Origin of the sequence: Streptomyces sp. NPDC056628, assembly GCF_042792555.1 — a bacterium.
Taxonomy (GTDB): Bacteria; Actinomycetota; Actinomycetes; order Streptomycetales; family Streptomycetaceae; genus Streptomyces.
Window position 1 is genome coordinate 52,807 of record NZ_JBHTWG010000017.1, and the last position, 56,892, is coordinate 109,698.

52 protein-coding genes, 1 tRNA gene and 2 pseudogenes (2 of these 55 cut by a window edge) are annotated in these 56,892 nt (G+C 72.0%); 38 read left to right on the forward strand and 17 right to left on the reverse strand.

The window, feature by feature from the left end; genetic code table 11:
- The 6 genes and pseudogenes from ACFRAC_RS21295 to ACFRAC_RS21320 form a co-directional block, all read left to right on the forward strand.
- Positions 1-503: pseudogene (locus ACFRAC_RS21295) on the forward strand (ATPase, T2SS/T4P/T4SS family); its annotated part reaches 106 nt to the left of the window's first position; the annotation flags it as partial.
- A complete protein-coding gene (locus tag ACFRAC_RS21300) occupies positions 496-1,377 on the forward strand; it encodes a type II secretion system F family protein (RefSeq protein ID WP_382925978.1) in 882 nt (293 codons plus the stop codon). The pseudogene ACFRAC_RS21295 and the gene ACFRAC_RS21300, both read left to right, overlap by 8 nt.
- A gap of 39 nt (positions 1,378-1,416) precedes the next feature.
- Positions 1,417-2,220 carry a type II secretion system F family protein gene (locus ACFRAC_RS21305; RefSeq protein WP_382925802.1) on the forward strand — a complete coding sequence of 268 codons (804 nt, stop codon included), beginning with the start codon at positions 1,417-1,419 and terminating at the stop codon, positions 2,218-2,220.
- Between the two features lie 101 nt (positions 2,221-2,321).
- The gene (locus ACFRAC_RS21310) at positions 2,322-2,531 is read left to right on the forward strand and encodes a DUF4244 domain-containing protein (protein WP_382925804.1); all 210 of its coding nucleotides are present in this window, start codon (positions 2,322-2,324) and stop codon (positions 2,529-2,531) included.
- A gap of 112 nt (positions 2,532-2,643) precedes the next feature.
- Entirely contained in the window at positions 2,644-2,973 is a 330-nt protein-coding gene (locus tag ACFRAC_RS21315) for a TadE family type IV pilus minor pilin (RefSeq protein ID WP_382925807.1), read from the forward strand.
- Between the two features lie 95 nt (positions 2,974-3,068).
- Complete coding sequence (locus tag ACFRAC_RS21320; RefSeq protein WP_382925979.1) at positions 3,069-3,446, forward strand: Rv3654c family TadE-like protein; 378 nt, start codon at positions 3,069-3,071, stop codon at positions 3,444-3,446.
- A 43-nt stretch (positions 3,447-3,489) separates the two neighbouring features.
- Here ACFRAC_RS21320 and ACFRAC_RS21325 read toward each other — a convergent pair whose 3' ends face one another.
- Positions 3,490-6,237 carry a DEAD/DEAH box helicase gene (locus tag ACFRAC_RS21325; protein WP_382925809.1) on the reverse strand — a complete coding sequence of 916 codons (2,748 nt, stop codon included), beginning with the start codon at positions 6,235-6,237 and terminating at the stop codon, positions 3,490-3,492.
- Between the two features lie 81 nt (positions 6,238-6,318).
- On the opposite strand from ACFRAC_RS21325, the gene bldG reads away from it, so the two are divergent.
- The 11 genes from bldG to ACFRAC_RS21380 all read left to right on the forward strand — a co-directional run bounded on the left by bldG (position 6,319) and on the right by ACFRAC_RS21380 (position 22,456).
- Positions 6,319-6,660 carry an anti-sigma factor antagonist BldG gene (gene bldG / locus ACFRAC_RS21330; protein WP_010986038.1) on the forward strand — a complete coding sequence of 114 codons (342 nt, stop codon included), beginning with the start codon at positions 6,319-6,321 and terminating at the stop codon, positions 6,658-6,660.
- A 125-nt stretch (positions 6,661-6,785) separates the two neighbouring features.
- Positions 6,786-7,217 carry an ATP-binding protein gene (locus ACFRAC_RS21335; protein WP_382925811.1) on the forward strand — a complete coding sequence of 144 codons (432 nt, stop codon included), beginning with the start codon at positions 6,786-6,788 and terminating at the stop codon, positions 7,215-7,217.
- A 328-nt stretch (positions 7,218-7,545) separates the two neighbouring features.
- Entirely contained in the window at positions 7,546-9,951 is a 2,406-nt protein-coding gene (locus tag ACFRAC_RS21340; RefSeq protein WP_382925814.1) for a sodium-translocating pyrophosphatase, read from the forward strand.
- A 215-nt stretch (positions 9,952-10,166) separates the two neighbouring features.
- On the forward strand, positions 10,167-10,748 hold the full coding sequence (locus ACFRAC_RS21345) for a small secreted protein (protein WP_382925816.1): 582 nt from the start codon (positions 10,167-10,169) through the stop codon (positions 10,746-10,748).
- A gap of 35 nt (positions 10,749-10,783) precedes the next feature.
- Positions 10,784-12,331, forward strand: coding sequence for a methyltransferase (locus ACFRAC_RS21350; RefSeq protein WP_382925818.1), 1,548 nt, complete (start codon positions 10,784-10,786; stop codon positions 12,329-12,331).
- 206 nt (positions 12,332-12,537) lie between these two features.
- Entirely contained in the window at positions 12,538-12,735 is a 198-nt protein-coding gene (locus ACFRAC_RS21355) for a hypothetical protein (protein WP_382925820.1), read from the forward strand.
- Between the two features lie 253 nt (positions 12,736-12,988).
- Positions 12,989-15,838, forward strand: a complete 2,850-nt coding sequence (topA, locus tag ACFRAC_RS21360) for a type I DNA topoisomerase (RefSeq protein WP_382925821.1) — start codon at positions 12,989-12,991, stop codon at positions 15,836-15,838.
- Between the two features lie 176 nt (positions 15,839-16,014).
- Positions 16,015-19,206 (forward strand): dTMP kinase, encoded by a 3,192-nt coding sequence (gene tmk / locus ACFRAC_RS21365; protein ID WP_382925822.1) that lies wholly within the window; start codon positions 16,015-16,017, stop codon positions 19,204-19,206.
- 90 nt (positions 19,207-19,296) lie between these two features.
- Complete coding sequence (locus ACFRAC_RS21370; RefSeq protein ID WP_382925824.1) at positions 19,297-20,502, forward strand: DNA polymerase III subunit delta'; 1,206 nt, start codon at positions 19,297-19,299, stop codon at positions 20,500-20,502.
- A 100-nt stretch (positions 20,503-20,602) separates the two neighbouring features.
- Positions 20,603-22,231, forward strand: coding sequence for an alpha/beta hydrolase (locus ACFRAC_RS21375; RefSeq protein ID WP_382925825.1), 1,629 nt, complete (start codon positions 20,603-20,605; stop codon positions 22,229-22,231).
- A 151-nt stretch (positions 22,232-22,382) separates the two neighbouring features.
- Positions 22,383-22,456, forward strand: a tRNA-Thr gene (locus tag ACFRAC_RS21380).
- Between the two features lie 46 nt (positions 22,457-22,502).
- Here ACFRAC_RS21380 and ACFRAC_RS21385 read toward each other — a convergent pair.
- Positions 22,503-22,855 (reverse strand): annotated as a pseudogene (locus ACFRAC_RS21385) (tyrosine-type recombinase/integrase); the annotation flags it as partial.
- 307 nt (positions 22,856-23,162) lie between these two features.
- Here ACFRAC_RS21385 and ACFRAC_RS21390 point away from each other — a divergent pair.
- The 3 genes from ACFRAC_RS21390 to ACFRAC_RS21400 all read left to right on the forward strand — a co-directional run bounded on the left by ACFRAC_RS21390 (position 23,163) and on the right by ACFRAC_RS21400 (position 26,323).
- A complete protein-coding gene (locus ACFRAC_RS21390; RefSeq protein WP_382925828.1) occupies positions 23,163-23,357 on the forward strand; it encodes a hypothetical protein in 195 nt (64 codons plus the stop codon).
- Positions 23,358-23,933: 576 nt separating this feature from the next.
- Positions 23,934-25,334: a Tat pathway signal sequence domain protein gene (locus tag ACFRAC_RS21395; protein WP_382925830.1), complete on the forward strand. Its 1,401-nt coding sequence runs from the start codon at positions 23,934-23,936 to the stop codon at positions 25,332-25,334.
- 95 nt (positions 25,335-25,429) lie between these two features.
- Entirely contained in the window at positions 25,430-26,323 is an 894-nt protein-coding gene (locus tag ACFRAC_RS21400; protein WP_382925833.1) for a glycosyltransferase family 2 protein, read from the forward strand.
- 61 nt (positions 26,324-26,384) lie between these two features.
- Here ACFRAC_RS21400 and ACFRAC_RS21405 read toward each other — a convergent pair whose 3' ends face one another.
- Complete coding sequence (locus tag ACFRAC_RS21405) at positions 26,385-28,097, reverse strand: bifunctional 3'-5' exonuclease/DNA polymerase (RefSeq protein WP_382925835.1); 1,713 nt, start codon at positions 28,095-28,097, stop codon at positions 26,385-26,387.
- A 34-nt stretch (positions 28,098-28,131) separates the two neighbouring features.
- Complete coding sequence (locus ACFRAC_RS21410) at positions 28,132-28,902, reverse strand: Clp protease N-terminal domain-containing protein (protein WP_382925838.1); 771 nt, start codon at positions 28,900-28,902, stop codon at positions 28,132-28,134.
- A 124-nt stretch (positions 28,903-29,026) separates the two neighbouring features.
- On the opposite strand from ACFRAC_RS21410, the gene ACFRAC_RS21415 reads away from it, so the two are divergent.
- Positions 29,027-30,145, forward strand: a complete 1,119-nt coding sequence (locus ACFRAC_RS21415; protein WP_382925841.1) for a DUF2786 domain-containing protein — start codon at positions 29,027-29,029, stop codon at positions 30,143-30,145.
- Positions 30,146-30,151: 6 nt separating this feature from the next.
- Here ACFRAC_RS21415 and ACFRAC_RS21420 read toward each other — a convergent pair whose 3' ends face one another.
- Together ACFRAC_RS21420 and ACFRAC_RS21425 are read right to left on the reverse strand one after the other, a co-directional pair.
- Positions 30,152-30,682: a DUF4232 domain-containing protein gene (locus ACFRAC_RS21420; protein WP_382925842.1), complete on the reverse strand. Its 531-nt coding sequence runs from the start codon at positions 30,680-30,682 to the stop codon at positions 30,152-30,154.
- A 47-nt stretch (positions 30,683-30,729) separates the two neighbouring features.
- Complete coding sequence (locus ACFRAC_RS21425) at positions 30,730-31,206, reverse strand: hypothetical protein (protein WP_382925845.1); 477 nt, start codon at positions 31,204-31,206, stop codon at positions 30,730-30,732.
- Positions 31,207-31,468: 262 nt separating this feature from the next.
- On the opposite strand from ACFRAC_RS21425, the gene ACFRAC_RS21430 reads away from it, so the two are divergent.
- The 4 genes from ACFRAC_RS21430 (at position 31,469) to ACFRAC_RS21445 (ending at position 33,117) form a co-directional block, all read left to right on the forward strand.
- Positions 31,469-31,840 (forward strand): VOC family protein, encoded by a 372-nt coding sequence (locus ACFRAC_RS21430; RefSeq protein ID WP_382925847.1) that lies wholly within the window; start codon positions 31,469-31,471, stop codon positions 31,838-31,840.
- Between the two features lie 16 nt (positions 31,841-31,856).
- On the forward strand, positions 31,857-32,210 hold the full coding sequence (locus ACFRAC_RS21435; RefSeq protein WP_382925849.1) for an ArsR/SmtB family transcription factor: 354 nt from the start codon (positions 31,857-31,859) through the stop codon (positions 32,208-32,210).
- Entirely contained in the window at positions 32,207-32,725 is a 519-nt protein-coding gene (locus tag ACFRAC_RS21440) for an SRPBCC domain-containing protein (RefSeq protein ID WP_382925852.1), read from the forward strand. The genes ACFRAC_RS21435 and ACFRAC_RS21440 overlap by 4 nt, the downstream gene beginning before the upstream one ends.
- Before the next feature lie 113 nt (positions 32,726-32,838).
- Complete coding sequence (locus ACFRAC_RS21445; RefSeq protein WP_381865979.1) at positions 32,839-33,117, forward strand: DUF397 domain-containing protein; 279 nt, start codon at positions 32,839-32,841, stop codon at positions 33,115-33,117.
- Between the two features lie 96 nt (positions 33,118-33,213).
- Here the strand turns inward: ACFRAC_RS21445 and ACFRAC_RS21450 are convergent, their stop codons facing one another.
- The gene (locus ACFRAC_RS21450; RefSeq protein ID WP_382925855.1) at positions 33,214-33,696 is read right to left on the reverse strand and encodes an ATP-binding protein; all 483 of its coding nucleotides are present in this window, start codon (positions 33,694-33,696) and stop codon (positions 33,214-33,216) included.
- A gap of 353 nt (positions 33,697-34,049) precedes the next feature.
- Here ACFRAC_RS21450 and ACFRAC_RS21455 point away from each other — a divergent pair, with 353 nt between their 5' ends.
- The 5 genes from ACFRAC_RS21455 (at position 34,050) to ACFRAC_RS21475 (ending at position 38,875) form a co-directional block, all read left to right on the forward strand.
- Complete coding sequence (locus ACFRAC_RS21455) at positions 34,050-34,874, forward strand: helix-turn-helix domain-containing protein (RefSeq protein ID WP_382925981.1); 825 nt, start codon at positions 34,050-34,052, stop codon at positions 34,872-34,874.
- A 91-nt stretch (positions 34,875-34,965) separates the two neighbouring features.
- A complete protein-coding gene (locus ACFRAC_RS21460) occupies positions 34,966-36,426 on the forward strand; it encodes an aldehyde dehydrogenase family protein (RefSeq protein WP_382925857.1) in 1,461 nt (486 codons plus the stop codon).
- 10 nt (positions 36,427-36,436) lie between these two features.
- Positions 36,437-37,078 (forward strand): PadR family transcriptional regulator, encoded by a 642-nt coding sequence (locus ACFRAC_RS21465; protein WP_382925859.1) that lies wholly within the window; start codon positions 36,437-36,439, stop codon positions 37,076-37,078.
- Between the two features lie 73 nt (positions 37,079-37,151).
- Entirely contained in the window at positions 37,152-38,117 is a 966-nt protein-coding gene (locus tag ACFRAC_RS21470; RefSeq protein WP_382925861.1) for an ATP-binding cassette domain-containing protein, read from the forward strand.
- A 35-nt stretch (positions 38,118-38,152) separates the two neighbouring features.
- Positions 38,153-38,875, forward strand: a complete 723-nt coding sequence (locus tag ACFRAC_RS21475) for an ABC transporter permease (RefSeq protein ID WP_382925984.1) — start codon at positions 38,153-38,155, stop codon at positions 38,873-38,875.
- Positions 38,876-38,891: 16 nt separating this feature from the next.
- On the opposite strand, the gene ACFRAC_RS21480 is transcribed toward ACFRAC_RS21475, so the two are convergent.
- Positions 38,892-40,319 (reverse strand): glutamate decarboxylase, encoded by a 1,428-nt coding sequence (locus ACFRAC_RS21480; protein WP_382925864.1) that lies wholly within the window; start codon positions 40,317-40,319, stop codon positions 38,892-38,894.
- Between the two features lie 87 nt (positions 40,320-40,406).
- On the opposite strand from ACFRAC_RS21480, the gene ACFRAC_RS21485 reads away from it, so the two are divergent.
- Entirely contained in the window at positions 40,407-41,168 is a 762-nt protein-coding gene (locus ACFRAC_RS21485) for a MerR family transcriptional regulator (RefSeq protein WP_382925867.1), read from the forward strand.
- An 18-nt stretch (positions 41,169-41,186) separates the two neighbouring features.
- Here ACFRAC_RS21485 and ACFRAC_RS21490 read toward each other — a convergent pair whose 3' ends face one another.
- Positions 41,187-41,555, reverse strand: coding sequence for a YbjQ family protein (locus ACFRAC_RS21490; protein ID WP_382925986.1), 369 nt, complete (start codon positions 41,553-41,555; stop codon positions 41,187-41,189).
- Between the two features lie 136 nt (positions 41,556-41,691).
- Between ACFRAC_RS21490 and ACFRAC_RS21495 the strand changes: the two genes are divergently transcribed.
- Complete coding sequence (locus ACFRAC_RS21495; RefSeq protein ID WP_382925870.1) at positions 41,692-42,654, forward strand: DedA family protein; 963 nt, start codon at positions 41,692-41,694, stop codon at positions 42,652-42,654.
- Between the two features lie 58 nt (positions 42,655-42,712).
- Here the strand turns inward: ACFRAC_RS21495 and ACFRAC_RS21500 are convergent, their stop codons facing one another.
- Both ACFRAC_RS21500 and ACFRAC_RS21505 read right to left on the reverse strand, forming a co-directional pair.
- Entirely contained in the window at positions 42,713-44,344 is a 1,632-nt protein-coding gene (locus ACFRAC_RS21500; RefSeq protein WP_382925872.1) for a threonine/serine exporter ThrE family protein, read from the reverse strand.
- A 119-nt stretch (positions 44,345-44,463) separates the two neighbouring features.
- The gene (locus ACFRAC_RS21505) at positions 44,464-44,955 is read right to left on the reverse strand and encodes an inorganic diphosphatase (RefSeq protein WP_250402346.1); all 492 of its coding nucleotides are present in this window, start codon (positions 44,953-44,955) and stop codon (positions 44,464-44,466) included.
- Between the two features lie 79 nt (positions 44,956-45,034).
- On the opposite strand from ACFRAC_RS21505, the gene dacB reads away from it, so the two are divergent.
- The 6 genes from dacB (at position 45,035) to folE (ending at position 52,818) form a co-directional block, all read left to right on the forward strand.
- Complete coding sequence (dacB, locus tag ACFRAC_RS21510) at positions 45,035-46,597, forward strand: D-alanyl-D-alanine carboxypeptidase/D-alanyl-D-alanine-endopeptidase (RefSeq protein ID WP_382925875.1); 1,563 nt, start codon at positions 45,035-45,037, stop codon at positions 46,595-46,597.
- A 79-nt stretch (positions 46,598-46,676) separates the two neighbouring features.
- Positions 46,677-47,810 (forward strand): zinc-dependent metalloprotease, encoded by a 1,134-nt coding sequence (locus ACFRAC_RS21515; RefSeq protein WP_382925877.1) that lies wholly within the window; start codon positions 46,677-46,679, stop codon positions 47,808-47,810.
- A 211-nt stretch (positions 47,811-48,021) separates the two neighbouring features.
- Positions 48,022-49,185: a tRNA lysidine(34) synthetase TilS gene (tilS, locus tag ACFRAC_RS21520; protein WP_382925880.1), complete on the forward strand. Its 1,164-nt coding sequence runs from the start codon at positions 48,022-48,024 to the stop codon at positions 49,183-49,185.
- 111 nt (positions 49,186-49,296) lie between these two features.
- Positions 49,297-49,857, forward strand: coding sequence for a hypoxanthine phosphoribosyltransferase (gene hpt / locus ACFRAC_RS21525; protein ID WP_361345778.1), 561 nt, complete (start codon positions 49,297-49,299; stop codon positions 49,855-49,857).
- A gap of 174 nt (positions 49,858-50,031) precedes the next feature.
- Positions 50,032-52,071, forward strand: a complete 2,040-nt coding sequence (ftsH, locus tag ACFRAC_RS21530) for an ATP-dependent zinc metalloprotease FtsH (protein WP_382925883.1) — start codon at positions 50,032-50,034, stop codon at positions 52,069-52,071.
- Positions 52,072-52,212: 141 nt separating this feature from the next.
- Positions 52,213-52,818 carry a GTP cyclohydrolase I FolE gene (gene folE, locus ACFRAC_RS21535; protein WP_382925886.1) on the forward strand — a complete coding sequence of 202 codons (606 nt, stop codon included), beginning with the start codon at positions 52,213-52,215 and terminating at the stop codon, positions 52,816-52,818.
- A 7-nt stretch (positions 52,819-52,825) separates the two neighbouring features.
- On the opposite strand, the gene ACFRAC_RS21540 is transcribed toward folE, so the two are convergent.
- The 6 genes from ACFRAC_RS21540 to ACFRAC_RS21565 form a co-directional block, all read right to left on the reverse strand.
- On the reverse strand, positions 52,826-53,317 hold the full coding sequence (locus ACFRAC_RS21540) for a DUF3180 domain-containing protein (protein WP_382925890.1): 492 nt from the start codon (positions 53,315-53,317) through the stop codon (positions 52,826-52,828).
- A gap of 61 nt (positions 53,318-53,378) precedes the next feature.
- Positions 53,379-53,990 (reverse strand): 2-amino-4-hydroxy-6-hydroxymethyldihydropteridine diphosphokinase, encoded by a 612-nt coding sequence (folK, locus tag ACFRAC_RS21545; RefSeq protein ID WP_382925892.1) that lies wholly within the window; start codon positions 53,988-53,990, stop codon positions 53,379-53,381.
- A complete protein-coding gene (gene folB / locus ACFRAC_RS21550; protein WP_382925895.1) occupies positions 53,987-54,346 on the reverse strand; it encodes a dihydroneopterin aldolase in 360 nt (119 codons plus the stop codon). The genes folK and folB overlap by 4 nt, the downstream gene beginning before the upstream one ends.
- 247 nt (positions 54,347-54,593) lie before the next feature.
- Positions 54,594-55,100, reverse strand: coding sequence for a nuclear transport factor 2 family protein (locus tag ACFRAC_RS21555; protein ID WP_382925897.1), 507 nt, complete (start codon positions 55,098-55,100; stop codon positions 54,594-54,596).
- Positions 55,097-55,987, reverse strand: a complete 891-nt coding sequence (gene folP, locus ACFRAC_RS21560) for a dihydropteroate synthase (RefSeq protein ID WP_382925899.1) — start codon at positions 55,985-55,987, stop codon at positions 55,097-55,099. The genes ACFRAC_RS21555 and folP overlap by 4 nt, the downstream gene beginning before the upstream one ends.
- Positions 55,988-56,053: 66 nt before the next feature.
- Positions 56,054-56,892, reverse strand: partial view of a phosphatidylglycerol lysyltransferase domain-containing protein gene (locus ACFRAC_RS21565; RefSeq protein ID WP_382925902.1) — the 3' end only. The gene runs 988 nt beyond the window's last position; 839 of the gene's 1,827 nt are visible here — the last part of the coding sequence; its start codon lies off the right edge, out of view — the gene reads right to left on this strand; its stop codon occupies positions 56,054-56,056.

The window sequence follows — 56,892 nt, forward strand, 5'->3', positions numbered from 1 at the left end:
TCCGGCTGGAGAGCCGGCCCGCCAACCAGGAGGGAGCCGGACTCGTCACCCTGGAGGACCTGGTGCGCCAGGCGTTGCGGATGCGGCCGGACCGGCTGGTCGTGGGCGAGGTGCGCGGACCCGAGGTGGTGCATCTGCTCGCCGCCCTCAACACGGGTCATGAGGGCGGCTGTGGGACGGTCCACGCCAACGCGGCCGCCGATGTGCCCGCCCGTCTCGAAGCCCTCGGGACGGCGGCCGGGCTCGACCGGGCCGCCCTGCACAGCCAGTTGGACGCCGCGTTGTCGGTCGTCCTCCATCTCGTACGGGACCGGGCCGGGCGTCGGCGGATCGCCGAGGTGCACGTGCTGGAGCGGGACCCGGCCGGGCTGGTGCGGACCGTGCCGGCGCTCCGCTGGGCACCGGAGGGGTTCGTGGCCGAGCGGGGCTGGGAGCGGCTCCAGCCGCTGCTGCGCGGGGGCGGCGACGTCAGGAGTGGCGCAGGTGGTGGAAGCCATGGGTGAGCTGGCCTCCGGCGCGCTGGACGGGTTGGGCGCGGCCGGTGTGTGCCTCGGAGCGGCGGTCGTCTGTCTGGTGGGCGGGCGGGACCAGGGTGTGCGGCGGGCTCGGGTGCTGCTGGCGGGCGGTGACGGTCTGGACGCCGGGCCGTCCGACTGGCGACGGGTGGCCGGGACGCTGCGCCGGGTGCGGGGGCGCCTGAGAGCCGAGGGATGGGCTCTGGTCGCCGGTCTGGTGCTGGCGGTGCTCGGGTCGTCGGTGCTGCCGCTGGTCGCGGGGGCGGGCGGGGTGCCGTTGCTGAGGCGGATGCGGCTGGCCCAGGAGGCGCGGCGCGCGCGTGAACTGCGCGGAGGCGCGGTGATCGCGCTGTGCGGGGCCCTGGCCGGTGAGGTGCGGGCGGGGCGCCAGCCGGGTGAGGCGTTGCTGCGGGCGGCGCGTGAGTCCGGCGGGCTCGGCGTGGCGCAGTCCGCCGTGCTGGCGGCGGCGCGGTTCGGCGGTGATGTGCCCGGCGCGCTCGCCTCCGCGGCGCGGCAGCCCGGTGCCGAAGGGCTGTCGGGGCTGGGCGCGTGCTGGCGGGTTGCCGTCGACCAGGGCGCCGGTCTCGCGGCCGGACTGGACCGGCTGGAGGCGGCACTCCGCGCGGAGCGCGATCAACGTGCTGATCTGCGCGCCCAGTTGGCGGGCGCCAGGTCGACGGTGGTGATGCTCGCCGGTCTGCCGGTGCTCGGACTGTTGCTCGGTGCGGCCATGGGCGCGGATCCACTGCACGTGCTGCTGCACACCGGCGCGGGATGCGGGTGCCTGACAGTCGGCGCCGTGCTGGAAGGGGCCGGTATGTGGTGGGCGGCGCGCATCGTGCGGGGAGCGGAGGCGGGGTGAGGCGGCGACGCGGGGTTTCGACAGAAAGGAGGTGGTGGTGTGAGCGGGGAAGTTGTCCACAGGCTGGGGATGGCTGTGGGGGCGGCGCTGATCGCCGGCTGGCTGGTGCGGTGGTGGGCGGACGCCCGCCGGGAGCGCCGGGTCAGGGGGCGGCTGGTGGGCCTGATGAGAAGGGCCGACCTGGCACCGGCTCGTAGACGGCTCGACGTCCGGCGCCGGATGCGGCGGTGGGCTCCGGTGGCGGCCGTCGGGACTGCCGGTTGGGTCCTGGTGGGCGGTCTGGCGGGGCTGCTGGTCGGGTCGGCCGGGGCCGTCGGCCTCTGGTGGTGGCGTCGGAGGCAGGGCGCCGGTGGAGGTGCGGCGGGCGCGGAGGTGGACGCGGTCGACGCGAGTGAGGTGTCACGTCGACTTCCGCTCGCCGCCGATCTGTTGGCGGCTTGTATCGCCGCAGGCGCCAGTCCGGTGATCGCGGCGCAGGCCGTGGGCGAGGCATTGGGCGGTCCGGTCGGCGATGCGCTGGCGAGGGGCGCCGCGGAATGCCGACTCGGTGGTGAACCGGGCGACGCCTGGCGGCGGTTGGCGTCCATGCCGGGCGCCGCGGCGCTGGCCCGGCTGCTGGAACGCGCCGGCGTCTCCGGTCTCTCGGTGGCCGCACCGGTCGCACGGCTCGCGGCGGAGGCCCGCGCCGACTGGACGCGTGCGGCGACGGAGCGGGCCAGGCGGGCGGCCGTCATGGTCACCGCGCCGGTGGGCCTGTGCTTCCTGCCCGCGTTCATCGCGGTCGGGGTGGCGCCCGTGGTGATCGGGCTGGCGGGCGGGGTGTGGGGAGGAGGCGGCACGTGACGATGTGAGCGATGCGGACGCGCGGCGCGCGGCGAGAGTGCGTCGAGCGCGGATGTGTGTGGGACCTGGATCGACAGAAGCGGACCTTACGGGGGTTACGGATGTTCAAGGCGGTATGGGCACGGATGGCGGCCCTGGTGGGCAGGGCGCGGGCGGCGCGGAGGGACGCGGGGATGGTCACTTCCGAGTACGCGATGGGCATCGTGGCGGCGGTGGCCTTCGCCGTGGTGCTCTACAAGGTCGTGACGAGCGGGGAGGTCAGTGCGGAGCTCCAGGGCATCGTGAAGCGGGCGCTCGATGGCGGGGCGTGAGGGGCATGCCGGATGCGGGCCGGGCAGTTGTCCGGCCCGCGAGGCCCCCGTAGGAGGCGGGGAGGGTCGGTCGAGGGGGCGGGTCGGCGCCCTGGGTTCGGACCGGGGGTTCGTGACGGCCGAGTCGGCTGTCGTACTGCCGGTGCTCGTGATGTTCGCCATGGCGCTGGTGTGGGGTCTGCTCGCGGTCGCGGCGCAGATCCAGTGCGTGGACGCGGCCCGCACCGGGGCCCGCGCGGCAGCCCGGCAGGAACTCGACGACGCCGTCATCGAGGTGGCCGGCGACGTGGCACCGAGCGGCGCGAAGGTCACGGTCGTCCGGGAAGGGGGCGTGGTCCGTGTGGTCGTCGTGGCCAGACCGCCCGTGCTGAGCGGGCTCCCCCTCGAGGTGCGGGAGGAGGCCGTGGCGGAGGCGGAGGAGATGGTGGGGGTGGCGTCGTGAGCGCGGGGGACGGGCGAGGGCGTAGGCGCGTCGCCGAGGCGTCCCGCACAGGTCCCGGCTCCGACCGGGGTTCGGCCACCGCCTGGAGCCTCAGCCTGATCGCCGTCCTGTGCGTGGTGTTCGGCGTGGTGCTGGCCCTCGGGCAGGCAGTGGTGATCAGGCACCGTGCGGCGGGCGGTGCGGATCTCGCCGCCCTCGCGGCGGCGGACCACTGGGCGGAGGGCACCGCCGCGGCCTGCGCCCGGGCGGAGCGGGTCGCCGAGGCGAGCGGGGCACGCCTGGTGCGGTGCGTGGTCGTGGGCGACGTGTCCGACGTGACGGCGGCGTCCGGGCGGGGGCCCTTCACCGCGGACGTCAGGGCCCGGGCGGGTCCCGGGAGACCGAGCGGGCCTGGAAGCGCGGGCTTACCTGAGGGATCGGGTGGGCCTGGCGTGCCAGAGGGAGGAGGTCCGTCGGGCGGCGTGGAGCCGTAGAAGCCTCCCGGGGGGAGGAGGCGCGGGCATTGACGCCCACCGCCTACGCCCGCGCCTCCTCCTCGTCCGGAGCCGGAGGGGTCCCCCCGTCCGGAGCCAGAGAGGTCCCCGCGGCCAGAGCCGAAGAGGTTTCCCCGTCCGGAGCCGAAGTGGTCCCCCCGTCCGGAGCCAGAGAGGTCCCCGCGGCCGGAGCCGAAGAGGTTTCCCCGTCCGGAGCCGGTGTGGTCTCTGCGGCCGGAGCCGAAGTGGTTCCCCCGTCCGGAGCCGTAGGGGCGCCCGAGGTCGAAGCCGCTCCCTCGCCGTCGGCCGCCTCGCCGGCAGCGCCCTCCGCCCCGGCCTCCCCCTCCGCCGCCCCCCGCAGCAGCACCGTCAGCAGCCGTACGGCCCCCCGCTTGTGCAGCGGGTCGTTGCCGTTGCCGCACTTGGGGGACTGGATGCAGGACGGGCAGCCGGCCTCGCACTCGCAGGAGGCGATGGCCTCGCGAGTGGCCGTCAGCCAGGCGCGGGCCGTGTGGAAGGCGCGCTCCGCGAAGCCCGCGCCGCCGGGGTGGCCGTCGTAGACGAAGACCGTCGGGAGCAGCGTGTCGGGGTGCAGCGGGATCGACACGCCGCCGATGTCCCAGCGGTCGCAGGTGGCGAAGAGGGGCAGCAGGCCGATCGAGGCGTGTTCGGCGGCGTGCAGGGCGCCGCCGAGGATCTCCGGGTTGATCCGGGCCTCGTCCAGTTGATCCTCGGTGACCGTCCACCACACCGCGCGGGTGCGCAGCGTCCGGGGAGGGAGGTCGAGTTTCGTCTCGCCCAGTACTTCGCCGGTGATCAGCCGGCGCCGCAGGAAGGAGACCACCTGGTTGGTGACCTCGACGGAGCCGTAGCAGAGGCGGCCGTCGCCCCACGGGATCTCGGTCTCGGTCTCGAGGACGGAGATCGCCGTCGTGTCCCGGGCGACCGTGGAGTACGACGGGGACGCCTGCTCGACCAGAGCGACCGAGTCCTCGAGGTCGAGGGAGCGGACGAGGTAGGTGCGGCCCTGGTGCAGATGGACCGCGCCCTCGTGCACGCTCGTGTGCGCGGCGCCCGCGTCGACAGTGCCGAGCAGTCGGCCCGTGCCGGCCTCGACGACCTGGACAGGCCGGCCGCCCCCGCCGCGGATGTCGGTGAGGTCGGCGGCCCGTTCCCGGCGGGTCCAGTGCCACGCCCTGGTGCGGCGGCGCAGCAGCTTCGCGGACTCCAGCTGGGGCAGCAGCCCCTCGGCCTCCGGGCCGAAGAGGGCCAGGTCCTCCTCGGTGAGGGGGATCTCGGCGGCTGCCGCGCACAGGTGGGGTGCGAGGACGTACGGGTTGTCAGGGTCGAGGACGGTCGACTCCACCGGGCGGTCGAAGAGGGCCTCCGGGTGGTGGACGAGGTAGGTGTCCAGCGGGTCGTCGCGGGCGACCAGGACGGCCAGCGCGCCCTGACCGGAGCGGCCGGCCCGCCCGGCCTGCTGCCACAGGGAGGCGCGGGTGCCCGGGTAGCCGGCGATCAGGACGGCGTCCAGGCCGGAGACGTCGATGCCGAGCTCCAGGGCGGTGGTGGCGGACAGGCCGAGGAGTTCCCCGGAGTGCAGGGCCTGCTCCAGGGCGCGGCGCTCCTCAGGGAGGTAGCCGCCCCGGTAGGCCGCGACACGCCCGGCGAGCGAACGATCCACCTCGGCGAGCCGTTCCTGCGCGATGACCGAGATGAGCTCGGCGCCGCGCCGTGAGCGGACGAAGGCGACCGAGCGGATGCCCTGCACCGCGAGGTCGGTCAGGAGGTCCGCCGTCTCGGCGGTGGCGGTACGCCGGACGGGTGCGCCCTTCTCGCCCCGGAGCTCGGTGAGCGGCGGCTCCCAGAGGGCGAAGACGAGTTCGCCGCGCGGGGAGGCGTCGTCGGCGATCTCCACCACCGGCAGCCCGGTCAGGCGCCGCGCGGCGACGGCGGGCTCGGCGGCGGTGGCGGAGGCCAGCAGGAAGACGGGGGAGGAGCCGTAGCGGGCGCACAGGCGGCGCAGGCGCCGCACCACCTGGGCGACGTGGGAGCCGAAGACACCGCGGTAGGTGTGGCACTCGTCGATGACGACGTACTTCAGCGCCTTCAGGAAGGAGGACCAGCGCGGGTGGGACGGGAGTATGCCCCGGTGGAGCATGTCGGGGTTGGTCAGGACGTAGTTCGCGTACTGGCGGATCCACTCGCGTTCCTCGAACGGCGTATCGCCGTCGTACACGGCCGGCCGTACCGAATTGCCCAGCGGATGTGAAAGTTCCTTCACGGAGCGGCACTGGTCCGCCGCGAGAGCCTTCGTCGGCGACAGGTACAGGGTGGTGGCGCCGCGTCCGTTGGGAGCCTCGGAGCCGTCCAGGAGGGTGGAGAGGACCGGGACGAGGTACGCGAGGGACTTGCCGGAGGCGGTGCCCGTGGCGACGACCACGGACTCGCCGTCGAGGGCGTGCTCGGCGGCGCGTGCCTGGTGGGCCCAGGGATGTTCGATCCCGGCGCTCTGCACGGCGGCGACGACCTCGGCGCGGATCCGGTCGGGCCAGACGGCATGGCGGCCCGCTCGCGGGGGCACATGCTCCGTATGAGTGATGCGCGAAGCCCGACTCGGCCCCGAGGCGAGTCGGCCCAGCACCGCGCCCGGGTCCACCCGGGAAGCGGGGCCCGTCGGGGATCGATCGGATCGGTGATTCTTGGCCATCGGCACCGAGTGTGTCACCGGCGTGACGGACAATGGGACCAAGGCGTCGTGCACGCCTGCCGGTAAGTGATTGAATGCCATCGCGGCTGGCGAACCGACCTTGGGTTGCAAGCCGAGGTGTCCCGAGGGGCGACCGCTCGATAGCAAGGTGCTGGAGGATCCGTGGACCTGTCCCTGTCGACCCGTACCGTCGGCGATCGTACGGTCGTCGAGGTCGGTGGCGAAATCGACGTATATACCGCGCCCAAGCTGCGCGAGCAGCTGGTCGAGCTGGTGAACGACGGGAATTTCCACCTCGTCGTCGACATGGAGGGCGTGGACTTCCTCGACTCCACCGGGCTCGGCGTGCTGGTCGGCGGCCTGAAGCGTGTGCGTGCCCATGAGGGCTCCCTGCGCCTGGTCTGCAACCAGGAGCGCATTCTCAAGATTTTCCGTATCACCGGCCTCACCAAGGTGTTCCCGATCCACACCTCGGTCGAGGAAGCGGTGGCGGCGACCGACTGAGTCACCGCACACCCGGGGGGCGCGGTGGCGCGTGCCCGGGGTGGGAGAAGTGGTAGGAGACGGGGGACTGGGCTTTCGGCGGCCCGGTCCCCCTGACAGCACGCCCGAAGTTCCGAGGGGGATGCATGGCCACCGTTGAACTCCGCTTCAGCGCGCTGCCCGAGCACGTCAGGACCGCCCGTCTGGTGGCGGCAGCGGTGGCGCGCAGGGCCGGAGTGGAGGAGGCCGTCCTGGACGAGGTCAGGCTCGCCGTGGGCGAGGCGTGCAGCCGTGCCGTCGGACTGCACCAGAGCGTCGGCATCACGGCGCCGGTGAAGGTGTCGCTGATCGAGGAGGAGAAACAGTTCTCCATCGAGGTCGGCGACGAGGCCCCGCACACCGTTCCCGGTGAGGGGGCCGGTGGTGCCGGCGGCGACGAGGTCGACGCCGAGGAGGACGAGATGGGTCTCGCGGTCATCAGCGGGCTCGTCGACGACGTCGAGGTCTCGGCGGGCGAGCACGGCGGACTCATCCGTATGACGTGGCCGACCGCGCCGCAGACCGTGGTGCTGCCCTGAAGCGTCTGAAGCATCCGCACACTTCTTCCGAAGGGGCCCTGCTCAGCAGGGCCCCTTCGTGTTTTATCGTATGGCGGCGGCGAATTCGTGAAGGAATTCACGATCGATAGTCCGATCATTGATCAAGGTAGCGATCATACGATCAAGGGTCAATCGGGGCGTCAATGGTTTTGGGGCATTAGCACTTTCGGGTTCTCTGGCCGGATGTCGATCATTTGCTGAACGGCATGTGAAGGCCGATTCCGTTTACCGCCATCTGTTTTGATCAGGTTCCGGTACCTAGAATCCGTCCACATCTTGAGCTCAGCCCCAGCGTCAAGGAGGACGAATGGCGGGGCTTTCTACCCCTCATCAGCTTGACCATCCCACTACCCTCGCGGCGGCCGTACTGACGGATGACAACCGGGTCATCATCTCGGTGATCGGCGTGGTCGCCCTGGCGGCGCTCGTCGTCGCCGGCGTCCTGGTGCGGCAGGTGCTCGCGGCGGGCGAGGGCACCGACAGCATGAAGGAAATCGCCGCCGCGGTCCAGGAAGGCGCCAACGCCTATCTGGCCCGGCAGCTGCGCACGCTCGGCGTATTCGCCGTCGTCGTGTTCTTCCTGCTCATGCTGCTGCCCGCGGACGACTGGAATCAGCGCATCGGCCGATCGGTCTTCTTCCTGATCGGCGCCGCGTTCTCGGCGGCCACCGGCTATATCGGCATGTGGCTCGCCGTGCGCAGCAATGTGCGCGTCGCCGCGGCGGCACGGGAAGCCACCCCCGCGGAAGGTGAGCCGGAAAAGGATCTCACCGCCGTCTCGCACAAAGCCATGAAGATCGCTTTTCGCACGGGCGGCGTCGTCGGCATGTTCACGGTGGGGCTCGGTCTGCTGGGCGCCTCCTGTGTGGTGCTCGTCTACGCGGCCGACGCGCCGAAGGTGCTCGAAGGATTCGGTCTCGGTGCCGCGCTGATCGCGATGTTCATGCGTGTCGGCGGCGGCATCTTCACGAAGGCCGCCGACGTCGGCGCCGACCTGGTCGGCAAGGTCGAACAGGGCATTCCGGAGGACGATCCCCGCAATGCCGCGACCATCGCCGACAACGTGGGCGACAACGTCGGCGACTGCGCCGGAATGGCGGCCGACCTCTTCGAGTCGTACGCGGTGACGCTGGTCGCCGCGCTCATCCTCGGGTCGGCCGCGTTCGGCGACCTGGGACTCGCGTTCCCGCTGATCGTGCCCGCGATCGGCGTGATCACCGCGATGATCGGCATCTTCGCGGTGGCCCCCCGCCGCTCCGACCGCAGCGGCATGACCGCGATCAACCGCGGGTTCTTCATCTCCGCGGTCATCTCGATCGTGCTGGTCGCGATCGCCGTGTTCGCCTACCTGCCGTCGTCCTACGCGGACCTCGACGGGGTCACCGACGGCGCCATCGCGGCCAAGAACGGCGACCCGCGGATCCTGGCGCTCGTCGCCGTCGGCATCGGCATCGTGCTCGCGGCCGTCATCCAGCAGTTGACCGGCTACTTCACCGAGACCAACCGGCGCCCCGTCCGGGACATCGGCAAGACCTCGCTGACCGGTCCGGCGACCGTCGTCCTCGCCGGTATCTCCGTCGGCCTGGAGTCCGCCGTCTACACCGCCCTGCTGATCGGCCTCGGTGTGTACGGGGCGTTCCTGCTCGGCGGCACGTCGATCATGCTGGCCCTGTTCGCGGTGGCGCTGGCCGGCACCGGCCTGCTCACCACGGTCGGTGTGATCGTCGCCATGGACACCTTCGGTCCGGTCTCCGACAACGCGCAGGGCATCGCCGAGATGTCCGGCGACGTCGAGGGCGCGGGCGCCCAGGTGCTCACCAACCTGGACGCGGTCGGCAACACCACCAAGGCCATCACCAAGGGCATCGCCATCGCCACCGCCGTCCTGGCGGCCGCGGCGCTCTTCGGGTCGTACCGCGACGCCATCACCACGGGTGCGGGGGACGTCGGCGAGAAGCTCAGCGGCGAGGGCGCGCCGATGAGCCTGATGATGGACATCTCGCAGCCCAACAACCTGGTCGGCCTCATCGCGGGCGCCGCGGTCGTCTTCCTCTTCTCCGGACTCGCCATCAACGCCGTGTCGCGGTCGGCGGGTTCCGTGGTCTACGAGGTGCGGCGGCAGTTCCGTGAGCGGCCCGGGATCATGGACTTCACGGAGAAGCCGGAGTACGGCAAGGTCGTGGACATCTGTACCCGGGACGCCCTGCGCGAGCTGGCCACGCCCGGTCTGCTCGCCGTGATGGCGCCGATCTTCATCGGGTTCACCCTCGGCGTCGGCGCCCTGGGTGCCTACCTCGCGGGCGCCATCGGCTGCGGCACGCTGATGGCGGTCTTCCTCGCCAACTCCGGAGGTGCCTGGGACAACGCCAAGAAGCTCGTCGAGGACGGCCACCACGGCGGCAAGGGCAGCGAGGCCCACGCCGCCACGGTGATCGGTGACACGGTCGGCGATCCCTTCAAGGACACCGCGGGACCGGCGATCAACCCGCTGCTGAAGGTGATGAACCTGGTCGCGCTGCTCATCGCGCCCGCGGTCATCCAGTTCAGCTATGGGGAGGACAAGAACGTCGCCGTGCGGGTCCTGATCGCCGTCGCCTCGCTGCTGGTGATCGTCGGCTCGGTCTACGTGTCGAAGCGCCGTGGCATCGCCATGGGTGACGACGGCAACGCCGAAAGGGCGTCCAAGCCGGCGGATTCCGCGGTGGTTTCGTAGGCGGTCTTACGGCAGCCCGGCTCCAGGGGCGGGCGGCCCGGCGCGCATCGACGTGCCGGCCGCCCGCTCCGCGCTTGTTCACACCCCACGCCGTGACCCTTGTCTCACATGGTGTAAACAGCGGTAAGGGGTAATAAAAGACGCAAATAGCATGCTGTCATCATCTGCCCGCCGTGTAGGGTCCCGTGGCCGAGAGCCACGAAGGGACCAGACCGGTGAACAAGAAGCTCGCGGCCGCGCTGTCCGGCGGTGCGGTACTGATACTGGCGCTGACGGGCTGCACGAGCGACGAGGGCAACAAGGAGCTCGACGCCTGGGCCAAGAAGGTCTGCGACCAGGTGCCGGCCCAGAACGCCAAGATCTCGGCCGCCTATGTCGCGATCACGAAGGCGGCCAAGGACACCTCCAGCACGCCCAAGGAACTGCAGACGGCCGACTCCAAGGCCTTCCAGGACCTCGCCGAGGGCTACAAGGCGCGCGCCACGCTCATCCGTGACGCCGGTACGCCTCCCGGCGTCGAGGGCGGCGCGAAGAACCAGCAGGACGTCGTCAAGAAGCTGACCGAACTCTCCACGGCCTACGGCGACCTGAAGAAGCAGGTCGACGGGCTGAACACCAAGGATCAGGGGGAGTTCGCGTCCGGCCTGAAGGACGTGTCGGCCGAGATGAAGCAGGTCGAGACCCAGCGCCAGAGCGCCATCGCCTCGCTGAAGAAGCTCGAGTCGGGTGATGTGAAGGAAGCCCTCACCTCGCAGGAGGGCTGCAAGCAGGCCGTCGAGTCCGGCTCCGCCGGCTGACCGCCCGATGAGGCGGCGCGGGTCACAATGAGGACGTGAGTGACTCCAGCCAGCCTGACCTGACCGTCCTGCCCGACCTCCCCGCGCTGCCCGGCTCCGGGCGGCCGGACGTCGCAGCCCGTCTGCGGGAGGCCCTGCTCGGGGCCTCCTTCACCGCCGACGGGTTGCTCGAGCTGCTCGGCGCGCCCGCGTACGCGGCGCTCGCCCGCAGCGAGACGGTGCCCGCGCTCCGGGCCACGCGCGGGGAGACACCGCTGGAGGCGCTCGTACGGCTGTTCCTGCTCCAGCAGCCGGTGCCGTACGCGCGCGTGGCGGACGTCCTGCCCGTCGACGTGTGCCTGGAGAGCGGCTGGCTGGCCCGGGCCGGCGCCGACGACGTCCGTGCCACGGTCGACGTCCGGCCGTACGGCGGTCCTCGGGGCGAGGACTGGTTCATCGTGTCCGACCTGGGGTGCGCGGTCGGCGGGGCCGGCGGCATCGGGAGCACGGCCGAGGAGGTCGTCCTCGGCGTCGGCGGCGCCTCCACGACGCTCGCCGGGATCACCGTGCGCACGCCGGTCGCCTCCGCGCTCGACCTCGGCACCGGCTCCGGGATCCAGGCCCTGCACGCCGCGCAGCACGCCACGCGCGTGACGGCGGCCGACCTCAACCCGCGCGCGCTGCACATCACCGCGCTCACCCTGGCGCTCTCCGGCGCCCCGGCGGCGGACCTGCGGGAAGGGTCGCTGTTCGAGCCGCTCGAGGACGGGGAGACGTACGACCTGATCGTGTCCAACCCGCCCTTCGTGATCTCGCCGGGCGCCCGGCTGACGTACCGCGACGGCGGGATGGGCGGCGACGACCTGTGCCGCTCGGTCGTCCAGGGGGCGGGCGACCGCCTGAACGAGGGCGGGTACGCCCAGTTCCTCGCCAACTGGCAGCACGTGGAGGGCGAGGACTGGCAGGACCGGGTCCGCGCGTGGGTGCCGCGCGGCTGCGACGCGTGGATCGTGCAGCGCGAGGTGCAGGACGTCACGCAGTACGCGGAGCTGTGGCTGCGGGACGCCGGTGACCACCGCGGGGACACGGCCGCGTACCAGGCGCGGTACGACGCGTGGCTGGACGAGTTCGAGGCCCGCAAGGTGAAGGCCGTCGGGTTCGGGTGGATCACCCTGCGCCGGACGTCGGCCGCCGTGCCGTCGATCACGGTCGAGGAGTGGCCGCACCCCGTCGAGCAGCCGCTCGGGGACACCGTACGCGCGCACTTCGAGCGTCTCGACTACCTGCGCGGCCGGGACGACGCCGCGCTGCTGGAGGACCGCTTCCGGCTGGCGTCCGAGGTCGTGCAGGAGCAGATCGGGCTGCCCGGCGCCGAGGACCCCGAGCACGTGGTGCTGCGGCAGCACCGGGGCATGCGGCGGGCCACCCAGGTCGACACGGTCGGCGCGGGCTTCGCCGGCGTGTGCGACGGCTCGCTGAGCGCGGGCCGGATCCTGGACGCCATCGCCCAGCTGATGAGCGAGGACCCGGTGGTGCTGCGCGACCGTACGCCCGCGCAGATCAGGCTGCTGGTCGAGCAGGGATTCCTCGAACCGGCCCGGTGACGGGAGGCCGGGCGCGGCCGGGAGGCGGGTGAAACAGGCCAACCTCCCGGAACCGGCCGGACACGCCGACGCGCGCCGTCCCGCCCTCGCCCCGCGCAGACCGCCGTTCATCCCGGGTTCGCCCGCCCTTCCCCCGCGCGTGACAGCCTCGCCGGGCCGAGGCACGCGTGTGGGGACGCGCGGGGGAAAGAGGGGCGAGCGGGATCATGGAAACCGGACCGGCGATCTTCGTGGGCGTCGTCTTCGCCCTGTTCGGCGGTAGCCTCTTGGTGTGGACGGGGGTCCGGGTACGGCAGCGCCGGCCCGTCGCGCAGGGTGTGAACCCCGTCGCATCGGCGGCGCTCGCGGGCCTGGTCTCGGCGCTCACGCTGATCGTGGGCGTCTGGGGCTTCTCCCGTCTCTGAGAACGGCTCGTGAGCTGCGCGGCCGATAATTGGGGGCCGATCTTCCGGAAAGGCTCGAAAAGGCCGCTGACCACTCCGGGCGGCAGGAATGGCGGAAGTCGGGTTACCGTTCGAGTGGCCGTTGCGGGCTTTTCCCGTTTGACAACAGGGCGGGATGTACCGTCACACTCCGCAGCGTCACCACCACCACCACCCGACCCCGGGCGCATCCGATCCTGGGGAGTCCCAGCGTCGACCGGAGAGAAGAGCGAAGTTGTCCCCGACCAGCGAGACCGCACAGGGCGGCCGCCGACTCGTCATCGTCGAGTCGCCTGCCAAGGCGAAGACGATCAAGGGCTATCTCGGCCCCGGCTACGTAGTCGAGGCGAGCGTCGGGCACATCCGCGACCTTCCCAACGGCGCCGCCGAGGTGCCGGAGAAGTACACGGGTGAGGTCCGCCGTCTCGGCGTGGACGTCGAACACGACTTTGAGCCGATCTATGTGGTCAACGCCGATAAGAAGGCTCAGGTCAAGAAGCTCAAGGACCTGCTGAAGGATTCCGACGAGCTCTTCCTCGCCACCGATGAGGACCGCGAGGGCGAGGCCATCGCCTGGCACCTCCAGGAGGTGCTGAAGCCGAAGGTCCCGGTCAAGCGGATGGTCTTCCACGAGATCACCAAGGCCGCGATCCAGGCCGCCGTCGCCAATCCGCGCGAGCTGAACCAGAAGCTCGTCGACGCCCAGGAGACCCGCCGCATCCTCGACCGCCTCTACGGCTACGAGGTCTCGCCGGTCCTGTGGAAGAAGGTCATGCCGCGTCTGTCGGCCGGCCGTGTCCAGTCCGTCGCCACGCGCCTCGTCGTGGAGCGGGAACGCGACCGCATCGCTTTTCGTTCTGCCGAGTACTGGGACCTGACGGGCACCTTCGCGACCGGCCGCGCGGGGGACCCCTCGGACCCGTCGACGCTGGTCGCCCGCCTCCAGACCGTCGACGGCAGGCGGGTCGCGCAGGGCCGCGACTTCGACTCCCTGGGACAGCTCAAGAGCGCGAACACCCTCCCCCTCGACGAGGCCAACGCCCGCGCGCTGGCCGCCGCCCTGGAGCAGACGCAGTTCGCCGTCCGCTCCGTCGAGTCCAAGCCGTACCGCCGCTCGCCGTACGCCCCGTTCCGTACGACGACGCTGCAGCAGGAGGCGAGCCGCAAGCTCGGCTTCGGCGCGAAGGCCACCATGCAGGTCGCGCAGAAGCTGTACGAGAACGGCTACATCACGTACATGCGTACGGACTCGACGACGCTGAGCGACACCGCGATCGCGGCCGCCCGCGCCCAGGTCACGCAGCTGTACGGCGCCGACTACCTGCCCCCGCAGCCCCGCACCTACGCGGGCAAGGTCAAGAACGCGCAGGAGGCGCACGAGGCGATCCGTCCCTCCGGCGACCGCTTCCGCACGCCTGCCGAGACCGGCCTGACCGGCGACCAGTTCAAGCTCTACGAGCTGATCTGGAAGCGGACCGTCGCCTCCCAGATGAAGGACGCGACCGGCAACAGCGTGACCGTCAAGATCGGCGGCACCGCCGCCGACGGCCGGGACGTCGAGTTCAGCGCGTCCGGCAAGACGATCACCTTCCACGGCTTCCTCAAGGCGTACGTCGAGGGCGCCGACGACCCGAACGCCGAGCTCGACGACCGCGAGCGCCGGCTGCCGCAGGTCGGCGAGGGCGACCGGCTCACCGCCGAGGAGATCACGGTCGACGGGCACGCCACCAAGCCCCCGGCCCGCTACACCGAGGCGTCCCTGGTCAAGGAGCTCGAGGAGCGCGAGATCGGCCGCCCGTCGACGTACGCGTCGATCATCGGCACGATCCTCGACCGCGGCTACGTGTTCAAGAAGGGCACGGCACTCGTCCCGTCCTTCCTGTCCTTCGCCGTGGTCAACCTCCTGGAGAAGCACTTCGGGCGGCTCGTCGACTACGACTTCACCGCCAGGATGGAGGACGACCTCGACCGCATCGCCCGCGGCGAGGCCCAGTCCGTGCCGTGGCTGAAGCGCTTCTACTTCGGCGAGGGCGACGGCCCGGGCATCGGCGGCGCGGCCGAGGCCGGCAACGGCGACGGGGACCACCTCGGCGGCCTCAAGGAACTGGTGACCGACCTGGGCGCGATCGACGCGCGCGAGGTCTCCTCGTTCCCCGTCGGCAACGGCATCGTGCTGCGCGTCGGCCGCTACGGCCCCTACATCGAGCGCGGCGAGAAGGACACCGAGCAGCACCAGCGCGCCGACATCCCGGACGACCTCGCGCCCGACGAGCTGTCCGTCGAGCTGGCCGAGGAACTGCTGGCCAAGCCCAGCGGCGACTTCGAGCTGGGCACCGACCCGGCCACCGGCCACACCATCGTCGCCAAGGACGGCCGCTACGGTCCGTACGTCACCGAGGTGCTCCCCGAGGGCACCCCGAAGACCGGCAAGAACGCGGTCAAGCCGCGCACCGCCTCCCTCTTCAAGTCGATGTCGCTCGACACGGTGACACTGGACGACGCCCTCAAACTGATGTCGCTGCCGCGTGTCGTCGGCAAGGACGCCGACGGCCAGGAGATCACCGCGCAGAACGGCCGCTACGGCCCGTATCTGAAGAAGGGCACGGACTCGCGGTCGCTGCAGTCCGAGGAGCAGCTCTTCACGATCACGCTGGAGGAGGCGCTGGCGATCTACGCCCAGCCCAAGCAGCGCGGTCGCGCGGCCGCCAAGCCGCCGCTGAAGGAGCTCGGCACCGACCCGGTGAGCGAGAAGCCCGTCGTCGTCAAGGACGGCCGCTTCGGCCCGTATGTGACGGACGGCGAGACGAACGCGACCCTGCGCTCCGGCGACAGCGTGGAGACGATCACCCCGGAGCGCGGCTTCGAGCTGCTCGCAGAGAAGCGGGCGAAGAGCCCCGCGAAGAAGACGGCGAAGAAGACGACCGCCAAGAAGGCCGCCCCGGCCAAGAAGACGGTCGCCAAGAAGACCGCGGCGAAGAAGACGACCACGGCCAAGAAGACGACGGCGAAGAAGACCGCAGCGAAGGCCACCGCCACGAACGGCGCGGGCGCCTCCGACACGCCGGCCTCGTCGAGCGACGACTGAGCCGGGAGCGCGGGCCGGATCAATGCCGCAATCCGGCGCTCACGGCGCCGGATTGAGGGGCCCGTACCGCGTTCCGGGTTCGCGAAACGAACGCCTCGGCATCAGTTTGGTGTCGGGGCGGGCGTACGTTCGGACGGGCGCGCCGGGCTGTCGGCGCGTGCCGATAGGCTGAACGCATGACGCGAGCCGAGCAGCCAACGGCCCACCCCGAAGCCCCCGACGACGCGCTGGTCGCGGACTCCCGAGAGCGTGCCATCCGCGCCCTGCTGCGCCGGCCGCAGCTGAAGCGGCTGTGGAGCGCGCAGCTCGTCGGCGGTGTCGGCGACTTCCTCGCGCTGCTGGTGCTGGTCCTGTTGGCCCTTCAGACGGCGATCGCCGAAGGGTCGTTCGGCGGCGGCTACCGCGGTGCGGCGTTCGCAGTGGCGACCGTCTTCGGGGTGCGCCTCCTGGCGACGCTCCTCTTCGGTGCCGTGCTCCTCGGCCCGCTGACCTCGCTGACCGGCCAGGACGGCCCGCTCGACCGGCGCTGGACCATGGTCGGCGCCGACGGACTGCGCGCCGCCCTGCTGATCGTCGCCCCGCTCTGGATCGACTGGACCCCGGACAACGCGCTGGCGCTCCTGCTGGTCACCGCCTTCGTGACCGGCGTCGCCGAGCGGTTCTGGACGGTGGCCCGCGAGAGCGCCGCCCCCGCGCTGCTGCCGCCCCCGCCGCCGGAGGGCGCGACCGTACGGCCGCTGCCGGACCACCTCGACGCGCTGCGCCGGCTGTCGCTGCGCACCGCCTTCGTCGCGGTCCCGCTGGCCGCCGTCGCCCTGATCGCCGCGTCCCTGCTGAACAACCTGCTCGGCACCGGGATCGACTGGTTCGCGCAGCACCAGGCGGCGCTCGGCTCGTACGTCGCGGCCGGCCTGTTCGCCGCGTCCCTGTCCGTCGTCACCTTCCTGGAGCTGCCCGACACGCGCACCCCGCGCGCGCGGTCGCCGCTGGAAGGGCTGCGCCGCCCCAAGACCGGCACCGGTGCCGACAAGGGCCGTACCGGCGCGATCGCCCTGCTCGTGACGGCGTGCGCGGCCGTCGCCGCCGCGGTGGCCGCCGCCGTCGCCGTGGCCGTCCTGCACGCCAAGGACCTGGGCGGCGGCCCCGTCCTGTACGGCCTGATGGTGCTCGCCCTGACCGGCGGCGTGGTGGCCGGCATCCGTACGGCGCCCTCCGTGCTGCCGGCCCTGTCGCGGCGCCGCCTGCTCGCGCTCGCCGTCGCCTTCACCGGCGTCGCCCTGCTCGCCGCGGGCCTGGTCCCGGACGTCACCACCGTGCTGCTGATCCTCGCCCTGGCCGGATTCGGCGCGGGCGTCTCCGCCAACACCGGGCACGGCCTGCTCGACCAGGAGGCCGAGGAGTTCCGCCGCCCCCGCACCACGGAGCACCTGCACGCGGTCGTACGGCTGTGTGTCGCGCTCGGCGCCGTCCTCGCGCCGCTGGTGGCCGCGCTCATCGGGCCGCACCGGCTGGAGAGCGGCAAGTTCGTCTTCGCGCACGGCGGGGCCGCCTTCACGCTGATGCTGGTCGGCGCGCTGCTGCTGCCCGTCGCCGTGCTGGTGCTGGCCAAGGTCGACGACCGGTCCGGGGTGCCGCTGCGCAAGGACCTGCGGGACGCCGTCCTCGGCGGGGACGACCCCGAGCAGGTACCGGCCACCGCCGGCTTCTTCATCGCCCTGGAGGGCGGCGACGGCTCCGGGAAGTCCACGCAGGCCGAGGCGCTGGCCGAGTGGATCCGGGGCAAGGGCCACGAGGTCGTCGTCACCCGCGAGCCCGGGGCCACGCCCGTCGGCAAGCGGCTGCGCTCGATCCTGCTGGACGTGTCGAGCGCGGGCCTGTCGCACCGCGCGGAGGCGCTGCTGTACGCGGCGGACCGTGCCGAGCACGTGGACACCGTCGTCCGGCCCGCGCTGGAGCGCGGCGCCGTCGTGATCTCCGACCGGTACGTCGACTCCTCGGTCGCCTACCAGGGCGCGGGCCGTGACCTGTCGCCGACGGAGATCGCCCGGATCAACCGCTGGGCCACCAACGGCCTGGCCCCCCATCTGACCGTGCTGCTGGACGTGGCGCCGGGGACCGCGCGCGAGCGGTTCACCGAGGCGCCGGACCGGCTGGAGTCGGAGCCGGCGGAGTTCCACGCGCGGGTGCGTTCCGGCTTCCTGACGCTGGCCGCCGCCGACCCCGGCCGCTACCTGGTCGTGGACGGCAGCCAGGAGCCCGAGGCGGTCACCATGGTGATCCGGCACCGGCTCGACCAGATGCTCCCGCTCTCCGAGGCCGAGATCCAGGCCCGGGAGGAAGCGCGCCGCAAGGCCGAGGAGGAGGCCCGCCGCAAGGCGGAGGAAGATGCCGCGCGCAAGGCCGAGGAGGAGCGCCTGGAGCGCGAGCGCCAGGAGCAGCTCGCCCGGCTGCGCGCCGAGGAGGAGGAGCGCAAGCGGCGCGAGCTGGAGGAGGCGCAGCGCCGCGAGGCCGAACGGCAGGCCGAGGAGGCCCGGCAGCGGGCCGAGGAGGCACAGCGCCGTGCCGAGGAGGAGCGCAAGCGGCTTCTCGCGGAGGAGAAGGCGCGCGCCGAGGAGGAGGCGCGCCGCAAGGCCGAGGAGGAGCGGCGCCGCAAGCAGGCCGAGGAGGAGGCGCGCATTCGCGCCGAGGCCGAGGCACGGCGCCTGGAGAAGCAGCGCGCGGCGGAGGAGGCCCTGCTGCGGGCCGAGGAGGCCCGGCGGCTCGCCGAGCAGGCCGCGGCCGCCGCAGAGGCCGGCCCCCGGCCGACGGCCCCCCCGGCCCCGGCCGCACCGGACGACGCGATGACCGTCCCGACGCCCGTGGTGACCCCGGAGCAGGCGGCCGCGGGCAGGGCGGCCGACGAGACGGCTGTCCTGCGCCCGGTGCGCGACGAGGAGCGCCCGCCGGCCGAGGAGTCCGCTGCGGAGTCCACCTCGAAGCTGCCACGGCTGTCGGAGCCGTCCGGCGCGACCGACGAGACGGCGGTGCTGCCTCCGGTCCCGCCGGGCGCGACGGACGAGACGGCCGTGCTGCCGCCTGTGCCGCCCGTGCCGCCGGGTGCCGCCGACGAGACGGCGGTCCTGCCGCCGGTGCCGGCGGACGGGCCCGGCGACCGGGTCCCGCCGGGGTACTTCCGCGAGGAGGAGCGCACGCGCGAGATGCCCCAGGTCGACGAGACCGGCACACCGCGCCGCCGGACCCGCTCCGACTGGGCCGAGGAGACCCCGCTGGACGACCTGCCGTCCCTGGCGGACGAGCTGCTGGGCCCGCACGAGGACGCGTACGGCGACGAGGACGGCGGCGGCCGGGGCAGGGGCCGACGGCGCTGACCCCTGCCGGGCCTGGCCGGCCCGGTTGTCAGTGCCGACCCGCACAATGGACGCGGTGACCCGAAGCGTGACGAAAGGCGGGCGGCGCCCATGACCGTGTGGGACGACCTGGTGGGGCAGGAGCGGATCAGCGAGCAGCTGGACGCCGCCGCCAGGGACGCCGACGCCCTCGTCACGGCCGTGGCCACGGACGCCCCGCCGCCCGAGGCGTCCAAGATGACGCACGCCTGGCTGTTCACCGGCCCGCCCGGAGCGGGCCGGAACCAGGCGGCGCGGGCCTTCGCCGCCGCCCTCCAGTGCGTCAGCCCCGACCGCGCCCTGGGCGGCTCACCCGGTTGCGGGTTCTGCGACGGCTGCCACACGGCACTGCTGGGCACGCACGCCGACGTGACCACCGTCGCCGCCGTGGGCGCCCAGATCCTCGCCGACGACATGCGGGACACCGTCCGCAAGTCCTTCACGTCACCGGCGAACGGCCGCTGGCAGGTCATCCTCGTCGAGGACGCCGAGCGGCTGAACGAGAAGTCCGCCAACGCCGTGCTCAAGGCAGTCGAGGAGCCCGCCCCTCGGACCGTGTGGCTGCTGTGCGCACCCTCCGTCGAGGACGTCCTGCCCACGATCCGCTCCCGCTGCCGCCACCTGAACCTGAGCACGCCCTCGGTCGACGCCATCGCCGACATGCTCGTCCGGCGCGAAGGCGTCGAGCCGGAGGTCGCCGCCGCCGCGGCCCGCGCCACGCAGGGGCACGTCGACCGCGCCCGCCGGCTGGCCACGGACCCGGCCGCGCGGCAGCGCCGGGCCGCCGTCCTCAAGCTGCCCCTGCGGCTCGACGAGATCGGCGCCTGCCTCAAGGCAGCCCAGGAACTGGTGGACGCCGCCGCCGAGGACGCCAAGCAGCTCGCGGAGGAGACCGACGCCAAGGAGACCGACGAGCTGAAGACGGCGCTGGGCGCGACCCAGGGCGGCAGGATGCCGCGCGGCACCGCCGGTGTCATGAAGGACCTGGAGGACAAGCAGAAGCGCCGCCGTACGCGGACGCAGCGCGACAGCCTGGACGTCGCGCTGACCGACCTCACGGCGTTCTACCGCGACGTCCTCGCCCTCCAGCTCGGCTCCCGGGTGGCCCTCGCCAACACCGATGTCGAGGACGCGCTGGAGCGCCTCGCCCGGGAGAGCTCGCCCGAGTCCACGCTCCGCCGGATCGAGGCGATCGCCGCCTGCCGGTCCGCCCTGGACAGCAATGTGGCGCCGCTGCTGGCGGTGGAGGCGATGACGATGGCGCTCAGAGCGGGCTGACAGCCGGGCGCCTCACTCCAAATGACGGTGCGTGTAACACGTACGAGCGGAGACATGTACGGAGGGCGTTTAAGCGACTCCATAGAGTTACGCTCGCCAGATGCACACCTGGCGCAGCACCTCAGCTCACCCCGGCCCGGCCCCGAGCACACCGGGCGCACGCGATCGCCGTCGCCGCTCCCGGCGGGCGGGCACCCTCGGTGCCCTGCTCGGCGTCGCCGCGCTGCTCGTCTCCGCCTGCTCCTCCGGCGGATCCGCGGAACCGGCCGGCCACCCGGCGGCCGGGGCGGCCCTGGCCGCGCTGCCGCGGTCGACACCGGCGGCACTGAGGCCGTACTACGACCAGAAGCTGACCTGGCGGGCGTGCGGGGTGTCCGGGTTCCAGTGCGCCACGCTGAAGGCGCCGCTCGACTACGCCGAGCCGGACGCCGGTCAGACCCGGCTCGCCGTGGCCCGCAAGAAGGCGACGGGCCGCGGCGAACGGCTCGGATCACTCATGGTGAACCCGGGCGGACCGGGCGGCTCGGCCGTCGCGTACCTCCAGCAGTACGCCGGGATCGGCTACCCGGTCGACGTGCGGGCCCACTACGACATGGTGGCCGTCGACCCGCGCGGGGTCGCCCGCAGCGAGCCCGTCGAATGCCTCGACGGACGGCAGATGGACCGGTACACGCAGACGGACTTCACGCCGGACGACGAGAAGGAGGTCGGCGAGCTCGTCGACGCCTACAAGAGGTTCGCGGAGGGCTGCGGGACGGATGCCCCGGCTCTGCTGCGCCACGTCTCGACCACCGAGGCGGCGCGCGACATGGACCTCCTGCGCGCGGTGCTCGGCGACGAGAAGCTGGCCTACGTGGGTGCCTCGTACGGCACGTTCCTCGGGGCGACGTACGCCGGCCTGTTCCCCGACCGGGTGGGGCGGATGGTCCTGGACGGCGCGATGGACCCGTCCCTGCCCGCCCGTCGGATGAACCTCGACCAGACGGCGGGCTTCGAGACGGCGTTCCGCGCGTTCGCCCGGGACTGCGTCCGGCGTTCGGACTGCCCGCTGGGCGACGAGGCGAAGAAGGTGGGCACCAACCTCAAGGCGTTCTTCAGGAAGCTCGACGCACGGCCCGTCGCGACCGGCGACCCGGACGGCCGCAAGCTCGGCGAGTCCCTGGCCACCACGGGCGTGATCGCGGCGATGTACGACGAGGGCGCCTGGCCGGCCCTGCGGGACGCGCTGAACTCGGCGATGGAGGAGAACGACGGCTCCGGACTGCTCGCCCTGTCCGACAGCTACTACGAGCGGGACGCCGACGGCCGGTACACGAACCTGATGTTCGCCAACGCCGCCGTGAACTGCCTGGACCTGCCCTCGGCCTTCGCCACCCCGGACGAGGTCCGCAAGGCCCTGCCGGCCTTCGAGAAGGCGTCCCCGGTGTTCGGCGAGGGCCTGGCCTGGGCCACCCTGAACTGCGCGTACTGGCCGGTGGCCCCCACCGGGCAGCCGCAGCGCATCGAGGCCAGGGGAGCGGCCCCGATCCTCGTGGTCGGCACGACCCGCGACCCGGCGACCCCGTACCGCTGGTCCCAGGCCCTCGCCCGCCAGCTCTCCTCGGCCCGCCTCCTCACCTACGACGGCGACGGGCACACGGCGTACGGGCGGGGCAGCACATGCATCGACCGCACGATCAACCGATACCTCGTCCGGGGGACGGCCCCGGCCCAGGACAAGCGCTGCTGACGACCACGCGGAGCCGGCGGCCCCGCTCCCGTGCCGCCCCGTGCCCGCCCCGGAAGCGGGGCTCCGGGGCGGTGCGGGGGCTGGTTCGGAGCATCACAGAAACTGTGTAGACTTACCGACGTTGCTGATCGCACCATAGTGCGGGCAGCGTGCCGCCTTAGCTCAGATGGCCAGAGCAACGCACTCGTAATGCGTAGGTCTCGGGTTCGAATCCCGAAGGCGGCTCTTCTTCAAGCCCAGCCCAGACATCGTCTGAGCTGGGCTTTTCCGTTCAGCGGATGCGACGACGACGCCGGGCGCGCTCTGCACGGGTGTCGGCGGTCTCGCTTCCGGTCTCAGTGGGGCCCGGAATCGGGCCGACCGCGGCGGTACGAAGAACTCGCCCATGCGCCGCATGGCGTCCTTGGACAGGTGGGACCGACCCTTGAGGTACCGCCGGGTCTGACTGATCTGCGTGTGCCGAAGAATCTCCATGATCGTGGGCATGTCGACGCCCAGCTCCTTCAGGATCGTGCCGGCGGTGTGGCGGCTCCCGTCGTACAGACGCCGGTCATCGATCCCGGCCTTGAGCAGGTCCTTGAACTCCTCGTAGTCGACCCGTGGGTCCCGGGTCAGGCCGGCGGGTCATCTACCGGGACAGCGAGCCGTCGTCGAGTCGGATGCTGGTGGTGGCCGTTGTCGAAGGCTGCCCGTCCTGCGATCCGGAAGTCGTGAGGCGTGAGTGAACCGGTGACAGCAGACAGTGTCCGTACCGGCTCGCCGCGTCTTGGGTAAGTAGGCGCGGAGGCTGAGGAGTTGGGCGGGGGTGTGTGCGGCTCGCGCCGGCCGGGGCCGTCGTGTGACGATCTGACGGTTACCGCCAATAACCGGCTCCGCCCTTTGGCGGTCCACTGCCCTGCGGTGCGGCGTCCGCCGTCGCTAGCGTCCCCGTATGACGCGACGTAGGCGCATCGGGGCGCGGCGTATCAAGGGCTTACAGCGGGTGCGGGACAAGGCGCTCAGCCGGCGGGAGAGCCGTGGGTCGGGGGGATGGGGCGGACGGCTGGGGCGGCGGGCGGAGCGTGCCCGGCCCTGGCTCCAGTTCCTCGCCGACGTGGCCTCGCTCCTGGCGAAGGTGGTGCGCTAGGGCGTCTTTCGGGAGTCTGGTCGCGTCGCACCCGGAAGCGCAGGTGCCGCGCGCGGTCGCCCTGGATCACCGTGTGCGGGTCGTCGCGCAGGTGCCGGGTGTCAACGGAGCCGAAGTACCGCTTCCCGTCGAAGCCTTCGGCACCCTGGCGTAGTCGTTCAGGGCGACGTCCCCGTCGGTGTGCCAGTCGACGAGCGGGCCGGACCGGTCCTGGTCGTCGGCGAGCCGTCCACAGACACGACGTTGTGCATCACCACGGTGGTCAGGTGTGCATCACCACGGTGGTCATCTGTCTCCCCTGTCCGCCGGAAGGCTGCCGCGTCCGGCCGGTGTCCGGCCCTCGGTCCCAGCCGTCGCCGTCGGGTGCCCAGCCGTCGCACGGAGAGGTGGACACTGTCGGCCCCGGCCCCAACCCCGGCCCCGGAATTCAGCGGCCGCCAAGTTCTTCCTACGACACGGGCGTTGACCCGGCCAGGAGCCGCCAGCAGAATGAGCGCGCATCCCTGAGAGCGCTCTCAAAATGCTGTCCGAGGCCCGCTCTCACCCGTGCTTCCAGCTCCGGCCCGAGGGAGATCCATGACCGACTTCAGCGACAGACAGGGCCCGGCGCTCCGCCGCCGCTCGCTCCTCGGGGCCGGCATCGGTGCCGCCGTGCTCACCGCGGCCGGCGTGGGCACCGCACACGCGGGTGTCTCCTCCGGCGGGAGCGGCGCCGGATCGGCCGGGCGGCGGGCGGTGGCCTTCCTCGCCGCCGCCATGGACGCCTATCCCGAGCAGGGCGGCATCCGGCTCGCCCAGAGCTACACCGACCAGGCCGGCCTCTTCAGCACCGCCTTCACCTACGACAACGGGCTCGCGATCCTCGCCCTGCTCGCCGCGCGGACGCCGGACGCGCACGCCCGCGCGGTCGCGCTCGGGGACGCGCTGCTGTACGCCCAGTCGCACGACCCCGTCCATGACGACGGGCGGTTGCGGCAGGCGTACAACGTGGGGCCGTACACCTTCTACGACGGCTCGCTCCAGCCCGACGGGTTCGTGCGGGCGGACGGCACGGCCAACGTGGGGACGCAGTTCGGGTTCACGGGGACGGCCGTCGGTGACATGGCCTGGGCCGGGATCGCGCTGGCCGCGCTGGCCGGGCGGACCGGGAAGCGCCGCTTCCGCGACGGTGCCGTGCGGATCGGGGAGTGGATCGAGCGCAACGGGCGTACGGACGACGAACCCCTCGGCGGCTACAAGTTCGGGGTCGACGGGGCCGGGGCGAAGCTGCCGTTCTCCTCCACCGAGCACAACACCGACCTCGTCGGTCTCTTCGGCCGGCTCGCCCTGCTCACGGGGGACCGCGTCTGGCGGGAGCGGCGGGCCCACGCCCGGGCCTTCGTGGAGCGGATGTGGGAGGCGGACGGCGGCTTCTTCTACACCGGCACCAACGACGGGGTGACCGTCAACCGCTCGCCGATCCCCGAGGACACCCAGACCTGGACGTACCTCGCCCTCGACGCGCGGTCCCGGGCCCGCTCCCTGGACTGGGCGGCGCGCCACCTGGCCGTCCTCGACCACGCGGGCCGGCCCAACAGCACGGTCCCGGCAGGGCAGTCGTACGAGGGCGTCACCTTCAGCTCGGCCAGTCTCCTCGCCGACGAGGGCGCCCCGATCGCCGACGGGCAGCCCAGGCCGGACCGCAACGGCGTGTGGTTCGAGGGCACCGCCCACCTCGCGCTCTCCCTGCGGGAACGGTACGGCCGGGGTGACGAGGCCCGGGCGCGGCGGCTGCTCGACTCGATCGAGCGGGCCCAGGACCGGCTCGGCGACGGCCAGACGGTCGGCGGGCGGGCTCTTCCCGCGCGGGCCGGTGTGGTGTCGGCCAGCAGCCCGATCGACACCGGGTTCGGGTTCGGGTACTACCCGTACCGGCATCTCGGGGCCACGGCCTGGTACGTGATGGCGGCCGAGCGCTTCAATCCGCTGCGGGCCTGAACGGGGCGGTGGGCGAACGCGGCACGTCGTCCCGGTGAACCACTAGCATCACGCCGATGATGGTGGCAGCCGGACGAGACGGACGAGGGACGGGCATGACGGAACCGAGGATCGCCGTGGCCGTGGTGACCATGGGCAACCGGCCCGTGGAGGTCGACGCGCTGCTGGAGTCCGTCGCCAAGCAGGACCTCGCCCCCCACCGCATCGTGGTCGTCGGCAACGGCTGCCCGCTGCCCGAGTTCGCCGAACGCCTCTCGCTGCCCGGCGAGTTCACCGGCATCGAACTCGACGAGAATCTCGGCTGCCCCGGCGGGCGCAACGCCGCTCTGGAGCGGCTGCGCGCGTTCGGGGACGTCGACGTCGTGGTCGAGCTGGACGACGACGGCCTGCTCGTCGACGCCGATGTGCTGCGCCGGGTACGGGATCTGTACGCCGCCGACGACCGGCTCGGCATCGTCGGGTTCCGTATCGCCGACGAGCACGGCGAGACCCAGCAGCGGCATGTGCCGAGGATCGGCAAGTCCGATCCGCTGCGGGGCGGTTACGTCACGGGCTTCCTCGGCGGCGGGCACGCGCTGAGCATGGCGATGCTGGCGCAGACCGGGGACTGGCCCGCGGAGTTCTTCTTCGCGCACGAGGAGACCGACCTGGCGTGGCGGGCGGTCGACGCCGGCTGGCGCATTCTCTACGCGCCCGAACTCCTCCTCCAGCACCCGAAGACCTCGCCGGCCCGGCACGCCATCTACTACCGCGTGAACGCCCGCAACCGGGTCTGGCTGACCCGCCGCCGTCTGCCGTTCCCGCTCATCCCGGTCCACCTGGGGATCTGGATGCTGCTCACGCTCGCCCGCACCCGGTCGGCGGCCGGTCTGCGGGCCTGGTTCGGCGGCTTCCTGGAGGGCGTCAGGGAACCCGCGGGCGAACGGCGGCCCATGCGCTGGCGCACGGTGGGACGACTCACCCGCCTGGGCCGGCCGCCGGTCATCTGAGACGCGGGACGAGGGGACCGTACGGTCGTCCGAGAGCGCGCCGGAGCGGTCCGGCCGTCCCTCACTTCGCGTCCGCGTAGCACTCCACCACCGCCGTGGTGAACGGGAACCGCACCGGCGTGTCCCCGAACGTGAGCCGTCCGGCGAGCGCGGACGCCTCGCGGATAGCGGCCACGACGGCCTCGGCCTCCTCCTCGGGACAGTGCACGATCACCTCGTCGTGCTGGAAGAAGACCAGTTCGGCCGCCATGTCCGCACAGGACTGGCGCAGCGCGGCGAGCAGCAGCAGGGCCCAGTCGGCCGCGCTGCCCTGGACGACGAAGTTACGGGCGAAGCGGCCGCGGGCGCGGGCGTTGGCGGAGGCGTAGCCGGGCACCCAGTCCTGGGGCGCGGACCCGTCGGCCGGCCCGTCCGGCCCGGACGGGGTGTCCGGGACGGGGATGCCCGCCTCCTCGGCGGCCTCGTCCGACGTCCCGGCGGCCGGGGGTGAGGTCCGTCCCAGCCAGGTCCGCACGAGCCGCCCCTCCTCACCGGCCCGCGCCGCCTCGTCGACGTACGCGACCGCCCGGGGGAAGCGGCGGCGGAGCGCGGCGAGGTTCTTCAGCCCGTCGCCGGACGTCTGGCCGTAGACGGCGCCCAGCACGGCGAGCTTGGCCTGGGCGCGGTCGCCGGAGAAGGCGCGGTCGGAGACGGCCTGGTAGAGGTCGCTCTCCCGCGCGGCGACCTCCATCAGCCCGGGGTCCCGGGAGATCGCGGCGAGCACGCGGGGCTCCATCTGGTCGGCGTCGGCGACGACGAGCCGCCAGCCCGGGTCGGCGACGACCGCGCGCCGGATCACCTTGGGGATCTGCAGGGCGCCCCCGCCGTTGGTCACCCAGCGCCCGGTGACGGTGCCGCCCGCGAGGAACTCGGGCCGGAACCGCCCGTCGCGCACCCAGTCCTGCAGCCAGGACCAGCCGTGCGCGACCCAGATCCGGTACAGCTTCTTGTACTCGAGGAGGGGTTTCACCGCCGGATAGTCGACGGACTCGATCTCCCACCGCCGGGTCGACCGGACCTTGATGCCGGCCTGGGCGAACGCCTTGATCACATCGGCGGGCAGATCGGGCCGCACCCGGCGCCCGAACGCGGCCGACACCTCGTCCACCAGCTCGGCCAGCCGGCGTGGCTCCCCGCCGCCGGCGTACCGCTCGCCGAGCAGGTCGGTGAGCATCCGGCGGTGGACGTCGGCGCTCCAGGGCAGCCCGGACCGGTTCATCTCGGCGGCGACGAGCATGCCCGCCGACTCGGCGGCGGTCAGCAGCCGCATGCGGTCGGGGTGGGCGGTCCGGTCGTGCCGCCGCTGCTGGTCGGCATGGACCTCGGCCAGGTCGGCGAGCGGCACGGGGATCGTCTGCGGGTCGAAGAGGGAGGACTGGGCGCCCGGCTCGGCGGCGCGCTGCGGCGGGTCGGGCGGCACGGGGCCACCCCGCAGCCGCGCGAGGGCGGCGGCGGCCGACCGGGGCGCGCCGTGCCGCCCCTCGTGGCCGAGGAGGAGGGTCTCGGCGTCCTCGATGTCGTAGCACCGCTCCACGCGGACGCCCGCCGCGAGCAGGCGCGGATAGACCTCGGCGGTGGAGCGCCACACCCAGCGGGTGACCCCGGGCCGTCCGCGCACCGCCTCCGCGAGGTCGGGTGCGCGCAGCGCCGGTCCCGCGAGCAGCCCGTCCGGGCCGAGGGGGGCGATCTGCGCGCCGCCGTCCTCGGCCGGGGCGAGCGCCCACCGGTCGGTCATGCCGCGAGTGTGGCACCCGGGTCTGACATCGGCCTCAGCCCTGCGCCGTGCCGTCCTCGCCGGCCGCCTCCCGGGCGGTCTGCTCACCGCTGCGGAGGTACTGCGAGAGGGCTTCGGCGACGAACGCCTCGGCGGCCTCCTTGGTGATGCCGAGGCCGGACAGGACGCCGGAGCCGTGCTCGAACTCCAGCAGGGCCAGCAGGATGTGCTCGGTGCCGATGTAGTTGTGACCGAGACGCAGGGCCTCGCGGAAGGTGAGCTCCAGGACCTTCTTGGCGTCGGAGCCGTAGGGAATGAGCTCGGGGACCTCGTCGGCGGGGGACGGCAGGGCGGCGGTGGCGGCCTGGCGCACGGAGTCCAGGAGGACGCCCCGGTCCAGGATGGCCTTCGCGGCGATGCCGTCCGGCTCGGCCAGCAGGCCGAGGACCAGGTGCTCGGGGCGCCCTTCGGGGTTGCGGGCCGCGACGGCCTCGTTGTGGGCGGCCACCACCACGTTGCGGGCGCGCGGGGTGTAGCGGCCGAAGCCCTGCTGGGGGTCGAGGTCGTTGCCCTCCTTGGGCACGAACCGCTTCTGGGCGGCCTGCCGGGTGACGCCCATGCTCCGGCCGATGTCGGTCCAGGAGGCGCCGGACCGCCGTGCCTGGTCCACGAAGTGGCCGATCAGGTGGTCCGCCACCTCGCCGAGGTGGTCGGCGGCGATCACGGCGTCCTGGAGCTGGTCCAGGGGTTCCTCGTGGACCTTCTTGATGGCCGCGATGAGTTCGTCGAGACGGACGGATGACGTGATGCTCGGGTTCGTCGACATGTGTCAACCGTAGGTTGACAGTGAGGGGGTGTCAACCGGTGGTTGACGGTTCGATTCCGTCGTCCGGTATGGCCCGGTACAGCCCAGGGGCGGAAGGGGTCCTGAACAGACTTACGATCGCCTGGTGAGCACGCCCAGCACCGTCGACCGCGCCTTCGAGGCCGCCCTCTACGACACCGAGCACGCGACACTCGACACGGGCGCCTCGCTGCTCGCCGCCGACCCCTCGTCCGACGCCGAACTGGCCCGGCGCGGCGAGGAGTTCGTGGCGGCGGCCTGGCGGCGCGGCTGGCAGCCCGCCGACGTCGAACGGCTGGTGCGGCGGGACCTGGACGACGTGCACATACGCCTGCTCGCGGCGCTGGTCCGGGCCCAGGCGCCCCGGGACCGGGCGCGCGGACCCCGCTGGCGGGCCCAGCTCGACGCGCTGCCCGGCGAGGACCCGGCCCGCGCCGACCGCTTCTCGCACGCGACCGCCGTCCTGGAGCTGTACCGCCTGCTGTTGCGCCTGCCCGCGCTGGAGCCCCTGGAGGAGACGGCCGCCCCGTCCGGCGGGGCCGCCCGCCCGGAGTCCCGCATGCTCACCCGGGTGCGCGCGCTGCTCGCCAAGGCCGAGGCGACCGGGTTCCCGCAGGAGGCCGAGGCGCTGACCGCCAAGGCGCAGGAGCTGATGGCCCGGCACAGCATCGACGAGGCGCTCGTCGCCTCCCGTGCGCCGGCCGCGTCCGCCGCCGCGCCGGGCGCCTGCCGGGTCGGAGTGGAGCCGCCGTACGAGCAGGCCAAGGCCGTGCTGCTGGACGCGGTGGCGCGGGCCAACCACTGCCGCGCCGTGTGGAACGAGCCGTTCGGCTTCTCCACCGTCGTCGGGTTCGAGGCCGACCTGGAGGTGGTGGAGCTGCTGTACACGTCACTGCTCGTGCAGGCCCAGACCGCGATGACCAGGGCGGAGGCCGCGCAGCGGGCGGGCGGCCGCAAGCGGACCAAGACCTTCCGGCAGTCGTTCCTGGCGGCCTACGCCCATCGGGTGAGCACCCGCCTCACCGCCGCCGCGCGGACGCAGGTGACCGATGACCTGCTGCCGGTCCTGGCGTCCCGCGAGGTGGCGGTCACCGATCGCCTGGACAGCATGTTCCCGCGGACCACGACGACCCGGCTGCGCGGGGTGAGCGACGACGCGGGCTGGACGCAGGGCGCGGAAGCGGCCGACCGGGCCCGCGTGGACCCGCGCCGGCCGCTGACCTGAGCGTCGTCAGTCGGTCGACTGCTGGAAACCGGTCACCGAGGCGTCCGGCGTGTGCCCGTCGCTCTTCAGGGCCACGGCGCCGTACGCCCACTTGAAGCTCCGCGTCTTGGCGGCCCCGGGCAGCCGTACCGTCGCCGTCCGCGCCGCGAGGGAGGTGTCGCCGCCCTCCTCGCCGCGGACGTAGGTGAGCGTGAAGGCGAGCGAGGCACCCTTCGCGAAGGTCGCCTTCCCGGCCGAGGCGGCGTCCGCGGCCGGGACCGCGGCGGTCGTGTCCCCGGCGACCAGCTCCACGCCGGGCAGGCCCTCCACGGTGCACGGGGCGTCCCCGCGGTTGGTGACGGTGACGGGGACGTTGCCGGTGTCCCCGGCGGCGGGCGCGGCGTTGGCGGGCCCGAACCGCACGGCGAGATCGCCGACGCAACCGGAAGCGGCCCGGGTGCCCTGGGTGTTCTTCCCGTTCCCGGCGTCGTCGCAGGACGTCAGGAGGAGCGCCGCGGCGAGGGCGGCGACGGTGGCGGTGACGGTGATGGTGCGCATGGGAGTCCTCGGGGAGTCGCGTCGGTGAGCCGGTCACCGATCGGGCATCACGATCCCAGACCGGCCGTGGGCAGGCCCGTGGGCAGTTTGCCACCCTCCGCCTTGGTGTACGTCTCCACGCCGAGGCCGCCCTTCCAGGTCACCTTCAGCTCGCCCTTGCCGACGGAGTCGACGGTCCCGGCCGCCCGGTCCTTGTTGCCGTCCGTGCACTTCAGGCGGATCGTCCGCTTCCCGCCCTGCTCGGCGGCGGTTCCGCTGCACACGGAGCCGCCGGTCGCGAACAGCCCGGCCTTGTCGCCGGTGACCACCAGCGCCACGGCCTTGCCGTCGGTGGTCGCCAGCCAGCTTCCCTCCAGATCGCCGGCGGGCGCGGCCGAACCGCCTCCGGAACCGTCTCCCGTGGCGTCGGTGCCGGCGTCGGCGCCGGTCGAGGCGCCACTGGGAGCGGAGCCGCCGTCGGAGTCGCCGCCTCCGCTGCACGCGGTGAGCGCGAGCACCCCTGCCAGGGACGCGGCCGCGGCCACGCTCCTGGCCCACCGGCCCGACGTGGTGCGCGTGCGCGAGAAAGTCGCCGAGGTCACTGAGAGCCCCCAAGCTGTAGCGGTCGGCATGGCCGGATCGGCCGGGCGTGGCCGAAACGACCGCAGCAAGTTACCAGGGAGTCGGTTCCCGGTCCCCGAGAAGGACGGGACTTCCGTACGGCGGGGCAGGCAGGCGGAGCGCGGCTGACGCGTAGGAAGTCTCCTACGATTGACGCGTAGGCAATCACCTACCTATTCTCGTGCCATGACCGTCACCCACGCCTCTTTCGTCACGCTCCCCGTCGCCGACCAGGACCGTGCCCTGCGCTTCTACACCGACGTCCTCGGCTTCCGCGTCGTCGCCGATCTCGCCACGCCCCAGGGCCGATGGCTCCAGGTCGCGCCCGACGGCGCGCAGACGGTCTTCACGCTCTCCGGTCCCGGGATGGGCGGCTTCGAGCCGGGCACGACGCGGGGGATCATGTTGGTCACCACCGACGTCGACGCGGACTGCGCACGGCTCGCGGAGGCCGGGGTCGCCGTACAGGGCCCGGGTGATGTGCCCTGGGGCCGCATGGCAGGCTTCCAGGACCCCGACGGCAACGGCCTGATGCTGCTGACGGAGGCCGCTCACTGACCGGAGAGGGACGGGTATGACCACGACCGGGGTCCAGGAGGCGCCGCAGGACCGCGTCTTCGCCGCGCTGGCCAACGGCACCCGCCGCGAGGTGCTGCGACTGCTCCGCGACGGCGGGCCCCAGGCGGTCCAGGACCTGGCCGCGCACTTCGCCATGCGCCGGCCCAGCCTGTCGGAGCATCTGCGGGTGCTCCGCGAGGCCGGACTGGTCTCCGAGCAGCGGTCCGGCCGGCAGCGCATCTACCGGCTGGAGGCGGCCCCGCTCGCCGATGTGCAGGACTGGCTCCATCCGTACGAGCGGTTCTGGCGCGAGCGTCTGAAGGACCTCGGCGATCTGCTCGACCGTATGCCCGACGATGACCCGACATGAGCACAGACCCGGGCCGCAGCCCCGAACCGGCCTCAGAGCCCCCCGAGGACGACCTCACCGTCATCCGGGTGGACCAGTACTTCCCGCACCCGCCCGCCAAGGTCTGGCGCGCCCTGACCGAGCCCGAGCTGCTCGTGCAGTGGCAGATGCAGGGGGCCGAGGCGTTTCGGCTGGAGGTCGGGCACCGATACACGATGACCTCCGTGCCGCGGCCGAACACCGACTTCTCCGGCACGGTCGAGGCGGAGGTCCTCGCCTACGCGCCCGAGCGGATGCTGAGCGTCCGGTGGCGCGACCCCTCTTCCTCCAACTCCGCTGACTGGACGGTTACTTGGAGTTTGGAACAAGAAGGGCGAGGAATGCGTCTTTTTCTAGTGCACGAGGGGTTCGATCCGGACGACCCCGCTCAGCTCATGGCGCGGAAGATCATGAGCGGGGGCTGGCGCACTCATGTGATGCGCTCCCTGGGGCACGCGCTGGAACGCATGGGGGGCCCGCGCACGTCTCAGGAGTAACCACGGGAACACCGCGCGTGCACGTGCATCTGCTCATGCATTTGCACGTGAAACCGGGCTATGATCCGAAAGCAGTTGTCCGGCACACGCACCACTGCATCACCTCATGCCTCATGGCGAAGAGCCACCGCACCATCGGGGAGCGACCTGTGGACCACGACGTGTACAACGGCATGGCGGCCACGGAGCTGGACGGGGTGGCCTGGCAGAAGAGCAGGCACAGCAACTCCCAGGGCTCCTGCGTGGAGTTCGCGCGGCTGCCCGGCGGCGACGTCGCCGTGCGCAACTCGCGCTTCCCCGACGGCCCGGCCCTCGTCTACACCCGTGCCGAGATCGAGGCGATGCTCCTCGGCGTCAAGGACGGCGAGTTCGACCACCTGGTCGTCGGCTGACGCCACCGGCCGTACCGCGGCCCCGGAAGGGCGCGTCCGGCGCCCCGGCCGCGATGACGCGCGTAGAACCGTGGCATCGCGGCACCCGGCATCTCCTCAGTCCGTGCGGCCGGGCTGGAGGCGGAAGAGCGCCCAGACCACCTTGCCGCTCAGGGTGCCCGCCATCGGGTGCCAGCCCCAGCCGTCGCTGAAGGCGTCGACGAGGAACAGCCCCCGGCCGGACTCCGCCGAGAAGTCGTCCGAGTCGCCCGCGACCGGGCTGTCGTGACTGGGGTCGCGCACCGCGCACACCAGCCGCTCGGTCCACCGCATCAGGTGCAGCCGCACCGGCGGGGGCTGCTCGGGGACACGGGGGGCGTTCGACGGCAGGGCGTGCCGCAGGGCGTTGGTCACCAGCTCGGAGACCACGAGGCAGACGTCGTCGAAGCGGTCGCCCAGCTCCCACTGGTCCAGAGTGCGGTGCGTGAAGCCGCGGGCTTCCCGGACGGCCTCGTACCGGGCCGGCAGGGCGCAGGAGGCGGCGTTGGAGACGGCTGCGGGGTCCAGCGGCGGAAGGCCCTGCCGTAACGGCTCGAGCATGGTCGATCCATTCGTCCCCATGCGAGGCACTCCCGGGGTTCGCGGTCGTGGCGATGCAGCGGTTGCGCGGAACCATGGTTTCGGAAGCCAGGAGCAGATGCAAGGGCAGATGCACGTGCACGTGACCGAATTAGACGTTCCCGTACCGCTTGTTGGCCATTTTTTCCGCCAACTTCACCCCCTCTTCTTGTCTTCCGCCGCTGCTTCACGAGTGGAATCCTTGACTTCTTGCCGTCTCTGTAATCGGGCGAGTACTGCTCGAAGTGTTTTAGTGGCAGACTGCGGGCCGGGAAGACGGGTTGGGGAGGCTGGCGAACGTGAGCGCGGGAGAGCCCGGATCGGTGGTGCGACGCATGCTGCTCGGCTCGCAACTGAGGCGACTGCGGGAAGCGCGCGGAATCACCCGTGAGGCGGCTGGATATTCGATCCGCGCGTCCGAGTCGAAGATCAGCCGGATGGAGCTGGGCCGGGTGAGCTTCAAGACGCGTGACGTGGAAGACCTGTTGACGCTGTACGGCATCACGGACGAGCAGGAGCGCGCCTCCCTGCTCTCTCTGGCCCGCGAGGCCAATGTGGCCGGCTGGTGGCACAGCTACTCGGACGTCCTGCCCAGCTGGTTCCCCACCTACGTCGGCCTGGAGGGCGCCGCCAGCTCGATCCGCGCCTACGAGGTGCAGTTCGTGCACGGCCTGCTGCAGACCGAGGCATACGCCCACGCGGTGGTGAAGCGCGGCATGAAGGGCGCGAGCCCGTCCGACGTCGACAAGCGCGTCGCGCTGCGCCTGGAGCGGCAGAAGTACCTCGTCTCGGAGAACGCCCCCGAGGTCCACATCGTCCTCGACGAGGCCGCCCTGCGCCGGCCGTACGGCGACCGCGAGGTGATGCGCGGCCAGCTCCAGCACCTCATCGAGGTCTCCGAGCGGCCCAACGTCCGGCTGCAGATCATGCCGTTCGGCTTCGGCGGGCACTCCGGCGAGTCCGGCGCCTTCACCATCCTCAGCTTCCCCGAGTCCGACCTCTCCGACGTCGTCTACCTGGAGCAGCTCACGAGCGCGCTCTACCTCGACAAGCGCGAGGACGTCGCCCAGTACGAGCTCGCCCTCAAGGAGCTCCAGCAGGACAGTCTGGGGCCGGACGAGAGCCGGGATCTTCTCCGGGGACTCCGCCAACTCCTTTGAAACGCACGTACGATGACGTGTGATCAGACCGTGAGGACGATCACGACGGCGACCGCGCCGATCGGATGTCTGCAAGGGATCGAGGGATCACATGTCGTCCTGTTTCACCGACCTGGCTCAGCAGTACATCGACGGTGAGTGGCGCCCGGGCACAGGCTCCTGGGACATCATCGACTTCAACCCGTACGACGGCGAGAAGCTGGCGTCGATCACGATAGCCACGGTCGACGAGGTGGACGAGGCGTACCGGGCGGCGGCCCGCGCCCAGGAGCGGTGGGCCGCGACCAACCCCTATACCCGCCGCGCGGTCTTCGAGAAGGCGCTGCGCGTGGTCGAGGAGCGCGAGCAGGAGATCGGCGAGGCGATCGTCGCCGAGCTCGGCGGCACCCGGCTGAAGGCCGCGTTCGAACTGCACCTGGCCAAGGAGTTCCTGCGCGAGGCGGTCCATCTGGCGCTGCGGCCCGAGGGCCGGATCATCCCGTCGCCGGTGGACGGCAAGGAGAACCGCGTCTACCGGGTGCCGGTCGGTGTCGTCGGTGTCATCAGCCCCTTCAACTTTCCCCTGCTGCTCTCCCTGAAGTCGGTCGCCCCGGCCCTCGCGCTCGGCAACGCCGTGGTGCTCAAGCCGCACCAGAACACCCCGATCGTCGGTGGCGCGCTGGTCGCGAAGATCTTCGAGGAGGCGGGTCTGCCGGCCGGTCTGCTCAACGTCGTCATCACCGACATCGCCGAGATAGGCGACGCGTTCATCGAGCACCCGGTCCCCAAGGTCATCTCCTTCACCGGCTCGGACAAGGTCGGCCGGCACGTCGCCACCGTCTGCGCCTCGCACTTCAAGCGCTCCGTGCTCGAACTCGGCGGCAACAGCGCGCTGGTGGTCCTGGACGACGCCGACCTCGACTACGCCGTCGACGCGGCCGTCTTCAGCCGGTTCGTCCACCAGGGTCAGGTCTGCATGGCGGCGAACCGCGTCCTCGTGGACCGTACGGTCGCCGACGCGTTCACCGAGAAGTTCGTCGCCAAGGTGAAGTCGCTCAAGGTGGGCGACCCGCGCGACCCCGAGACCGTCATCGGTCCGGTCATCAACTCCTCGCAGGCCGAGGCGCTCACCGGCACGGTCGCCCAGGCCCTCGCCGAGGGCGCGACGGCCCTGGTGCACGGCACGGCCACGGACAACCTGGTCGAGCCGTCCGTCCTGACCGACCTCCCGGCGGACTCCGCGCTGCTGCGGCAGGAGGTCTTCGGCCCGGTCGTCTTCCTCGTGCCGTTCGACGGCGAGGACGAGGCCGTACGGCTGGTCAACGACACCCCGTACGGCCTGAGCGGCGCCGTGCACACGGCCGACGTCGAGCGCGGGGTCGCCTTCGCCAAGCGGATCGACTCCGGCATGTTCCACGTGAACGACGGCACCGTCCACGACGAGCCGATCGTCCCCTTCGGCGGCGAGAAGCACTCCGGTCTCGGCCGGCTGAACGGCGAGACGATGCTGGACGCCTTCACCACCATGAAGTGGATCTCCGTGCAGCACGGCCGCAGCGGATTCCCGTTCTAACCTGGACGGCATGTCAGCCATCCGTCTCCTCGTGCTGGGCGCGGTCCGTATGCACGGCCGCGCCCACGGCTACCAGGTGCGCAACGACCTGGAGTACTGGGGCGCGCACGAGTGGTCCAACGCCAAACCGGGCTCGATCTACCACGCGCTCAAGCAGATGGCGAAGCAGGGACTGCTGCACGCGCACGAGATCGCCCCGTCCACGGCGGGCGGTCCGCCGCGCACCGAGTACGAGGTGACCGGCGAGGGCACCGAGGAGTACTTCCGGCTGCTGCGCGAGGCGCTGGTCACCTACGACCAGCGCGGGGACATGAAGACGGCCGCCGTGGGCTTCCTGGTCGACCTGCCGCGCGCGGAGGCGGTGGAACTGCTGCGCGAGCGCGTCCGGCGGATCGAGGAGTGGCGGGCGGCGGTCCTGAAGCACTACGTGCCCGAGGAAGGCCCCGAACAGCTCGGTCACATCGGCGAGATCATGAACATGTGGGTCCATACCGCCGACTCCGAGGGCGAGTGGACCCGCGGCCTCATCGACCGTGTCGAGGGCGGCGCCTACACCTTCGCGGACGAGGGCGAGCCGTTCGTCGGCATCTTGGCCGAGGGTGAGGAGAACCCGTACGCCACAGGGGAGCCGCACCCCGGGGACAGTCACTAATCAAGTTTGACCAACCCTCCCGCGGTCAGTAGTTTCGCGGGGTAGTCAAGTTTGACTAGCGAGGGAGTTCCCTGTGACCGAAGCGGCGATCACCGTCGAAGAGGTACGCAAGAGGTACGGCGGCACCACCGGCAGGAACGCACTGGACGGGCTCGATCTCACGGTCGCCCACGGCACCGTCCACGCCGTGCTCGGCCCCAACGGGGCCGGCAAGACCACCCTGGTCCGCATCCTGTCCACCCTGCTGCGGCCGGACGCCGGCCGCGTCGAGGTGGCCGGTCACGACGTCGTGCGCCAGGCCTACCAGGTACGCCGGCGCATCGGCCTGCTCGGCCAGCACGCCGCCGTGGACGAGGAGCTGGGCGGCCACCAGAACCTGGAGATGTTCGGCCGGCTCCACCACCTCGGCGCCCGCCGGGCGCGGCTGCGCGCCGACGCGCTGCTGGAGCGCTTCGGTCTCGCCGACACCGGCCGCAAACCCGTCCGGCGCTACAGCGGCGGGATGCGGCGCCGTCTCGACCTGGCCGCGTCCCTGATCACCGAACCGGACGTGCTCTTCCTGGACGAGCCCACCACCGGGCTCGACCCCCGCGGCCGCGCCGAGGTCTGGTCCGCGGTCCGCTCCCTGGTCGGCGGCGGTACCACGGTCCTGCTCACCACCCAGTACCTGGAGGAGGCCGACCAGTTGGCCGACCGCATCTCGGTCGTCGACGGCGGCCGGGTCGTCGCCGACGGCACGGCCGACCGGCTCAAGGCGCTCACCGGCGGCGACCGCATCGACGTCGTCCTGCGCGACGCCGGAGCCCTCGGCGCCGCGGTCGCCCTGCTGCCCGTACCGAAGGACGAGGTGAGCGTCGACCCCGACCGGCGGCTGCTCAGCGCCCCGGTCACCGACCGGATGGCCGCTCTCGCCGGGGTCGTACGGGCCCTGGAGGAGGCCGGGATCGAGGCCGAGGACATCGTGCTGCGCAGGCCCACGCTCGACGAGGTGTTCCTGCACCTCACCGGCGGCCCCGAGCGAGTGAAGGAGACCGTGTGACCACCCCCGCCCACGCCCTGACCGACTCCTGGACCATGACCCGCAGGGAACTCGCCCACTGGGCGCGCCAGCCCGTGCCGGTCGCGGTCGGCCTGCTGTTCCCCGTGATGCTGCTGCTGATGTTCGGCTACCTCGTCGGCGGCGGCCGGGGCGTCGGCGGCGCCTACCTCGACTACCTCATGCCGGGGATGCTGGCGCTCACCATGGCCTTCGGGCTCGAGGGCACGATGATCGCGGTCACCCGGGACCTCGACAAGGGCGTCATCGACCGCTTCCGGTCCATGCCGATGGCCAACGGGGCGGTGCTGGTGGGCCGTTCGGTCGCCGACATGATCCAGTCGACGCTCGGCGTGCTCGTCCTCACGGCGGTCGGCCTCGCCCTCGGCTGGCGCCCGGCCGGCGGTCCGGCGGGCTTCCTCGGCGCCCTCGGACTGCTGCTGCTGTTCCGGTTCGCCATGCTGTGGATCGGCATCCACCTCGCCCTCGTCGCCGGGAAGCCGGAGATGGTGCAGGCGGTGCAGATCCTCGTCTGGCCGGTGGGCTTCCTGTCCAACGCCATCGCGGCACCCGCGTCCATGCCCGGCTGGCTGGCCACGGTCGTCGAGTGGAATCCGCTGTCCCGGACGGCGACCGCGGTCCGCGACCTGTTCGCCGGCACCGGCACCGACCACGTCCTCGCGGCCGTCCTCTGGTCCCTCGCGCTCCTCGCCGTGTTCTTCCCCCTCGCGGTACGCCGCTTCGCCCGGCTGAGCCGCTGACCCACGCCGAATCAAGCTAGTGGTGGAACCCGGTGGCCGCCCCCTTGTCCTGGGTCAGGGGGTGCGGCTGCCGGCGCAGGTCCACCAGGGAGCGGTGCAGATCGTCCACGAACAGGTCCGCCAGGTCCTCCGAGAAGCCGTTGCGGCACACCACCCGCAGCACGGACAGGTCCTCGCGGTTCGGCGGGAACGTGTACGCCGGCACCAGCCAGCCCGCCTCCCGCAGCCGCCGGGACACGTCGAACACGTCGAAGCGGGTCACGTCCGCCGCCGTCGTGAAGGTGAACACCGGCAGCTCGTCGCCCCGGGTCAGCAGCCGGAAGTCGTCCAGCCTCTCCACGGCGCCGGCGACCCGGCCCGCCACGTCCCGCGCCGCCTGCTGCACCGCCCGGTACCCGTCCCGGCCCAGCCGCAGGAACGAGTAGTACTGCGCCACCACTTGGGCGCCCGGCCGCGAGAAGTTCAGCGCGAACGTCGGCATGTCGCCGCCCAGGTAGTTCACCCGGAACACCAGCTCCTCCGGCAGCGCCTCCTTGTCCCGCCACAGTGCCCAGCCGACGCCCGGGTACACCAGGCCGTACTTGTGCCCCGAGGTGTTGATCGAGGCGACCCTCGGCAACCGGAAGTCCCACACCAGGTCCGTGTCGAGGAAGGACGCCACCATGGCGCCGGACGCTCCGTCCACGTGCACCGGGACGTCCAGGCCCGTCCGCTCCTGGAGGGCGTCCAGCGCGGCGCACAGGTCCGCGATCGGCTCGTAGGACCCGTCGAAGGTGGAGCCGAGGATGCCGACGACCCCGATGGTGTTCTCGTCGCACAGCTCGGCCGCCGCCTGGGGATCGAGGTGGAAGCGCTCGCCCTCCATCGGGACCATCCGGGCCTCCACCTCCCAGAAGTTGCAGAACTTCTCCCAGCACACCTGGACGTTGATGCCCATGACCAGGTTGGGGCGGGCCTCCCGGGACGGGTACCGGTCGGCGTTGCGGATCGCCCAGCGCCGCTTCAGCGCCAGCCCCGCGAGCATGCACGCCTCGCTGGACCCCGTCGTGGAGCAGCCCATGGCCGCCGACGGGTCGGGCGCGTTCCACAGATCCGCGAGCATCGCCACACACCGCCGCTCCAGTTCGGCGGTGCGCGGGTACTCGTCCTTGTCGATCATGTTCTTGTCCCGGCACTCCGCCATCAGCACCCCCGCCTGGGGCTCCATCCAGGTGGTGACGAAGGTGGCGAGATTCAGCCGTGAGTTGCCGTCCAGCATCAGCTCGTCGTGCACCAGTTGGTACGCCGTGGACGGCGACATGGGGGCGTCCGGGAGGCGATGGGTGGGCGGGGCCTCGGTCATGCCGGCGACCGGGTTCGCCTCGCCGTAGAAGGGATTGACGGCCAGCCTGCGCCCGCCGCCGCGTGCGTCCGGTGATTCGCTGTTCCCTCGGTGCAGTGCCATATCTCGACGGTAGGCCCGGGCGTGGGGACTTGCACCTCACGCGGCGTGAGGGCGCACCGTGGAGCACGTACCGGGAAGGGAGCGGAAGTGGGCTACTCCGTGGGACAGGTCGCCGGGTTCGCCGGAGTGACGGTGCGCACCCTGCACCACTACGACGACATCGGCCTGCTCGTGCCCAGCGAGCGCAGCCACGCGGGCCACCGCCGCTACAGCGACGCCGACCTCGACCGGCTGCAGCAGATCCTGTTCTACCGCGAGCTCGGCTTCCCCCTCGACGAGGTCGCCGCCCTGCTCGACGACCCGGACGCGGACCCGCGCGAGCACCTGCGCCGGCAGCACGAGCTGCTGACCGCCCGGATCGAGAAGCTGCAGAAGATGGCGGCGGCAGTGGAACACGCCATGGAGGCACGCACGATGGGAATCAACCTCACGCCCGAGGAGCGCTTCGAGGTCTTCGGCGAGAACGACCCGGAGCAGTACGCCGAAGAGACCCAGCGGCGCTGGGGCGACACCGAGGCGTATGCCGAGTCGCAGCGCCGCGCCGCGACCTACACCAAGGAGGACTGGAAGCGGATCCAGGCGGAGGCGGCCGAGTGGAGCGAGCGCTACATCGCCCTGATGGACGCCGGCGAGCCCGCCACCGGGCAGGCCGCCATGGACCTGGCCGAGGAGCACCGCCGGCACATCGGCGCCTGGTACTACGAGTGCGGCCACCCGATGCACCGGTGCCTCGCCGAGATGTACGTCTCCGACGCACGCTTCACCGCGTTCTACGACACCATGCGGCCCGGCTTCGCCCGGCACCTGCACGACGCCATTCTCGCCAACGCGGACCGGCACTCCGCCTGAGGTCCTGGTGCTGGCCCGCTACTGCTCGCGGGCCAGCACCACCGCGGTCCCGTAGGCGCACACCTCGGTGCCCACGTCGGCCGCCTCCGTCACGTCGAAGCGGAAGGCCAGCACTCCGTTGGCGCCCCGCGCGCGTGCCTGCTCCACGAGACGCTCCATGGCCTGGTGGCGGGTCTCCACCAACGTCTTGGTGAGGCCCTTCAACTCCCCGCCGACCAGCGACTTCAGCCCGGCCCCGATCTGGCTGCCGACGTGCCGGGAGCGTACGGTCAGTCCGAAGACCTCCCCGATGACCTCCGTCACGCGGTGCCCGGGAACGTCGTTCGTGGTCACGACAAGAACGTCGGGGCGCGGCCCCTGCCCGCCGCCGTACTCTTCGATGCCCATGCCCCACAGCTTGGTCGCCGGGGTGGCACAGTGCATCCTGAACGGGTCCATGGAACCTGGGACACCGGTCGCACGTTGATATTTTTGACCCGCTCGTGACCGATGCCCGCCCCTTCCCCCCAGGAGCCACAATCCCGTGACCACGCTTGCGCTCGGCCCCGAGTGGCTCAGCCCGGACTACCTCATCGAGACGTTCAGCCTCCCCGGCATCCTGCTGATCGTCTTCGCGGAGTCCGGCCTCTTCGCGTTCCTGCCCGGGGACTCCCTGCTCTTCACGGCGGGTCTGTTCGTCGCCGAGGGCAACTACATCAGCCAGCCCCTGTGGCTGGTCTGCACGCTCATCGTGCTGGCCGCCGTCATCGGCGACCAGGTCGGCTACATGATCGGCAAGTTCTTCGGCCCGAGGCTCTTCAGCCGCCCCAACTCCAAGCTCTTCAAACAGGAGAACCTGGACAAGGCGCACGAGTTCATGGAGAAGTACGGCCCCAAGGCCATCGTGCTGGCGCGCTTCGTGCCGATCGTGCGGACCTTCGCCCCCATCGTGGCGGGCGCCGGCCGGATGAAGTACCGCACCTTCCTCACGTACAACGTCATCGGCGGCGTCGCCTGGGGCACCGGTGTCACCCTCGCGGGCTACTGGCTCGGCCAGATCCCGTTCATCAAGAGCAACGTCGAGGCGATCCTGGTCCTGATCGTCCTCGTCTCCGTGGTCCCGATCCTCATCGAGTACCTGCGCGAGCGCGGCAAGAAGAAGCGCGCCGCAGCCCAGGCCCCGGCGGCCCAGGACGGGCAGTACGACCAGCAGTACCAGCCGATGGACGACGCGACGACGCAGCTGCGCCGCATCCCGTCCCACGACCAGCCCCAGCAGCCGTACGGCGGCCAGGGCGGTCACCGGCCGTACGGCTACGGGCAGCAGCAGGACCAGGGCGGACAGCAGGACCACGGCCGGCAGCAGAGCTACGACGACCAGGGCTACGACCAGCGGTATCACGGCCAGCAGCACCCGCAGCAGCAGCCCCAGCAGCCGTACGCCCAGCAGCACCCGCAGGGCTACGGCCGGCAGAACCAGCAGTACCCGCCGGACCAGGGCTACTGAGGCCGCCGACCGGCCCGCTCGCCACGGACGCCCTCCTCGGAGGGCGTCCGTCGCCGTTTCAGAAGCCGCGCGTCCGCTTGGCGGAGCGGCGCTTCTCCGGCGAGCTGATCCGCAGGAAGAGCCGGGAGATCTCGGACCCGAGGTTCACGCCGATCGCGATGGCCATGGCCAGCGAGGCCGCCGTGGCCAGCGAGACCAGCCCCGCGTCCACCTTGTTCTGCGCGATCGACAGCAGCCCGAAGTACGTGGCCGAACCGGGCAGCAGCGGCCCGATCGCGGCCGTCGTGTACGGCAGCGCGGACGCGAAGCGGTAGCGGGCCATCAGCTGCCCGAACAGACCGACCAGGCCGGCGGCGACCGCCGTCGAGGCGACCGGCGACAGATCGCCCGCGTAGTACATCGCCCCGTACACCACCCAGGCGACACCCCCGTTGAGGGTCACGGCGAGCACAGTGGACCGCTCCTGCTGGAGCAGCACCGCGAAGGTCAGCGACAGCAGCATCGACGCGGCGATCTGCCAGTACGGTCGCTCGGAGACGAGCAGCGCCGCGTCCGGGTTGAGGCTGGCGCCCAGGTTCACCCCGAAGTACAGGACCACCAGCACGCCGACCACGATGCCGACGAAGAAGTACATGACCTCCAGCAGCCGCGCCGCCGCGGTGATGTAGAAGCCGGTCAGCCCGTCCTGCACGCCCGCCACCAGCGCCCGCCCGGGCAGCAGCGCGAACAGCCCACCGGTGATCACCGCGGACGCCTTCACATCGGCGTGCGACAGCGTCAGCGCGACCCCGACCGCGGCCGGCGGCATCGCCGCGAGCGTGAACTGGTAGAACTCCGGCAGCCCTCGCCCCGCGGCCAGCCACGCCAGCCGGTCGCCGAGCATCGCGCCGACGGCCGCCGCGACGAACACCAGCAGCCCGCCGCCGACCAGCACGGACGCCGCGCCCGCGAGCAGCCCGCTGGCCGTCGTCAGGACCCAGGTCGGGTACGGGTGCCGGTTGCGCCGGATCTCCGCGAGCCGCCGGTAGGCCTCCTCCAGGGAGATGTGGCTCTCGGGGTCGCTGAGGTCGTCGACCAGCTGGTACACGGCCGCCAGCCGTGTGTAGTCGGTGCCGCGCCGGCGCACCGTGCGCGACGCCGACACCGGGTCGTCCACCAGCGACGGCTGGTACGAGATCGACAGCAGGGTGAAGGTCACGCTCGGCTCGCAGCGGTCGAGGCCGTAGGACCGGCAGACCGCGAACATCGCGGCCTCCACGTCCTCGGCGCCCTCGCCGCCCGCCAGCAGCAGCTCACCGATACGCAGGGTCAGGTCGAGCACGCGCGGGACGGCCGGACCCTCCTCCTCCGTCTTCGGGGTCCGCTCCGGCGCCGGCCGCTCGGCCACCGGCATCCGCAGCATCGTGCGCATCCGGTCCTGCCAGGGCACGTCCTTGGTGAGGCTGACCTGCGGGATGCCGCCCGGCGGCGTGAACCCGGGGAGGGTGTCCTCGGCGGCGTACCCTCTCGGCCTGCTGAAGGCCGAGCCCTCCCGCTCCTGGGGAGGCAGCTGGGGGGCGTCGAGACCCTTGGGGAGCGCGAACTCCGACGTGGTCTCCGACTCGCTGTCTGCCACCTCCACCCCGGCGGGTGGCGTGAACGCCATCCTCGCCTCGTCCGAATGCGGCTTGCGGTCCTCCGCGTCCGTCACCTACGCAACTCTCCTTGAACGACACCTTCCGCCGTATTCAGTATGCGCACATGCGCACAGACGCACGGACGGGCCGCACGCCCGGCGTGCGGCCCGTCCGTGGAACGGCAGGGGACGGCTCAGTGGCCGCCCTGGTCCTCGAAGCGCTTGTAGGAACGCTCGATCTCGGCCTCGGCCTCGGTACGGCCCACCCAGTCGGCTCCCTCGACGGACTTGCCCGGCTCCAGGTCCTTGTAGACCTCGAAGAAGTGCTGGATCTCCAGGCGGTCGAACTCCGACACGTGGTGGATGTCGCGCAGGTGCTCCACGCGCGGGTCGGTGGCCGGGACACACAGCAGCTTGTCGTCGCCGCCGGCCTCGTCCGTCATCCGGAACATGCCGATCGCGCGGCACTTGATGAGGCAGCCCGGGAAGGTCGGCTCGTCCAGGATGACGAGCGCGTCCAGCGGGTCGCCGTCCTCGCCGAGGGTGTTCTCGACGAAGCCGTAGTCGGTCGGGTAGGCGGTCGAAGTGAAGAGTCGACGGTCCAGGCGGATACGACCGGTCTCGTGGTCCACCTCGTACTTGTTCCGCGAACCCTTCGGAATCTCGATCGTGACGTCGAACTCCACCGGTGGCTCCTCCATGATCAACACATAGTTCTGGTGATTAAGTGTCCCTCACGCAGGTGTGTGATCGCGAAAGGGGCTGGTGGTCGTGCCAGAGCTGAGACCTTGGCGAGCCGCGAGACCGCGGGTGACGCGGCTCGCGAACGCCGTGGGACCGCGACTGACGCGGGCCGCGGACGCCCTGCGGCCACGTCTCGCACGCGCCACGAGGCCGAAGACCTGGCAGTACACCGCCGGCGCCGCCACCGCCGGACTGGCGCTGGCCGCCACGGTGGTGACCGCCGCGGGCCCCTGGGACTCCACCGGTCAGCGTACGGCCGAGCGGGACCGGGCGGCCGCCCAGGAGCGCACGGGTGGCACAGATCACGGCCGGGACGCCGACCCCTCCGGCGCGCGGGCCAGGGGCCCGCGCCCCGCACCCAGCGCGGGCGCCGTGCTCACCGCCCTGGGCGCCGGCACCGGCCACGCCGGGTCCGTCCCCGACGGCAAGGCGCTCGCCACCGTCCTCGGTCCCCTCCTGGACGCCCCCGAGCTCGGCCGCCGCACCGGCGCCGCCGTCGTGGACGTGGCCACCGGCCGGCGCCTCTACGGCGACGGCGCTTCCGAGGCCCTCACCCCCGCCTCCACCACCAAGATCGCCACCGCCGTCGCCGCCCTCACCGCGATGGGCCCCGACCACCGCCTCACCACCCGCACCGCCCTGGAACCCGACACGAGGGAACTGGTCCTCGTCGGCGGCGGCGACCCCACCCTCACCGCCCGCGAGAAGACCGGCGGCTGGGCCGGGCTGCGCGACCTCGCCGCGAAGACCGCCGACGCCCTGAAGAAGCGCGGCCTGCGCAAGGTCACCCTGTCCTACGACACGACGCTCTACGCCGGACCCGCACGCCACCCCATCGGCAAGAACACCAACCTCGCCCCCGTCAGCGCCCTGATGGCCGACGAGGGCCGCCTCGACGACTCGAGCAGCGGCACCGCGGACCGCAGCGACGACCCCGCCGGGGACGCGGCGAAACGCTTCGCCGACCTCCTCGCCGACCACGGTGTGCGCACCAGTGCGCCCGGCCCCTCCAAGGCCACCAACCGCGCCGAGTCCCTCGCCCGGGTCACCTCGCCCCCGCTCACCGCCCTGGTCGAACGCATGCTGACCAACAGCGACAACGACATCGCCGAGGCCCTGGCCCGCCACACCGCCCTCGCGAGCGGCGAACGTCCCGACTTCGCGGGCGCCGGCAAGGCCATCGAGGCCCGGCTCGGCAAGCTCGGACTGCCCGTCTCCGGCGCCACGTTCATGGACGGCAGCGGCCTCGACCGGCGCGACGCCCTCACCGCCGACCTCCTCACCGCCCTGCTCGCCCACGCCGCCGACCCCGCCCGCCCCGAACTGCGCCCCGCCCTCACCGGCCTGCCCGTCGCGGGCTTCACGGGCACCCTCACCACCCGCTACACCGACGGCGCCGCGGGCGTCGTCCGCGCCAAGACCGGCACCCTCACCGGCGTCAACACCCTGGCCGGCACCGTCGTCGACCAGGACGGACGCCTGCTCGCCTTCGCGTTCCTCGCCTCCGACACCAGCGACCGGGACGCGGCCCAGACCGCCCTCGACCGGGCCGCCACGGCCCTCGCCGCCTGCGGGTGCCGGTGACGGTCCCGTGGGCACCGGCCCGGGGGCGGTCCGCTCGCACGCCCTGCCCCGACCGGGAAGGCTCACGTACGGTTGACGCATGACGAGCATCGGTGGTGCTGCTTCTTCTCAGATGGTCGACTGGAACCTCGCGGTGGCGACCGCGACCCGGTTCGTAAGGCCGGGCCCCGAGGTGAGCCGCGACGAGGCCAGGGCCGTCGTGGCGGAACTGCGCCGGCACGCGAAGTCCTCCGAGGAACACGTCCGCGGGTTCACCCGCATGGGCACCGAGGAGGTCCACGACACCCCGGTCCTCGTGGTCGACCGGCCCGGCTGGATCCGGGCCAACGTCGCCGGGTTCCGCGAGATCCTCAAGCCCCTGCTGGAGAAGATGCAGGAGCGCCGCGGCACAGGCACCGGCCAGGCCGTCCTCGGCGCCGTCGGCGGCAAGGTCACCGGCGTCGAGCTCGGGATGCTGCTGTCGTTCCTGGCCTCCCGCGTCCTCGGGCAGTACGAGACCTTCGCCCCGGCCACCCGTGACCTCCCCGCCGGGCAGAACGGCGGCGGCCGGCTGCTGCTCGTCGCCCCCAACATCGTCCACCTCGAACGCGAACTCGACGTCCACCCGCACGACTTCCGTCTGTGGGTGTGCCTCCACGAGGAGACCCACCGCACCCAGTTCAGCGCCGTCCCCTGGCTGCGGGACCACCTCGAGGGCGAAATCCAGTCTTTCCTCAGCGAGACCGACGTCGACCCCATGACCATCCTGGAACGCGTCCGCGAGGCCGCCCAGTCCCTCGTCGGCGGCCGGTCCGAGGCCGAGGAGGACGACGGCGGACGCTCCTTCGTCGAACTCGTCCAGACCCCCGGCCAGCGGGAGGTCCTCGGCCGCCTCACCGCCGTGATGTCCCTCCTGGAGGGCCACGCCGACTTCGTCATGGACGGCGTCGGCCCCGCCGTCGTCCCGTCCGTCGCCGAGATCCGCGAGAAGTTCCAGCAGCGCCGTGCCAAGGGCGCCTCCCGGCTCGACACGGCCCTGCGCAAGCTGCTCGGCCTGGACGCCAAGCTCCGCCAGTACCGCGACGGCGAGCGCTTCGTCCGCGCCGTCGTCGACCAGGTCGGCGTGGACGGCTTCAACCGCGTCTGGACGTCCCCGAACACCCTCCCCACCAAGGCGGAGATCGCCGCACCGGCGGACTGGATCGCCCGCGTGCACCGCAAGGCCGACGGATGACACCCCCGGCTCGCCGCGCATCTCATACGACGGGCGTGAACGGAAATCGGCCGACGGCAGACGAACGCCCCTCCAATCACCCGTCCGAGGGACCGTGAGCCATGGGTAGGCGTGCAATGCTCGGGGAACGGCCCGCCTCTGTCACCATCTACACACTCTGAGTGACCGAGCTCGGCCACATCCCCGGACAACTTCATGAAGGGAACCGGACATGGGTCCCCATCCTGCGGTCGCGGCGATACGCCTGGCGGTTCGCCGCGTACTCCACGACCTCCTCACCGAACACGACCGAACCACCGACGTCCCCGCCCCCGGCAACCGCGCCCCCCGGCCGCAGGCACCGGCCGTGACGCCGGTCGCCGCCGCGCGGGTCGCCCACGACACCGCGCGTGACACGGCGTACGACCTCCCCGGCCCGGCCCAGCGCGCGCCCCGGCGCGCCACCCCGCACGAGCGAACCCCCTCCCCGCTCGTCCTCGTGGCCTGCTCCGGCGGCGCCGACTCCATGGCCCTCGCCTCCGCCCTCGCCTTCGAGGCCCCCAAACTCGGCATCCGCGCCGGCGGCATCACCGTCGACCACGGTCTGCAGCCCGGCTCCGACCTGCGCGCCGAGGAAGTCGTCCTGCGCCTGCGCGAACTCGGCCTCGACCCGGTCGAGTCGATCGCCGTCACCGTCGGCCGCGGCGGTGGGCCCGAAGCCGCCGCCCGCGACGCCCGCTACGCCGCCCTCGACGGCGCGGCCGAACGCCACGGCGCCGCCGCCGTCCTGCTCGGCCACACCCGCGACGACCAGGCCGAGACCGTCCTGCTCGGCCTCGCCCGCGGCTCCGGAATCCGCTCCCTGTCCGGGATGGCCGCGGTCTCGGGGGCCGGCGGCCGTTACCGCCGCCCCTTCCTCGGCCTCGACCGGCAGACCGCCCGCAAGGCCTGCATGGTCCAGGCCCTGCCCGTCTGGGACGACCCCCACAACTCCGACCCCGCCTACACCCGCTCCCGGCTGCGCCAGGAGGGCCTGCCCGCCCTGGAGAAGGCGCTCGGCAAAGGTGTCGTCGAAGCCCTCGCCCGCACCGCCCAGCTCTCCCGCGACGACGCCGACGCCCTCGACGCCTGGGCCGGCCAGGCCGAGACCGCCGTCCGTGACGCCGCCGGACTCCTCGACTGCGCCAAGCTCTACACGCTGCCGCCCGCGGTGCGCCGCCGGATCCTGCGCCGGGCCGCCATCGAGGCGGGCGCACCCGCCGGTTCGCTCTTCGCCCGGCACGTCGAGGAAGTCGACCGCCTGATCACCGGCTGGCGCGGCCAGGGGGCCATCAACCTCCCCGGCAAAGTCGTCGCCCGCCGCCAGGGTGGCAGACTGGTGATTCGGCAAGGCTGAAAAAAAGACCCCCCAGGGAGAGACCGGGCCTCCGGACCCGGAAGGCCCCGGACTCCCGCGGGGGACGTCAGCCGTAGGGCCGTGCAGAAGCGGGACGACCTACCGAAAGTGATGCGGGTGGACGCGAAAGACATGGGTGCCGACCTCAAGAAGGTGCTCATCACCAAGGAAGAGATCGACGCGAAGCTGGCAGAGCTGGCCGCGAAGATCGACGCTGAGTACGCGGGCAAGGACCTGCTCATCGTCGGTGTGCTCAAGGGCGCGGTGATGGTCATGGCCGACCTCGCCAGGGCGCTGTCCACCCCCGTCACCATGGACTGGATGGCCGTCTCCTCGTACGGCGCCGGCACCCAGTCCTCCGGGGTCGTGCGGATCCTCAAGGACCTCGACACCGACATCAAGGGCCGGCACGTCCTGATCGTCGAGGACATCATCGACTCCGGCCTGACCCTGTCGTGGCTGCTGTCCAACCTCGGCTCCCGCGAGCCCGCGAGCCTCAAGGTGTGCACGCTGCTGCGCAAGCCCGACGCGGCCAAGGTGGCCATCGACGTCGAGTGGGTCGGCTTCGACATCCCCAACGAGTTCGTCGTGGGCTACGGCCTCGACTACGCCGAGAAGTACCGCAACCTCCCGTTCGTCGGTACCCTCGCGCCCCACGTCTACGGCGGCTGACCCCGCTCCGTAGGAAGATCGGGAACCCCAGCGGGCATCGCGCCGTTGGAGCAAGCAGACGGGCTTGACGGCCGTCCCGTGCGGCTACGGGCGTCGAAGCTGGGGTACCGTCAGAAGAACTGTCTTATCAAACTCACTATGGCAGGAGGGACGGGGCGGCACCGCTCCGTATGGATGGACGTGAAGCGATACTTCCGTGGGCCGGTCATGTGGATCGTGCTGGCCGTCCTTGCCGTGGTCGTGTTGATGCAGGTCGTCGGCTCGTCCGGCGGCTACAAGACGGTGGACACCGGCCAGGTCGTCCAGGCGATCAATGAGAACAAGGTCGAGTCGGCCAAGATCACCACTGGCGACGAGCAGAACATCAAGGTCCAGCTCAAAGACGGTGTGAAGGTCGAGGGATCCACCAAGATCCAGGCCAGCTACATCGGCGACCAGGGCGTGGGCATCGCCAACACCCTGCAGAACAAGTACCAGCAGAAGCAGATCCCCGACGGCTACACGGTGTCGCCGTCCAAGCAGAACCCGTTCGTCGGCATCCTGCTGTCCCTGCTTCCCTTCGTCCTCATCGTCGTCGTCTTCCTGTTCCTGATGAATCAGATGCAGGGCGGCGGCTCCCGGGTCATGAACTTCGGGAAGTCGAAGGCGAAGCTCATCACCAAGGACACCCCGAAGACGACGTTCTCGGACGTCGCCGGCTCGGACGAGGCCGTCGAGGAGCTCCAGGAGATCAAGGAGTTCCTCCAGGAGCCCGCCAAGTTCCAGGCCGTCGGCGCGAAGATCCCCAAGGGCGTCCTGCTCTACGGCCCTCCCGGCACCGGTAAGACGCTCCTCGCGCGCGCCGTCGCCGGCGAGGCGGGCGTGCCCTTCTACTCGATCTCCGGTTCCGACTTCGTCGAGATGTTCGTCGGTGTCGGTGCCTCCCGGGTCCGTGACCTGTTCGAGCAGGCCAAGGCGAACGCCCCGGCGATCGTCTTCGTCGACGAGATCGACGCGGTCGGCCGCCACCGCGGCGCCGGCCTCGGCGGCGGGCACGACGAGCGCGAGCAGACGCTGAACCAGCTGCTCGTCGAGATGGACGGCTTCGACGTCAAGGGCGGTGTGATCCTCATCGCCGCCACGAACCGGCCCGACATCCTCGACCCGGCCCTCCTGCGCCCGGGCCGCTTCGACCGGCAGATCGCCGTCGACCGCCCCGACATGCAGGGCCGTCTGGAGATCCTGAAGGTCCACCAGAAGGGCAAGCCGGTCGCCCCGGACGTCGACCTGTCGGCGGTCGCCCGCCGTACGCCGGGCTTCACCGGTGCCGACCTGAGCAACGTCCTCAACGAGGCCGCCCTGCTCACGGCCCGCTCCGACAAGAAGCTCATCGACAACCACATGCTGGACGAGGCCATCGACCGCGTCGTGGCGGGCCCGCAGAAGCGGACCCGGATCATGTCGGACAAGGAGAAGAAGATCACCGCGTACCACGAGGGCGGACACGCCCTGGTCGCGGCGGCCTCCCCGAACTCCGACCCGGTCCACAAGATCACGATCCTGTCGAGAGGCCGTGCCCTCGGTTACACGATGGTGCTCCCGGACGAGGACAAGTACTCGACCACCCGCAACGAGATGCTGGACCAGCTGGCCTACATGCTGGGCGGCCGCGCGGCCGAGGAACTGGTCTTCCACGACCCGACCACGGGCGCCGCGAACGACATCGAGAAGGCCACGGCCACGGCTCGCGCGATGGTCACGCAGTACGGCATGACCGAGCGTCTCGGCGCCATCAAGTTCGGCGGCGACAACACCGAGCCGTTCCTCGGGCGTGAGATGGCTCACCAGCGCGACTACTCGGAAGAGGTCGCCGCCCTGGTGGACGAGGAAGTCAAGAAGCTCATCGAGAACGCGCACAACGAAGCCTGGGAAATCCTGGTGGAGAACCGCGACGTCCTCGACAACCTCGTCCTGGCCCTGCTGGAGAAGGAGACGCTGAACAAGGAGCAGATCGCCGAGATCTTCGCTCCCATCGTCAAGCGTCCCCCGCGGCCGGCCTGGACCGGCTCCTCCCGCCGCACCCCGTCCACCCGTCCGCCGGTGCTCTCCCCCAAGGAGCTCGCACTGACGAACGGCGCCAACGGCACGACCCCGGCGATCAGCACCGCCAAGTCGACGGTGACGGACCCCGCCCCCGCGGCCGAGCCGGCCCCCGAGGAGCGCCCCGAGAGCTGACGCTCCCACCCGGTCGATGACCGGGACCGGAATGGATGCCGTGTCCCCCAGGGTTCTAGCCTGGGGGGCGCGGTATTTCCGTATGACCGCAGTTCAGACGCGTGACCCATACGCGCCACCCGCGAAGGAACGAGGCAGCAGATGACCGACCCGGTGACGCTGGACGGCGAAGGCCGCATAGGCGAGTTCGACGAGAAGCGCGCCGAGGCCGCCATACGGGAGCTGCTGATCGCGGTGGGCGAGGACCCGGACCGCGAGGGCCTGAAGGAGACGCCGGCGCGGGTGGCACGGGCGTACCGGGAGCTGCTGGCGGGGCTGCGTCAGGACCCCGAGGACGTGCTGACGACGACCTTCGACCTCGGGCACGACGAGATGGTGCTCGTGAAGGACATCGAGATCGTCAGCCTCTGTGAGCACCACATGCTGCCGTTCCACGGCGTGGCGCACGTGGGCTACATCCCGGCGGAGAGCGGCAAGATCACCGGCCTGTCGAAGCTCGCCCGGCTGGTCGAGGTGTTCGCCCGCCGGCTGCAGGTGCAGGAACGTCTCACCACGCAGATCGCCGACTCCCTGATGCGGATCCTGGAGGCCCGGGGCGTGATCGTGGTCATCGAGGCCGAGCACATGTGCATGTCGGTGCGCGGCATCCGCAAGCCCGGCGCCAAGACCACGACGTCGGCGGTGCGCGGTCAGCTCCGCGACGCCACGACCCGCGCCGAGGCGATGAGCCTCATCCTGGCCCGCTGAGCCGGCGCTAGGTGGTCGGGGCCGCCCCCGTGCCGTTGTGGTCGTCTTCGTCCTCCGGGAGCTTGCAGACGCGCTCCAGGAACAGGGCGGCCGCGACGACGCCGACGGCGGCCACCACCGAGAAGCCGGCGTAGATGGCCTGGTCGCGGCGGGCGGGGATGTCCAGGAGCTCCAGCAGGAAGACGCCCGTGCCGCCGTACATGCCGGCGACCAGGGCGGCCACCAGGGCGCTGGCCTGGCCGAAGACGACGGCGCGGGCGGCCATCAGGGGGTCGACGCCCTTGGCCTCGGGGTCACGCTCGCGCTGCGCCTTGAGGCGGGAGCGGATGGACAGCGCCGTGGACAGCAGGATCACGGCGATGATCGTCAGCACGATGGGGGCGGCCAGGGGGACGCTGGGCAGGGTCCCCACCGAGTTCCACAGGCGGGCGCCCGCCCAGGACAGGACTCCGGCCACTACGAACACGCCGACCAGCATCCTGATGCGCAGCTCTCTCACGGTGTCCCTTCAGCTCCCCCCGGGGCCCCACGGAGTGTGGGCCGGCTCTTGACCTTAACGACTACTCGGGCAGCCGGAGTTCCAGGTCCTGGCGGGGGACGACGCCGCGGCGGGTGAGGGTGCCGAGCAGGTCGGCGACCGCGCCGTGGCCGGGCAGCAGGGCCTCCGGGTCCAGGTCGAGCCAGGGCGCGAGGACGAACGCCCGCTCGTGGGCGCGCGGGTGGGGGAGGGTGAGCACCGGGTCGTCGGAGACGACGTCGGCGTAGGCGACGATGTCGACGTCGAGGGTGCGGGCGCCCCAGCGTTCGTCCCGGACGCGGTGGAAGGCCTCCTCGACGGCGTGGGCCCGCTCCAGCAGCGAGGACGGCGGCAGGGTGGTCTTCAGGACCACGACCGCGTTGAAGTACGACGGCTGGCTGCCGGGCTCGACACCCCAGGGCTCCGTCTCGTAGACGGGGGAGACGCCCTTGACGCGCAGACCCGGTGTGTCCGCCAGGGCGTCCACGGCGCCCTGCAGGGTCTCCAGGCGGTTGCCGAGGTTGGACCCGAGGGAGATCACGGCCCGTTTCGGGTTGTGGAGGGTGGTGTCGGCGGCGTCGACCTTGTCGACGACGGAGGCGGGTACCGGCTGGACGGTCGGGTCGCTGGGGCCCTTGATGAAGGGTGCGGTCATACTCGGCTCCGGGTGATGGTGACGGTCACGTCGTCGAAGGGCACGGTGATCGGCGCGTCCGGCTTGTGGACGGTGACCTCGACCTCCCGGACGCCTTCGTGCTTCAGGCAGGCCTGGGCGACGCGCTCGGCGAGCGTCTCGATGAGATTGACCGGTTCGCCCTGGACGACGCCCACGACCTCCTCCGCCACGACGCCGTAGTGCACGGTCTTCGCCAGGTCGTCGTCGGCGGCGGCGGGCCGGGTGTCCAGGCCGAGGACGAGGTCCACGACGAAGGTCTGGCCCTCCCTGCGTTCCTCGGGGAACACACCGTGGTACCCGCGGGCCTTCAGGCCGCGCAGCGCGACACGATCCACGCGAATCACTCCTGCAGTCGTCGGTGACGGCCGGTCGGTGCCGTGTGCGGGCGGCACACCGGCCTCGACCGAATCTACCCGCGGGCACCGACAGGGCCGGGCCGCGGGGGCGCGGCCCGATCCGTCACCCCAGAAGGCGCGAGGCGTGTGTCCTCTGGGACCGCGGCGGCTCACGGGTCGGTAGCCGCCCCTACCCGCGGCCGCGTGATTCCAACCACCTCTTGGTCCCTGTGGCCCGCGTACCCACTCAGCCGGGGGTCTCGTCGCCCTCTTCCCCGTCGGTCTCGGCGAGGACGGGGGAGGCGTGGTGGGTCCACATCTTCCAGCCGTCGGATGTGCGCCGGTACACGTTCGTGGCGACGACGAGCTGTCCGACGAGAGGCCCGAGCTCGTCGTCGTGTCCCTCGGGGGCGGGGCCGCCGCTGAGGATGTTCTCGGTGCAGGTGACGATCGCGGTGTCACCGGTGACGGAGGTGTGCACGTCGGTCAGGAAGAACTGGATGTAGTCGGTGTTCGCCATGATCAGCGCGTACGACCGCAGGACCTCGCCACGGCCGGTGAGCACGGGCCAGCCGGGGTGCACGCAGGAGACCACGCCGACGTCGGCCGGGTCGTGGTAGCTCTCGTCGACGCCCAGGTCGGACGGGGTGAGCCAGAGCGAGGACAGCGTCTCGAAGTCGCCGCGCTCCAGCGCCTCGTAGAAGGCCGTGTTGGCGGCTTCCACCTGCTCGACGTCGGTGTGGGGGGCGCTCACCGGGCTCCTTCGCGACCCGCTGCGCCGCCGCGCGCTTCCTCGATGGCGTGCACGACGCGTACGGCGTCGGCGGTGGCGCGCACCTCGTGGACGCGTACGGCCCAGGCGCCGGCGTGCGCGGCGAGCGCCGAGACGGCGGCGGTGGCGGCGTCGCGTTCCCGGGCGGGCGGCGGCTCGCCCTCCGGGCCGGCGAGGACGCGGCCGAGGAACCGCTTGCGGGAGGCGGCGACCAGGACCGGGTGCCCGAGGGCGTGCAGCCGGTCGAGGTGGGCGAGCAGGACGAGGTCGTGCTCGCCGTCCTTGGAGAAGCCGAGGCCGGGGTCGACGACGATGCGGTCGGGGGCGATGCCGCCGGCCAGGACGGCGTCCACGCGCGCGCGGATCTCGTCGACGACCTCGGTGACGACGTCGGCGTACACGCCCTTGACGTTCCCGCCCTGGAGGAAGCCGCGCCAGTGCATGACGACGAAGGGGGCGCCCGCGGCGGCGACGGCCGGGATCATCGCGGGGTCGGCCTGGCCGCCGCTGACGTCGTTGACGAGGGCGGCGCCGGCGGCGAGGGCCCGCTCGGCGACGGAGGCGCGCATGGTGTCGACGGAGATCGTGACGCCCTCGGCGGCGAGGCCGCGGACGACGGGGATGACGCGGCGCAGCTCCTCGTCCTCGTCGACCCGGGTGGCGCCGGGGCGGGTGGACTCGCCGCCGACGTCGACGAGGTCGGCGCCCTGCTCGACCAGCGCGAGGCCGTGCTTGACGGCGGACGTGGTGTCGAACCAGCGGCCGCCGTCGGAGAAGGAGTCGGGGGTCACGTTGACGACTCCCATGACCGCGCACCGGCCCCACTGCGGAAGGCCCGCGACCCGCCCGCGTCCGCTCTGCTTGCTCATACGTTCAGCGTAGGCCCAAGCCGGGTCGGTGACGTGCCGCGGCCCGGTCCCGCCCTGGTCGGAGCCTCAGGCGGCCCGGACGTCCCCTTCCGTGACGCGGTGCGGGCAGGGGCGCGGGGCGGCGCCGCGGCGGCGCAGGAAACGCGGCAGGGCCAGGTTGACGAAGCCCTCGGCCTGCATGGCGGCGATGCCGAGGCGGGGGAGGTCGGCGGAGGCGCGGTAGACGACGAAGCGGGGCTCCCAGCGGGGCTGGAACTTGGCGTTGAACTTGTACAGGGACTCGATCTGGAACCAGCGCGAGAGGAAGACGAGCAGGCCGCGCCAGGCCCGCAGGACGGGTCCCGCGCCGATCTTCTCGCCGCGGGCGAGGGCCGAGCGGAACATGGCGAAGTTGAGCGACACGCGCGCGATGCCGAACCTGGGGGCGGCCTGGAGGGCGGCCACGATCAGCAGTTCGTTCATGCCGGGGTCGGCGGAGCGGTCACGGCGCATCAGGTCCAGGGAGACGCCGTCGGTGCCCCAGGGCACGAAGTGCAGTACGGCCTTGAGGTCGCCGTAGGGGCCGGGCTCCGCGTCGCTCTTGTGGGCGGTGGCGATGAGGCAGTCGCCGTCGGCGGGGTCGCCGACGCGCCCGAGGGCCATGGAGAAGCCGCGCTCGGTGTCGGTGCCGCGCCAGTCCTCGGCGGCCCGGCGGACGCGCTCCAGTTCGGTGTCGCCGAGGTCACGGACACGGCGTACCCGGGTCTCGTAACCGGCGCGCTCGATGCGCTTGACCATCTGGCGCACGTTGCGCATCGCGCGGCCGGTGAGCGAGAAATCCGGGACGTCCACCACCGCCTCGTCGCCCAGCTCGAGGGCGTCGAGCCCGGTCTCGCGGGTCCAGACCTCGGCGCCGGTCTCGGAGC

Coding starts and splice junctions, on each gene's coding strand:
- ACFRAC_RS21300 (WP_382925978.1), top strand. CDS start 496: ATGGGTGAGCTGGCCTCCGGCGCGCTGGACGGGTTGGGCGCGGCCGGT.
- ACFRAC_RS21310 (WP_382925804.1), top strand. CDS start 2,322: ATGTTCAAGGCGGTATGGGCACGGATGGCGGCCCTGGTGGGCAGGGCG.
- ACFRAC_RS21325 (WP_382925809.1), bottom strand. CDS start 6,237: ATGGCATTCAATCACTTACCGGCAGGCGTGCACGACGCCTTGGTCCCA.
- ACFRAC_RS21335 (WP_382925811.1), top strand. CDS start 6,786: ATGGCCACCGTTGAACTCCGCTTCAGCGCGCTGCCCGAGCACGTCAGG.
- ACFRAC_RS21340 (WP_382925814.1), top strand. CDS start 7,546: ATGGCGGGGCTTTCTACCCCTCATCAGCTTGACCATCCCACTACCCTC.
- ACFRAC_RS21355 (WP_382925820.1), top strand. CDS start 12,538: ATGGAAACCGGACCGGCGATCTTCGTGGGCGTCGTCTTCGCCCTGTTC.
- tmk (WP_382925822.1), top strand. CDS start 16,015: ATGACGCGAGCCGAGCAGCCAACGGCCCACCCCGAAGCCCCCGACGAC.
- ACFRAC_RS21370 (WP_382925824.1), top strand. CDS start 19,297: ATGACCGTGTGGGACGACCTGGTGGGGCAGGAGCGGATCAGCGAGCAG.
- ACFRAC_RS21375 (WP_382925825.1), top strand. CDS start 20,603: ATGCACACCTGGCGCAGCACCTCAGCTCACCCCGGCCCGGCCCCGAGC.
- ACFRAC_RS21390 (WP_382925828.1), top strand. CDS start 23,163: ATGACGCGACGTAGGCGCATCGGGGCGCGGCGTATCAAGGGCTTACAG.
- ACFRAC_RS21395 (WP_382925830.1), top strand. CDS start 23,934: ATGACCGACTTCAGCGACAGACAGGGCCCGGCGCTCCGCCGCCGCTCG.
- ACFRAC_RS21400 (WP_382925833.1), top strand. CDS start 25,430: ATGACGGAACCGAGGATCGCCGTGGCCGTGGTGACCATGGGCAACCGG.
- ACFRAC_RS21405 (WP_382925835.1), bottom strand. CDS start 28,097: ATGACCGACCGGTGGGCGCTCGCCCCGGCCGAGGACGGCGGCGCGCAG.
- ACFRAC_RS21410 (WP_382925838.1), bottom strand. CDS start 28,902: ATGTCGACGAACCCGAGCATCACGTCATCCGTCCGTCTCGACGAACTC.
- ACFRAC_RS21420 (WP_382925842.1), bottom strand. CDS start 30,682: ATGCGCACCATCACCGTCACCGCCACCGTCGCCGCCCTCGCCGCGGCG.
- ACFRAC_RS21430 (WP_382925847.1), top strand. CDS start 31,469: ATGACCGTCACCCACGCCTCTTTCGTCACGCTCCCCGTCGCCGACCAG.
- ACFRAC_RS21435 (WP_382925849.1), top strand. CDS start 31,857: ATGACCACGACCGGGGTCCAGGAGGCGCCGCAGGACCGCGTCTTCGCC.
- ACFRAC_RS21440 (WP_382925852.1), top strand. CDS start 32,207: ATGAGCACAGACCCGGGCCGCAGCCCCGAACCGGCCTCAGAGCCCCCC.
- ACFRAC_RS21445 (WP_381865979.1), top strand. CDS start 32,839: ATGGCGAAGAGCCACCGCACCATCGGGGAGCGACCTGTGGACCACGAC.
- ACFRAC_RS21450 (WP_382925855.1), bottom strand. CDS start 33,696: ATGCTCGAGCCGTTACGGCAGGGCCTTCCGCCGCTGGACCCCGCAGCC.
- ACFRAC_RS21455 (WP_382925981.1), top strand. CDS start 34,050: ATGCTGCTCGGCTCGCAACTGAGGCGACTGCGGGAAGCGCGCGGAATC.
- ACFRAC_RS21460 (WP_382925857.1), top strand. CDS start 34,966: ATGTCGTCCTGTTTCACCGACCTGGCTCAGCAGTACATCGACGGTGAG.
- ACFRAC_RS21465 (WP_382925859.1), top strand. CDS start 36,437: ATGTCAGCCATCCGTCTCCTCGTGCTGGGCGCGGTCCGTATGCACGGC.
- ACFRAC_RS21475 (WP_382925984.1), top strand. CDS start 38,153: ATGACCCGCAGGGAACTCGCCCACTGGGCGCGCCAGCCCGTGCCGGTC.
- ACFRAC_RS21480 (WP_382925864.1), bottom strand. CDS start 40,319: ATGGCACTGCACCGAGGGAACAGCGAATCACCGGACGCACGCGGCGGC.
- ACFRAC_RS21490 (WP_382925986.1), bottom strand. CDS start 41,555: ATGGGCATCGAAGAGTACGGCGGCGGGCAGGGGCCGCGCCCCGACGTT.
- ACFRAC_RS21515 (WP_382925877.1), top strand. CDS start 46,677: ATGACGAGCATCGGTGGTGCTGCTTCTTCTCAGATGGTCGACTGGAAC.
- tilS (WP_382925880.1), top strand. CDS start 48,022: ATGGGTCCCCATCCTGCGGTCGCGGCGATACGCCTGGCGGTTCGCCGC.
- hpt (WP_361345778.1), top strand. CDS start 49,297: ATGCGGGTGGACGCGAAAGACATGGGTGCCGACCTCAAGAAGGTGCTC.
- ftsH (WP_382925883.1), top strand. CDS start 50,032: ATGGACGTGAAGCGATACTTCCGTGGGCCGGTCATGTGGATCGTGCTG.
- folE (WP_382925886.1), top strand. CDS start 52,213: ATGACCGACCCGGTGACGCTGGACGGCGAAGGCCGCATAGGCGAGTTC.
- folK (WP_382925892.1), bottom strand. CDS start 53,990: ATGACCGCACCCTTCATCAAGGGCCCCAGCGACCCGACCGTCCAGCCG.
- folP (WP_382925899.1), bottom strand. CDS start 55,987: ATGAGCAAGCAGAGCGGACGCGGGCGGGTCGCGGGCCTTCCGCAGTGG.